The sequence below is a fragment of the Clostridium sp. D53t1_180928_C8 genome (assembly GCF_015667795.1).
Classification (GTDB): domain Bacteria; phylum Bacillota; class Clostridia; order Clostridiales; family Clostridiaceae; genus Clostridium.
In genome coordinates this window covers 1-57,671 of sequence record NZ_JADPEL010000006.1, presented here as the reverse complement: position 1 = coordinate 57,671, position 57,671 = coordinate 1, and the positions used below count along the sequence as shown (strand labels likewise).

Annotated in this window: 51 protein-coding genes, 1 tRNA gene, 1 pseudogene and 2 riboswitches (1 of these 55 running past the window's edge); of the genes and pseudogenes, 46 read left to right on the top strand and 7 right to left on the bottom strand. The window is 27.5% G+C overall.

Going from position 1 to position 57,671, the window contains the following annotated elements:
• The 14 genes from I4V51_RS06275 to I4V51_RS06210 all read left to right on the top strand — a co-directional run.
• A protein-coding gene (locus I4V51_RS06275) for an adenosylcobinamide-GDP ribazoletransferase (RefSeq protein ID WP_195987470.1) crosses the window boundary here: on the top strand, positions 1 to 64 show its final stretch. It extends 692 nt beyond the left edge of the window; the window shows 64 of its 756 coding nt (coding positions 693-756); its start codon lies off the left edge, out of view; the stop codon is at positions 62 to 64.
• 51 nt (positions 65 to 115) lie between these two features.
• A complete protein-coding gene (locus I4V51_RS06270; protein ID WP_195987469.1) occupies positions 116 to 493 on the top strand; it encodes a bifunctional adenosylcobinamide kinase/adenosylcobinamide-phosphate guanylyltransferase in 378 nt (125 codons plus the stop codon).
• Between the two features lie 179 nt (positions 494 to 672).
• A complete protein-coding gene (locus I4V51_RS06265; protein WP_195987468.1) occupies positions 673 to 1,275 on the top strand; it encodes a phosphoglycerate mutase family protein in 603 nt (200 codons plus the stop codon).
• 19 nt (positions 1,276 to 1,294) lie between these two features.
• Positions 1,295 to 2,242 carry an adenosylcobinamide-phosphate synthase CbiB gene (gene cbiB, locus I4V51_RS06260; RefSeq protein ID WP_195987467.1) on the top strand — a complete coding sequence of 316 codons (948 nt, stop codon included), beginning with the start codon at positions 1,295 to 1,297 and terminating at the stop codon, positions 2,240 to 2,242.
• A gap of 9 nt (positions 2,243 to 2,251) precedes the next feature.
• Entirely contained in the window at positions 2,252 to 3,331 is a 1,080-nt protein-coding gene (gene cobD, locus I4V51_RS06255; RefSeq protein WP_195987466.1) for a threonine-phosphate decarboxylase CobD, read from the top strand.
• A gap of 24 nt (positions 3,332 to 3,355) precedes the next feature.
• Positions 3,356 to 3,539, top strand: a riboswitch (cobalamin riboswitch).
• Between the two features lie 278 nt (positions 3,540 to 3,817).
• Positions 3,818 to 4,747 (top strand): ABC transporter substrate-binding protein, encoded by a 930-nt coding sequence (locus I4V51_RS06250; RefSeq protein WP_195987465.1) that lies wholly within the window; start codon positions 3,818 to 3,820, stop codon positions 4,745 to 4,747.
• Entirely contained in the window at positions 4,728 to 5,759 is a 1,032-nt protein-coding gene (locus tag I4V51_RS06245) for an iron ABC transporter permease (protein WP_195987464.1), read from the top strand. Before I4V51_RS06250 ends, I4V51_RS06245 begins: the two co-directional genes overlap by 20 nt.
• An 11-nt stretch (positions 5,760 to 5,770) precedes the next feature.
• The gene (locus tag I4V51_RS06240) at positions 5,771 to 6,526 is read left to right on the top strand and encodes an ABC transporter ATP-binding protein (protein WP_195987463.1); all 756 of its coding nucleotides are present in this window, start codon (positions 5,771 to 5,773) and stop codon (positions 6,524 to 6,526) included.
• Positions 6,527 to 6,656: 130 nt separating this feature from the next.
• Positions 6,657 to 7,319, top strand: a complete 663-nt coding sequence (locus tag I4V51_RS06235) for a diphthine--ammonia ligase (RefSeq protein ID WP_195987462.1) — start codon at positions 6,657 to 6,659, stop codon at positions 7,317 to 7,319.
• Complete coding sequence (locus I4V51_RS06230) at positions 7,312 to 8,793, top strand: cobyric acid synthase (RefSeq protein ID WP_195987461.1); 1,482 nt, start codon at positions 7,312 to 7,314, stop codon at positions 8,791 to 8,793. The genes I4V51_RS06235 and I4V51_RS06230 overlap by 8 nt, the downstream gene beginning before the upstream one ends.
• 343 nt (positions 8,794 to 9,136) lie before the next feature.
• Positions 9,137 to 10,534, top strand: coding sequence for an ABC transporter substrate-binding protein (locus I4V51_RS06225; protein WP_195987460.1), 1,398 nt, complete (start codon positions 9,137 to 9,139; stop codon positions 10,532 to 10,534).
• 124 nt (positions 10,535 to 10,658) lie between these two features.
• The gene (locus tag I4V51_RS06220; protein WP_195987459.1) at positions 10,659 to 11,501 is read left to right on the top strand and encodes a sugar ABC transporter permease; all 843 of its coding nucleotides are present in this window, start codon (positions 10,659 to 10,661) and stop codon (positions 11,499 to 11,501) included.
• Positions 11,501 to 12,376 carry a carbohydrate ABC transporter permease gene (locus tag I4V51_RS06215; protein ID WP_195987458.1) on the top strand — a complete coding sequence of 292 codons (876 nt, stop codon included), beginning with the start codon at positions 11,501 to 11,503 and terminating at the stop codon, positions 12,374 to 12,376. Before I4V51_RS06220 ends, I4V51_RS06215 begins: the two co-directional genes overlap by 1 nt.
• Before the next feature lie 218 nt (positions 12,377 to 12,594).
• A complete protein-coding gene (locus tag I4V51_RS06210; protein ID WP_195987457.1) occupies positions 12,595 to 14,811 on the top strand; it encodes a glycoside hydrolase family 2 TIM barrel-domain containing protein in 2,217 nt (738 codons plus the stop codon).
• A 77-nt stretch (positions 14,812 to 14,888) separates the two neighbouring features.
• Here the strand turns inward: I4V51_RS06210 and I4V51_RS06205 are convergent, their stop codons facing one another.
• Complete coding sequence (locus I4V51_RS06205) at positions 14,889 to 16,268, bottom strand: GntP family permease (protein WP_195987456.1); 1,380 nt, start codon at positions 16,266 to 16,268, stop codon at positions 14,889 to 14,891.
• Positions 16,269 to 16,424: 156 nt separating this feature from the next.
• Here I4V51_RS06205 and I4V51_RS06200 point away from each other — a divergent pair, with 156 nt between their 5' ends.
• The 7 genes from I4V51_RS06200 to I4V51_RS06170 all read left to right on the top strand — a co-directional run bounded on the left by I4V51_RS06200 (position 16,425) and on the right by I4V51_RS06170 (position 23,894).
• Complete coding sequence (locus I4V51_RS06200; RefSeq protein WP_195987455.1) at positions 16,425 to 16,562, top strand: hypothetical protein; 138 nt, start codon at positions 16,425 to 16,427, stop codon at positions 16,560 to 16,562.
• Between the two features lie 189 nt (positions 16,563 to 16,751).
• Positions 16,752 to 18,467, top strand: a complete 1,716-nt coding sequence (locus tag I4V51_RS06195) for an alpha-L-fucosidase (RefSeq protein WP_195987454.1) — start codon at positions 16,752 to 16,754, stop codon at positions 18,465 to 18,467.
• A 182-nt stretch (positions 18,468 to 18,649) separates the two neighbouring features.
• Positions 18,650 to 19,048 (top strand): GntR family transcriptional regulator, encoded by a 399-nt coding sequence (locus I4V51_RS06190; RefSeq protein ID WP_195987453.1) that lies wholly within the window; start codon positions 18,650 to 18,652, stop codon positions 19,046 to 19,048.
• Positions 19,049 to 19,050: 2 nt separating this feature from the next.
• On the top strand, positions 19,051 to 20,442 hold the full coding sequence (locus tag I4V51_RS06185) for a PH domain-containing protein (RefSeq protein ID WP_195987452.1): 1,392 nt from the start codon (positions 19,051 to 19,053) through the stop codon (positions 20,440 to 20,442).
• Between the two features lie 86 nt (positions 20,443 to 20,528).
• Positions 20,529 to 21,755, top strand: a complete 1,227-nt coding sequence (locus I4V51_RS06180; protein WP_195987451.1) for a hypothetical protein — start codon at positions 20,529 to 20,531, stop codon at positions 21,753 to 21,755.
• A gap of 17 nt (positions 21,756 to 21,772) precedes the next feature.
• Positions 21,773 to 22,453 (top strand): response regulator transcription factor, encoded by a 681-nt coding sequence (locus I4V51_RS06175; protein WP_195987450.1) that lies wholly within the window; start codon positions 21,773 to 21,775, stop codon positions 22,451 to 22,453.
• 4 nt (positions 22,454 to 22,457) lie between these two features.
• Positions 22,458 to 23,894, top strand: a complete 1,437-nt coding sequence (locus I4V51_RS06170) for a HAMP domain-containing sensor histidine kinase (RefSeq protein WP_195987449.1) — start codon at positions 22,458 to 22,460, stop codon at positions 23,892 to 23,894.
• Positions 23,895 to 24,034: 140 nt separating this feature from the next.
• On the opposite strand, the gene uvsE is transcribed toward I4V51_RS06170, so the two are convergent.
• Positions 24,035 to 24,997 carry a UV DNA damage repair endonuclease UvsE gene (gene uvsE / locus I4V51_RS06165; protein ID WP_195987448.1) on the bottom strand — a complete coding sequence of 321 codons (963 nt, stop codon included), beginning with the start codon at positions 24,995 to 24,997 and terminating at the stop codon, positions 24,035 to 24,037.
• Between the two features lie 321 nt (positions 24,998 to 25,318).
• Between uvsE and I4V51_RS06160 the strand changes: the two genes are divergently transcribed.
• The 21 genes and pseudogenes from I4V51_RS06160 (at position 25,319) to I4V51_RS06060 (ending at position 46,645) form a co-directional block, all read left to right on the top strand.
• Positions 25,319 to 25,885 carry a zinc dependent phospholipase C family protein gene (locus I4V51_RS06160; RefSeq protein WP_195987447.1) on the top strand — a complete coding sequence of 189 codons (567 nt, stop codon included), beginning with the start codon at positions 25,319 to 25,321 and terminating at the stop codon, positions 25,883 to 25,885.
• Positions 25,886 to 26,022: 137 nt separating this feature from the next.
• Positions 26,023 to 27,978: a TetM/TetW/TetO/TetS family tetracycline resistance ribosomal protection protein gene (locus I4V51_RS06155; RefSeq protein ID WP_195987446.1), complete on the top strand. Its 1,956-nt coding sequence runs from the start codon at positions 26,023 to 26,025 to the stop codon at positions 27,976 to 27,978.
• Positions 27,979 to 27,989: 11 nt separating this feature from the next.
• Positions 27,990 to 28,823, top strand: a complete 834-nt coding sequence (gene nudC / locus I4V51_RS06150; RefSeq protein WP_195987445.1) for an NAD(+) diphosphatase — start codon at positions 27,990 to 27,992, stop codon at positions 28,821 to 28,823.
• A gap of 104 nt (positions 28,824 to 28,927) precedes the next feature.
• On the top strand, positions 28,928 to 29,116 hold the full coding sequence (locus I4V51_RS06145; protein WP_195987444.1) for a (2Fe-2S)-binding protein: 189 nt from the start codon (positions 28,928 to 28,930) through the stop codon (positions 29,114 to 29,116).
• Positions 29,117 to 29,251: 135 nt separating this feature from the next.
• Complete coding sequence (locus I4V51_RS06140) at positions 29,252 to 30,118, top strand: SDR family oxidoreductase (RefSeq protein WP_195987443.1); 867 nt, start codon at positions 29,252 to 29,254, stop codon at positions 30,116 to 30,118.
• 144 nt (positions 30,119 to 30,262) lie between these two features.
• Positions 30,263 to 31,708: a Na+/H+ antiporter NhaC gene (nhaC, locus tag I4V51_RS06135; RefSeq protein ID WP_195987442.1), complete on the top strand. Its 1,446-nt coding sequence runs from the start codon at positions 30,263 to 30,265 to the stop codon at positions 31,706 to 31,708.
• 226 nt (positions 31,709 to 31,934) lie between these two features.
• Positions 31,935 to 34,022, top strand: a complete 2,088-nt coding sequence (locus I4V51_RS06130) for a molybdopterin oxidoreductase family protein (protein ID WP_195987441.1) — start codon at positions 31,935 to 31,937, stop codon at positions 34,020 to 34,022.
• A 41-nt stretch (positions 34,023 to 34,063) separates the two neighbouring features.
• Positions 34,064 to 34,471, top strand: a complete 408-nt coding sequence (locus tag I4V51_RS06125) for a 4Fe-4S dicluster domain-containing protein (RefSeq protein ID WP_195987440.1) — start codon at positions 34,064 to 34,066, stop codon at positions 34,469 to 34,471.
• Positions 34,471 to 35,697 carry an FAD-dependent oxidoreductase gene (locus I4V51_RS06120; protein WP_195987439.1) on the top strand — a complete coding sequence of 409 codons (1,227 nt, stop codon included), beginning with the start codon at positions 34,471 to 34,473 and terminating at the stop codon, positions 35,695 to 35,697. The genes I4V51_RS06125 and I4V51_RS06120 overlap by 1 nt, the downstream gene beginning before the upstream one ends.
• 222 nt (positions 35,698 to 35,919) lie before the next feature.
• On the top strand, positions 35,920 to 36,429 hold the full coding sequence (mobB, locus tag I4V51_RS06115; RefSeq protein WP_195987438.1) for a molybdopterin-guanine dinucleotide biosynthesis protein B: 510 nt from the start codon (positions 35,920 to 35,922) through the stop codon (positions 36,427 to 36,429).
• Positions 36,424 to 36,560, top strand: a riboswitch (molybdenum cofactor riboswitch). It overlaps the preceding gene by 6 nt.
• Before the next feature lie 123 nt (positions 36,561 to 36,683).
• Entirely contained in the window at positions 36,684 to 37,889 is a 1,206-nt protein-coding gene (glp, locus tag I4V51_RS06110) for a gephyrin-like molybdotransferase Glp (protein ID WP_195987437.1), read from the top strand.
• Between the two features lie 13 nt (positions 37,890 to 37,902).
• Positions 37,903 to 38,478: a molybdenum cofactor guanylyltransferase gene (locus I4V51_RS06105; protein ID WP_195987436.1), complete on the top strand. Its 576-nt coding sequence runs from the start codon at positions 37,903 to 37,905 to the stop codon at positions 38,476 to 38,478.
• Complete coding sequence (locus tag I4V51_RS06100; RefSeq protein WP_195987435.1) at positions 38,478 to 38,969, top strand: MogA/MoaB family molybdenum cofactor biosynthesis protein; 492 nt, start codon at positions 38,478 to 38,480, stop codon at positions 38,967 to 38,969. The genes I4V51_RS06105 and I4V51_RS06100 overlap by 1 nt, the downstream gene beginning before the upstream one ends.
• Positions 38,970 to 38,984: 15 nt before the next feature.
• On the top strand, positions 38,985 to 40,001 hold the full coding sequence (locus I4V51_RS06095; protein ID WP_195987434.1) for a molybdopterin-binding protein: 1,017 nt from the start codon (positions 38,985 to 38,987) through the stop codon (positions 39,999 to 40,001).
• A gap of 21 nt (positions 40,002 to 40,022) precedes the next feature.
• Positions 40,023 to 40,499 (top strand): annotated as a pseudogene (gene moaC, locus I4V51_RS06090) (cyclic pyranopterin monophosphate synthase MoaC).
• Between the two features lie 18 nt (positions 40,500 to 40,517).
• A complete protein-coding gene (gene moaA, locus I4V51_RS06085) occupies positions 40,518 to 41,489 on the top strand; it encodes a GTP 3',8-cyclase MoaA (RefSeq protein WP_195987433.1) in 972 nt (323 codons plus the stop codon).
• A gap of 5 nt (positions 41,490 to 41,494) precedes the next feature.
• A complete protein-coding gene (locus I4V51_RS06080) occupies positions 41,495 to 41,953 on the top strand; it encodes an MOSC domain-containing protein (protein ID WP_195987432.1) in 459 nt (152 codons plus the stop codon).
• Between the two features lie 248 nt (positions 41,954 to 42,201).
• On the top strand, positions 42,202 to 43,155 hold the full coding sequence (locus I4V51_RS06075; protein ID WP_195987431.1) for a TDT family transporter: 954 nt from the start codon (positions 42,202 to 42,204) through the stop codon (positions 43,153 to 43,155).
• 478 nt (positions 43,156 to 43,633) lie between these two features.
• A complete protein-coding gene (locus I4V51_RS06070; protein ID WP_195987430.1) occupies positions 43,634 to 43,906 on the top strand; it encodes a metal-sensing transcriptional repressor in 273 nt (90 codons plus the stop codon).
• Positions 43,907 to 43,923: 17 nt separating this feature from the next.
• Positions 43,924 to 46,350, top strand: coding sequence for a copper-translocating P-type ATPase (locus I4V51_RS06065; RefSeq protein ID WP_195987429.1), 2,427 nt, complete (start codon positions 43,924 to 43,926; stop codon positions 46,348 to 46,350).
• Positions 46,351 to 46,435: 85 nt separating this feature from the next.
• Positions 46,436 to 46,645, top strand: coding sequence for a cation transporter (locus tag I4V51_RS06060; protein WP_195987428.1), 210 nt, complete (start codon positions 46,436 to 46,438; stop codon positions 46,643 to 46,645).
• 262 nt (positions 46,646 to 46,907) lie between these two features.
• On the opposite strand, the gene I4V51_RS06055 is transcribed toward I4V51_RS06060, so the two are convergent.
• Complete coding sequence (locus I4V51_RS06055; RefSeq protein WP_195987427.1) at positions 46,908 to 47,474, bottom strand: serine/threonine protein kinase; 567 nt, start codon at positions 47,472 to 47,474, stop codon at positions 46,908 to 46,910.
• Between the two features lie 195 nt (positions 47,475 to 47,669).
• Here I4V51_RS06055 and I4V51_RS06050 point away from each other — a divergent pair, with 195 nt between their 5' ends.
• Entirely contained in the window at positions 47,670 to 49,319 is a 1,650-nt protein-coding gene (locus I4V51_RS06050) for a HAMP domain-containing sensor histidine kinase (protein ID WP_195987426.1), read from the top strand.
• 117 nt (positions 49,320 to 49,436) lie between these two features.
• Here the strand turns inward: I4V51_RS06050 and I4V51_RS06045 are convergent, their stop codons facing one another.
• Positions 49,437 to 50,276 (bottom strand): undecaprenyl-diphosphate phosphatase, encoded by an 840-nt coding sequence (locus I4V51_RS06045; RefSeq protein ID WP_195987425.1) that lies wholly within the window; start codon positions 50,274 to 50,276, stop codon positions 49,437 to 49,439.
• Between the two features lie 219 nt (positions 50,277 to 50,495).
• On the opposite strand from I4V51_RS06045, the gene I4V51_RS06040 reads away from it, so the two are divergent.
• The gene (locus I4V51_RS06040; protein WP_195987424.1) at positions 50,496 to 51,041 is read left to right on the top strand and encodes an isochorismatase family cysteine hydrolase; all 546 of its coding nucleotides are present in this window, start codon (positions 50,496 to 50,498) and stop codon (positions 51,039 to 51,041) included.
• Between the two features lie 137 nt (positions 51,042 to 51,178).
• On the opposite strand, the gene I4V51_RS06035 is transcribed toward I4V51_RS06040, so the two are convergent.
• Positions 51,179 to 51,254: transfer RNA gene (locus I4V51_RS06035), tRNA-Met, on the bottom strand.
• A gap of 204 nt (positions 51,255 to 51,458) precedes the next feature.
• Between I4V51_RS06035 and nifJ the strand changes: the two genes are divergently transcribed.
• Entirely contained in the window at positions 51,459 to 54,974 is a 3,516-nt protein-coding gene (gene nifJ, locus I4V51_RS06030; RefSeq protein WP_195987423.1) for a pyruvate:ferredoxin (flavodoxin) oxidoreductase, read from the top strand.
• A gap of 16 nt (positions 54,975 to 54,990) precedes the next feature.
• On the opposite strand, the gene I4V51_RS06025 is transcribed toward nifJ, so the two are convergent.
• Entirely contained in the window at positions 54,991 to 55,557 is a 567-nt protein-coding gene (locus I4V51_RS06025) for an NUDIX hydrolase (protein WP_195987422.1), read from the bottom strand.
• Positions 55,558 to 55,692: 135 nt separating this feature from the next.
• Here I4V51_RS06025 and I4V51_RS06020 point away from each other — a divergent pair, with 135 nt between their 5' ends.
• Positions 55,693 to 56,331, top strand: a complete 639-nt coding sequence (locus I4V51_RS06020) for a lactate utilization protein (protein WP_195987421.1) — start codon at positions 55,693 to 55,695, stop codon at positions 56,329 to 56,331.
• Positions 56,332 to 56,397: 66 nt separating this feature from the next.
• On the opposite strand, the gene I4V51_RS06015 is transcribed toward I4V51_RS06020, so the two are convergent.
• The gene (locus I4V51_RS06015) at positions 56,398 to 57,552 is read right to left on the bottom strand and encodes a 3D domain-containing protein (protein WP_243281419.1); all 1,155 of its coding nucleotides are present in this window, start codon (positions 57,550 to 57,552) and stop codon (positions 56,398 to 56,400) included.
• Between the last annotated feature and the right edge of the window lie 119 nt (positions 57,553 to 57,671).

The window sequence follows — 57,671 nt, the reverse complement described above, 5'->3', positions numbered from 1 at the left end:
TAGTGCCGGATATGGTCTTGTTATAGCAGAAACAGTTGGAGTTTTAATTTTAAGCTTTATTTAATTGTTAATAAATATATATACAGCTAATAGGAATTATTTTAAGGAGAAAATTATGGTTTTAGTATTTGGTGGAGCATATAATGGGAAAAGTCAGTTTGTTAAGGAGAAATTTAATATAACTGAAGATGATATGTTTTATTGTAATGGTGATAAAATAGATTTTTCAAAAAAGGTTATTTGTGGATTTCATAAATTTACATATAATAATGTATTAAAAAATATAAACTCACTTGATTATATAAAAGAGAATATTAATTTATTTGAAGATAAGATAATAATTTGTGATGAAATTTCAAGTGGAATAGTCCCATTAAAGAAGGAAGATAGAATCTGGAGAGAGGAAACAGGAAAATGTCTTCAATATTTATCTAAAAAATCTTCAGTCATATATAGAGTTTTTTGTGGTATACCAACAATAATTAAAGGTTAAAATTCTAGTTAATAATACTATTTTTAACTAACAATATTATTTGTTGGTTTTATTTTTTTTAAAGGAAATATTACTAGAAGTATAATAGTGAATATATGGGTATCAACAAAAACTTAGTTGTAGAAAACCTTTAAAAGTGATATTCTCGTAAGAGATAATTATAAGGAGAAAATAAATGAATGAAAAAGTTAATATTATATTTAATAAGACATGGAAGAACTGAAGCTAATGAAAAACATCTTTATTGTGGGAAAAGTGATTTGCATTTAAGTGAAAATGGGATAAAAGAGCTTGAAGATATAAAAAAAGAAATTAATTATCCAGAATGTAATAAATATTTTACTAGTGGAGCAAAAAGAGCAAATGAAACAATATCAATATTATATCCGGAAAAACAATATGATGAAATTAATGAATTTTGGGAATATGATTTTGGAGATTTTGAGCTTAAAAGTTATGATATGCTTAAAGAAAATAAAGATTACATTAGTTGGATTATAGATAATGAGGGACAAGTATTATGTCCTAACGGAGAAAGTAAATTTCAATATAGAAAGAGAATAAAAAAAGCCTTTATAGCATTTCTAGAACAATGCTATAAAGAAAATATAAATTCAGCTGCATTAATTTCTCATGGAGGAACTATAGGAACTATTTTAGAGGTTTTTTATGATAATAGTAAAAGCTTTTATGAGCATCAGCCATCCTGTGGAAGAGGATATAAAATAACTTTAGAAAAAGTAGATGATAAATATAAATTTATAAATATAGATAGCATTTAGCTATGGAAAGGTTAGTGAAATGATAGAAATAACATTAGGTTTTTTATTAGATTTAATAATAGGTGATCCTCAAAATCCAATACATCCAATTAGAATAATAGGATCTTTATGCAAAACTATTGAAAAATTTTTTAGAAAAATATTAAAAAAATCATTAAAAGTGGCAGGATTAATGACTTGGATATCAGTAATATTAATAGTATTTTTATTTAACTATTATTTATTAAGGGGTGCATATGCAATTAACAATATTTTTGGAGTAGTATTAGCATCTATAATGATTTATTTTTGTATATCAACAAAGGCACTTAAAGTAGAAGGATTAAAAGTAGTAAAATACATAATTAAAGATGATATAGAAGGAGCAAGAAAGCAGTTATCTTATATCGTTGGTAGGGATACTCAAAATTTAGATAAAGAATCAATACTTAAGGCTGTTATAGAAACAGTTGCAGAAAATATGTCTGATGGTGTTATAGCACCACTTTTTTATGCTGGAATTGGAGGAGCACCTTTGGCATTTTTATACAAGGCTGTAAATACAATGGATTCAATGTTTGGATATAAAAATGATAAATATTATGATTTTGGATATTTTCCAGCTAAATTAGATGATGTATTTAATTATATACCTGCAAGGTTAACAGGGTATTTCACAGTAATAATAGCTTTTGTTTTAGGATTAGATTATAAAAATAGTTTTAAAATTTATAATAGAGATAAAAATAATCATAGTAGTCCTAATAGTGCTCATCCAGAAGCAGCAGTAGCTGGGGCTTTAGGTATTAAGCTAGGAGGGGCAAATTATTATTTTGGTAAGCTTGTAGAAAAACCTACTATTGGTGATAATCTAGAGAAAGTAGATTTAAATAAGGTTAATCAAACAAATAGAATATTATATGGAGTTTCTATTTTAGGCTATATTATGGCAGTAATAATAAGATGCCTTTTAAATTTTATTATATAATTAGGAGGAATGGTTTTGGCAGTTCATGGTGGAAATATAGATGAAATAGCAAGAAAATATAAATATGAACCAATAGAAATAATAGATTTTTCTGCTAATATAAATCCTTTAGGATTAAACGAAAATATTAAAAGTAGTATGATAAAGGCAATAGACAAGGTAATTAAGTATCCAGATATAACTTATTTTAATTTGAAAAATTCTATTGGAGAATTTGAAAGTATAAGTAGTAATAATATTATTTTAGGTAATGGGGCTGCTGAAGTTATATTTAATATAGTAAGAGCTTTAAATCCTAAAAAGGCATTATTACCAGCCCCAACATTTTCAGAGTATGAAGAGGCAATTTTAAGTATTGGGGGAGATATAGAATATTTTCATTTAAAAGAAGATGAGGACTTTATATTAAATAATAAATTTATTGAGTCAATAAATGAAAATATAGATATAACTTTTATTTGTAACCCTAATAATCCAACAGGAGCCTTAACAGATAAAGAGTTTATCGAAAAAGTATTAAGAAAATCTTTAGAGACTAATACTATAGTTGTAATAGATGAATCATTCTTAGATTTTGTTAAAGATAATATTAATTATTCAAGTAAAGAATTATTAAACCAATATAATAATTTGATAATTGTAAAATCATTAACTAAATTCTTTGCAATGCCAGGAGCAAGAATAGGGTATGGAATATGTTCTAACAAAAATATTATTCATAAGATAAATAAAGTAATGGTTCCATGGACTGTAAATATAATGGCGACTGAAGGAATAATACAAGGATTAAAAGAAAAAGATTATATAGAAAATAGTATAGAATATGTAAATGATGAGAAAGAATATCTATATAGTGCTTTAAAGGAAATAAGCTTTATAAAAGTTTTTGAGCCAAGTGTAAACTTTATAATGCTTAAGATATTAAAAAATATAGATTTAAAATATGAACTATTAAGAAAGAAAATTTTAATTAGAAGTTGTGATAATTATATTGGTTTAAATAGTAGTTTTTACAGAGTTGCAGTAAGAAATAGAGAAGAGAATAACGAATTAATTAGGGAGTTAAAAAATATTTTATTTGACAAATAATTTACATGAATATATAATCATTATGAAATTTAAGCCATAATAGGTGTTTTTAATCTTAATAGGGAATTAGGTTGAAATCCTAAGCTACCCCAGTAACCGTAATACTGACGAAATTCATTTAAATTGCCACTGTATAAATATATATGGGAAGGCTTGAAGAGTAGGATGAAGTAAAGCCGGGAGACCTGCCTACTATGATGAAAATATTATCTTCTGAGGGTGAGATAATAGATACGAGTAAAAAAGATATTGCAAAATAAAAAGTAACTATAAAAGTGGAATTATATATTGGCAAATTAGGTAATGTTTTATTTGCTTTAATATAGTTACTTTAACTTAAAATTATATTTTGCATTAATTCAAGTTTATTTTGTATTTTAGAGTGCTCTCATAAATGAAAGCACTCTTTTTTAGTTAGATATATTAAAATTTAGGGTACTAGCTAAAGAAACACCACTCTAAGATGTAAATTTAGGAGGAATAATAATGCAAAAGACAAAAAAGGTTTTATTATTAATAGCTACTTTTGTAATGGCTATGATGATTTTTGTAGGATGTTCAAATAAGCCTACAACAATGCAAGATAGAGAAGGAAATGAGTTTAATGTACCAGCAGAAATTAATACAATAATTTCTACTGCACCATCTAATACAGAAGTATTAGTAGGATTAGGGTTAGCAGATAAGTTAGTTGCTGTAGATAAATATTCAGCTGATGTTGAAGGTGTAAGTGAAGACTTACCAAAAATAGATTTTAGAAATCCAGATGCAGAAGCTATAATAGCTTTAAATCCTGATATAGTAATAGCATCAGGTCATAATAAAGCTGGAGATGAAGACCCATTTGCTTTAATAAAAGAAGCTGGAATTCCAGTTGCATATATTCCAAGTAGTTATAGTATTGATGGTATATATGGAGATATAGAATTTATAGCAAGTTTAACTGATACAGAAAAAGAAGGTAAAGAGTTAGTAAATTCAATGAAAAAAGAAGTTGATGCTATAAAAGCTATAGGTGATGCAATTCAAGACAAAAAAAATGTTTATTTTGAAATAGGGGCAGGTTCAGGATTATATACATTTGGAAATGAAACTTTCTTAAATGAAATGATAGAAACTATAGGAGCTACTAATATATTTAGAGAAGAAAATTCATGGATAACTGTAACTCCAGAGGCTGTAATAGATGCAAATCCAGATGTTATATTAGCTAATAAACCAGGTATAAATGAAGCAGGGTTAACTGCTGTTGAAGATATAGTAAGCAGAGAAGGTTGGGACACAATAACTGCTGTAAAAAATGGAGATGTTTATCAAATAGATAAAAATTCATCTTCAAGAGCATCTCAAAATATTATTAAGGCTTTAAAAGAAATGGCTAAAGCTGTTTATCCAGATGAATACAAAGGCTTATAAAAATAAAATATTATTAATACTATCAATTCCACTAGTATTATTAACAGTATGTATTGGAACTTCCTTAGGAAGTTCCAATATTAGCATATTTGACACTTTTTCTATACTAGCTAATAAATTTTTTAGTGTCCCATTATTAGACGGAATTGATCCGAAGCAGGTAACTATTATTTGGAATCTAAGACTACCAAGAGTTTTATTAGCTTTCATGGTAGGTGGATCATTAGCTGCTAGTGGAGCAATAGTACAATCGGTATTAAAAAATCAATTAGCTTCACCATATACATTAGGATTGTCTTCAGGAGCATCTTTAGGTGTTGGACTTATAATTGTTACAGGAGTATCAGTACCGTTTTTAGGGAGATTAACTATGCCGGTAGTTGGTTTTCTTTGTAGTTTAATTACTATGATAATAGTATTAAAATTTGCTGAAAAAGTAGATAGAGGACTCTCTAACACAACTATTATTTTAGCTGGTATGGTATTATCATTATTTTTTAGTGCTACATTAACTACAATATCAGCATTAGCATCAGATAAAATGGAGAGTATAACTATGTGGTCTATGGGATCATTTTCTATGAGGGGATGGAGTTATGTTAAAGCTGGAATTCCATTTTTTATTGTAGGAATTTTAGGTGTTTCATTTTATTTTAAAGAAATGGATGTTTTAACCTTTGGAGAAGATCAAGCAAAAACTATTGGAGTAGATACAAATAAAGTTAAAAGCAAACTGTTTTTATTTGTAGCGGTACTTACAGGAAGTGCAGTTGCGCTTAGTGGAACAATAGGATTTATAGATTTGATTGCACCACATGTTGTTAGAAAAATATTTGGGTCTAAACATGCTTATGTTATACCTATGTCAGTAGTATTAGGTGGATGTATGATGATAATTACTGACTTAATTGCAAGAACAATAGTAGCACCATCAGAGTTACCAGTAGGAGCAATAACAGCATTAATTGGTGGACCATTTTTTGCTTATATATATTTTAAAAAGTCAAAGTAGGTGATAGTTTAATGCTAGAATTAAAAGGTGTTAGATGTGGTTATGATAATAAGGAAATTGTTAAAGGGGTAAGCTTTAATATTGAACGTGGTAATAATCTTTGTATAGTTGGGCCTAATGGATGTGGGAAGAGTACACTTTTAAAATCTATAGCTAATCTTTTAGATTATAAGGGAAGTATAATATTAGATTCTAAAGAAATAAATAGATTAAATAGAAAAGATTTAGCAAAGAATATTGCATTAATGACTCAAGCAAGTAATATTTATTTTCCATATACAGTTTATGAGACAGTTTCATTAGGAAGATATGCTCATTTAAGGGGTGTATTTTCAAAGATAAATAAAAGAGATGAAGAAATAATACTTAATAGTATAGAAAATGTAGGATTATTAGATATAAAAGATAAATTAATAAGTGAATTATCAGGAGGGCAATTACAAAGAGTGTATTTAGCTAGAGCATTTGCACAGAATCCAGATGTGATTTTATTAGATGAGCCTACTAATCATTTAGACTTGAAATGTCAAATAGAAATATTAGATTATTTAAATAAATGGACTAAAGAAAATAATAAAATTGTTGTTGCAGTATTACATGATTTAAATTTAGTTCAGGCTTTTGGAGAAAAAGTAGTAATGATGAATCATGGAGAAATAGTTAGCTACGGTACACCCAAAGAGGTATTAAGTGAAAATAATTTAAAAGAAGTTTATGGAGTTGATGTAAAGGGATTTATGCTTGAAGTTTTAGAAAAATGGAAATAGCGTGTAATAGAATTATAATAATGAATGAAAGCTTATATGTAATAATATAAATATCTAATATAAATAATAGAATTTAATAATCTACTATTTATATTAGATATTTTGCAATATTAAAGAAAGGATGTTTTATATGAATAGTTTTATAATGTCATATAGTTGTGGTAAAGATAGTACATTAGCATTATATAGAATGATAAAAAACGGAAATACTCCATTAGGGTTGCTTATAACAGTAAATAAAAAGGAAAATAGATCTTGGTTTCATGGAGTTACTGAAAATTTAATAAAAGAGGTATCAAAATCATTAAATATTCCTTTAATATTAGTTGAAACTGATGGCAATGATTATGAATATAAATTTAGTGAAGCATTAAAAAAAGCAAAAGAAGCTTTAGGAATTGATTCTTGTGTATTTGGAGATATAGATTTAGAAGCTCATAGAGCTTGGTGTACAGATAGATGTAAAGAAGCTAATATAGAAGCTATTTTTCCATTATGGCAAGAAGATAGGGAAGAGTTAGTTTATGAGTTTATTGATTCTGGATTCAAAACAGTAATAAAAAATGTAAAGCTTGAATGTATGGGAGAAGGATTTTTAGGAAAAGTATTAACGAAGGATTTAGTTAAGGATATAAAAGCAACAGGTTCGGATCCTTGTGGAGAAAATGGAGAATATCATACCTTTGTTTATGATGGACCATTATTTAAATATCCTATTAAATTTGAACATTTAAATATAGTAAAAAATGAAACTCATGGTTTTTTAGATGTAAAGGAAAAAGAATATGAATAAGATTATGGTTTTAGGAACGGCTTCAGGAGTTGGAAAAAGCACAGTAGCAACGGCATTATGTAGATATTATAAAAATAAGGGATTTAAAGTAGCACCATTTAAGGCTATGAATATTTCATTAAATTCATATGTAACTGAAGACGGATTAGAAATGGGAAGAGCACAAGTAGTACAAGCGGAAGCTTGTGAAATTAAACCTATGGCATATATGAATCCTGTATTGTTAAAGCCAAGTGGAAATAATAAAACACAAGTTATTGTAAATGGAAAAGTTCATTGTACAATGGATGCTTATAAATATAAAGAATTAAATAAAGAATTAAAAAAAATAGTTAAAGAAACATTTGATATATTTTCAAAAGATTATGATGTTATGATTTTAGAAGGTTCAGGTAGTTGTGCTGAAATAAATTTAAGAGAAACAGATATAGCTAATATGTCAATGGCAAAGGCAGCAGATGCAGATGTAATATTAGTAGCAGATATTGATAGAGGTGGAGTATTTGCATCAGTTTTAGGTACTTTAATGCTTTTAAGTGAAGATGAAAGAAAAAGAGTTAAAGGTGTTATAATAAATAAGTTTAGAGGTAATATAGATTATTTCAAAGATGCAATGAAACAATTAGAAGATATAATAAAAGTACCTGTACTTGGAGTATTACCTTATTTTGAATTAGATATAGAAGATGAAGATAGTGTAACAGAAAGAATAAAAAATAAAAATATAATTGGATTAGATATTGTGATAATAAGGTTACCTCATATGTCTAATTTTACTGATTTTAATAATTTAGAAAGATTAAAAGATGTTACTGTAAGATATGTTGATAATGTAGAAGATATAGATAACCCAGATTTAGTTATAATACCAGGAACAAAAAATACTATAAATGATTTAAGATATATAAAACAAAATGGAATTTTTGATAAAATAAAATCACTGGAAGAGAATGGTACAATTATTTTTGGCATCTGTGGTGGATATCAAATGTTAGGTAAAGATATTTGCGATTTAAAAGGAATTGAAGGGGAAGTTACTTCTGAAAATGGATTCCAATTTCTTGATATTGAGACTATTTTTAATGATGAAAAAAGAACAAAGCAAGTAAAAGGTGTTATTCAAGGGGCTTGTAGTATATTTAAATCTTGTATTGGAGTTGAAGTCACAGGATATGAAATACATAATGGAGTTACAAATGTTAAAGATGATACTTTAGTTTTTATAAATGGTGAAAATAATGAAGTATTAGGTGCTTATAATAAAGAGAAAAATGTTTTAGGAACATATTTACATGGGATTTTTGACAAAGAAGATTTTTTATTGAAATTTATAAATGATATAAGAGAAGCTAAGGGATTAAAAATTATAGAAAATGAAATATTAGATTATAGAGCTTATAAGTTAAATCAATATAATGAGTTAGCTAAATTATTTGAAGAAAATATTAATATAGAAAGAGTAATTAAAGTATAAATAATAAGTAAAATAAGGAAGCTGTTGAAGAGAAGTTACGGCTTTCTTATTTTTATTGAGTGATTTAATGGAAAAACTGTTAACGGTTTCATAAGGGGAGGGGAGAAAAATTGTTAAATTAAAATTAATTTATACAGAAAAAGTAAAAAATGAAAAAAATAAATAATTTTATTGAATTTATTTTTAGTATAATATAAAATAAAGCTATAAAGTAAATAAATGTAATTTTAAACATTTTTTTACACCAAAAAGGAAACGGTTCCAGTAACCATTCCGGAGATTAAATTGTTATATAAATAAATTTTATATATGAAAGTAATTATTTTAAGGGAGAGGGAAATTTATGAAGATTAAAAAACTATTAGCTATTGCTATTACAACAACATTAGTAGCAAGTGCATTTGTAGGATGCGGAAGTAAGGAGAAAACTGATGATGCTACAGGTGATTCTACTAGTAATAAAACAGAAACATCTGATACACAAGAAATTTATTTTTTAAACTTTAAACCAGAAATTGCAGATGTTTATAAGAAAATAGCAGAGGATTATGAAGAAGAAACAGGGGTTAAAGTAAAAGTTGAAACAGCTGCAAGTGGTACTTATGAGCAAACATTAAAATCTGAAATAGCAAAGAAGGATGCACCAACTATATTCCAAATTAATGGACCAGTAGGATATCAATCTTGGAAGGATTATTGCTTAGATTTAAAAGATACAGAGCTTTATGGACACTTGCTTGATAAAAGCTTAGCAGTTACAAGTGGTGATGGTGTATATGGTATACCTTATGCCGTTGAAGGATATGGAATCATATACAATGATGAAATAATGCAAAAATATTTTGCTTTAGAAAACAAAGCTACTGATGTAAAATCTATGGAAGATATAAATAATTTTGCTACATTAAAAGCAGTTACAGAAGATATGGAAGCAAATAAAGATAAGCTTGAAATTGAAGGTGTATTTGCATCTACTTCAATGGCAGCAGGAAATGCTTGGAGATGGGAAACTCACTTAGCAAACTTACCATTATATTATGAATTTAAAGATAAAGCTGGAGAAAATGGAGATATTCTTCAAGCAGGTTTAGATTCAGATACAATTGATTTTAAATATAATGAAAACTTCAAGAATATTTATGACTTATATACAAACAATTCAGTTTCAGAAAAAGGTGTTTTAGGAAATAAGAGTGTTGATGATTCAATGGCTGAATTTGCTTTAGGTGATTGTGCTATGGTTCAAAATGGTAACTGGGCTTGGTCACAAATCAATGGTATAGATGGTAATACTGTTAAAGAGGAAAATATTAAATTCTTACCAATATATACAGGTATGGATGGAGAAGAAAATCAAGGACTTTGTATTGGTACTGAAAACTATTTAGCTATTAATAGTCAAGTTTCTGAAGAAAAGCAACAAGCTTCAATTGATTTTATAAACTGGTTATTTACAAGTGATACAGGAAAAGGTTATGTTACAGGTGATTTAGGATTTATTGCTCCATTTGATACATTTAGTGATAAGGAAAAACCTGCTGATCCATTATCAAAAGAAGTTATTAACTGGATGGAAAAAGATAACTTAGAAACAGTTAAATGGACATTCCAAGCATTCCCAAGTCAAAACTTTAAAGATACTTTTGCAGGTGCTTTACTTGAATATGTACAAGGTACTCAAGATTGGGATTATGTTGTACAAACTGTAAAAGATTCTTGGAAGTCTGAAAAGGCTCAATAATATTAAATAAGGGCAGCATATAAATATGTGCTGCCCTTATCATTAAAAGGGTTAAATAAGAACATAAAAGTTTTAATATTTACTAACATAATATAAATATATTTTTATAGAGGGGGAAGATAATATGCAAAAGAGTATGAAGAAATATTTTTGGCTATTTGCATTACCTACATTAATAGCTTTTGCAATAGCATTTTTAGCACCATTTATAATGGGGATTTATTTATCCTTTACTAAATTTACAACTGTTACAAATGCTACATTTGTTGGATTAGATAATTATAAGAAGGTATTTGCAACTCCAGAATTTATGAATGCTTTAATATTTACAACTAAATTTGTTATTGTTTCTGTTATAACCGTTAATGTATGTGCATTTGCATTAGCATATCTTTTAACAAGAAAATTAAAGGGGACTAATGTATTTAGAACAGTATTTTTTATGCCAAATTTAATTGGTGGTATAGTACTAGGATATATATGGTTAATAATTTTAAATGGAATTTTAAATTATTTTGGTGTTAATTTAACTGTTGATCCTAAGTACGGATTTTGGGGATTAGTTATATTACTTAACTGGCAACAAATTGGATATATGATGATAATATATATTGCTGGTATTCAAAATATACCTGGAGAATTAATGGAAAGTGCTAAAATTGATGGAGCTTCAAAATGGATGACTTTAAGAAAAATTACTATTCCACTAGTGATGCCTTCAATAACAATTTGTCTTTTCTTAACTATGTCTAATGCTTTTAAATTATTTGATCAAAACTTAGCATTAACTGATGGAGCACCTGGAGGAAAGACAGCAATGCTTGCTTTAGATATTTATAAGACCTTCTATAATAAGGTTGGATCAGAAGGTGTAGGACAAGCAAAGGCAGTAATATTCTTCTTAATAGTAGCAGTAATAATGTTACTTCAATTAAGTATTACTAGAAAGAAGGAGGTTGAAAATTAATGGAAGCAAAATTAAATACTAAGAAAGATATGGAGTTAAAGTATGTCCCTAAAAAGAAAAATAATGGATTACTTTATGTTATTTTATTTGTTTTATCAATATTATTTTTAGCACCAATATTTATAGTACTATACAATTCATTTAAAGGTAAATTATATATAAGTAGAACTCCTTTTGCTTTACCAAATGCAACTACTTTTTCTGGAATAGATAACTATATAAATGGTATAGAGAAAACAGGTTTTATTTCTGCATTTGGATGGTCAGTATTTATAACAGTATTTTCAACAGCTGTAATTGTTTTATTTACATCAATGACAGCCTGGTATATTACAAGGGTAAAATCAAAACTTACAAGTTTCTTATATTACTTATTTGTATTTTCTATGATAGTACCTTTCCAAATGGTTATGTTTACTATGAGTAAAATAGCTAATATGTTAAGCTTAGATAATCCTTTTGGAATTATAATAATATATCTTGGTTTTGGAGCTGGACTATCAGTATTTATGTTCAGTGGATTTGTAAAATCAATTCCTATAGATATTGAAGAAGCTGCTATGATTGATGGATGCAATCCAATTCAAACATTTTTCTTAATAGTATTACCTTTATTAAAACCAATAGCAATTACAATATCTATTTTAAATGTAATGTGGATATGGAATGACTATTTACTTCCTACATTAGTATTAGGATCAGATTATAGAACATTACCAATGGCTGTACAATATTTACGTGGTGGATATGGTGCCGTAGATATGGGAGCTATGATGGCTGTATTAGTCCTTGCAATTATACCAATAATAGTATTTTATTTAGTGTGTCAAAAGCATATTATTGAAGGTATTGCAGCAGGTGCTGTAAAGGGATAAACAATTAAAAATATTAATCTCTATTTATTAATAAATTAAACTTATTAATAAATAGAGATTTTTTTGTTGAAATAATATGATTATAAAATTAAAAATATTTTTATAGGTAAAAAATATTAAATTTGTAATCATTATATAGAAAAAATACAATATAAAATTAAATAGATACTTGTTATCATTATTCTATGAATATATAAATATAAAAGGGGAGTTTTAATATGATTTCAAAAAACAAAATTATAATTAATAATAAGTGGTTATATAGTGAAGGTAAAGATAAGGATTTTATAACTGTAAATTTACCACATGCCAATAAGGAAGTACCTTATAATTATTTTGATGAAAAATCATATCAATTTATTTCATATTATAAAAAGAATCTTAATATAGAAGCTGATGAAAATAAAAGAGTATTTTTAAATTTTGAAGGTGTTATGACTGCTTTTAAGTTATATATAAATGGAGAGGAAATAGGAGAATATAAAGGTGGGTACATTCCACATTTTATTGAAATAACAAATTATGTAGATTTTAAAGAAGAAAATGAAGTATTAGTAGAAGTAGATTCTACTGAAAGAGAAGATATTCCACCATTTGGATCAGTAGTAGATTATTTAACATTTGGGGGAATATATAGGGATGTATTTTTATATTATTTAAACAAATGTTTTATAAAAAATATATTATATAAATATGAAGTTACTGATATTAATGATGGAAAAGGTAAGATAAAAGTAACTCCAAAGGTATTAGTTAATAATGAGTTAAGTAGTGGAAATTACCAGTTGAATTTTTGTGTAAACAATATAACTAAAAGTATATCTATTGATTTAATAGAAGGAGAAAAATGGTATGAAATAGAATCCTTTGATATTGGAGAAGTAGATTTATGGTCAATAGAAAATCCAAATATATATACTGCTAATTGTAAATTAATAAAGGATAAAGATATAATAGATGAAAATAATATTTCATTAGGATTTAGAGAAGTATCTATAGAAAGCAATGGATTATTTATAAATAAAGAAAAAGTAAAAATATTTGGATTAAATAGACATCAATCATATCCTTATGTTGGATATGCAATGCCTAAAAGAGTTCAAGAAAAGGATGTTGACATATTAAAGGATGAGTTAGCATTAAATTTAGTTAGAACATCACATTATCCACAATCACCTTACTTTTTAAATAGATGTGATGAGATAGGATTATTAGTTTTGGAAGAGATTCCGGGATGGCAGTTTGTAAGTAGTAGAAATGATTGGAGAGAGCAAGTTCTAAAAGATGTTGAAGGAATGATTTTAAGGGATTATAATCATCCATCAATAATTTCATGGGGAGTAAGGATAAATGAATCATGGGATGATGATGCTTTATATAAATTAACAAATAATATTGCAAAATCATTAGATGACACAAGAAATACATGTGGGATAAGATGTGTTGAAAAAAGTAATTTATTAGAAGATATATATACTATGAATGACTTTATACATTGTGGAGAAGAGGAAGTATTAAGAAGTAGAGAAACTGTGACAGGATTAGAAAAAGAAGTACCATATTTAGTTACAGAATTTTGTGGTCATATGTACCCTACTAAAAAGTTTGATCAAGAAGAAAGATTAGTTGAACATACATTAAGACATGGAAGGGTTATGAGCAAGGCTAGAAGTTCAGATGAGTATCTTGGAGCTATTGGATGGTGTGCATTTGACTATAATACTCATTATGATTTTGGTTCTGGTGATAGGATTTGCTATCATGGTGTAATGGATATGTTTAGAATACCAAAAATGGCTGCTGCTATATATAAAAGCCAAAATGACAGAGAGGAAGAGCCTGTACTTGAACCTTTAACTTATTGGACAAGAGGAGAGAGAAATATCGGGATAGTATTTCCAATATACGTATGTACAAATTGTGATGAGATAGAATTAAAGTTTAATGGAAGCAGTGTAGGTATGTTTACTAGAAATGAAACTACTATAGAAGAGAATTTAAAAAATCTAAAATATCCACCAATAAAGGTTACTGGTAATGGTGGAGAATGGGGAGCATCATGGTCTGGAGCAGAGTTTGTAGGATATATTGATGGTAAAGAGGTTATAAGAAGAAAATTCTGTGAAAATCCTATAGTAAGTGATTTAATAACTACTATTGATGATAAAGAACTTAAAGGAAATGAATATGATGCAACAAGAGTTGTTATAAAGGTTGTTGATATAGAAGGAAATATACTTCCATATGCTACAGGTTCAATACATGTTGAGTGTGATGGTGATATCAGCGTTATTGGTCCAAATAATATTTCTTTGATTGGAGGAAGTATAGCTTTTTGGGTTAAAACATTAGGAGAGTTCAAAAATAGTGATGCAAAAATAAAAATATCAAGTTCATTTAATATTAATAAAGAAATAGATATAATAATAAAATAATTTTAATTATTAAATATAAAAAGAATTATTAGACATATATAAATTAAAGTTTATATGTTTTAATAATTCTTTTTTTATTAAAAAGCAAATTTAAGTGAAACTATTACTACTATAATTATTGTAGTTAAAATTGGAATAACAACAGATGTTGCAAATATATCTTTATAACTTTCCTTATGGGTTAAGCCACAGATAGCTAAAGTTGTTATAACAGCTCCATTATGAGGTAAAGTATCTAATCCTCCAGATGATAAAGAGGCAATTCTATGAAGTATTTCCGGGGAAATAGATAGTTTTTGACTCATTTCAACAAAAGTTGGAGCAAGTGCAGATAAAGTTATTCCTAATCCACCAGAAGCAGAAGCAGTAAGACCACAAATTACATTTACTGAAATAGCTTCTGAAATTATTGGGTTTGAAGAAATATTCATAATACTAGTTTGAATTGTAGCAAAGATAGGTAAGGCTTTTATTATACTACCATATCCAACTATAGCGCTAGAATTCAATAATGGAAGAAATGAATTCTTAACTCCATCAGTAAGGGTATTATTTAAATTTTTTAGTTTTTTATAATTTAGTAATATAATATATATTATTGAAATTACTATGGCTATTATTACGCTCCATGTTCCAGAAACTTTATCAAGTGTAATTCCAAATTGATTTAAATAACTGCCGTCAGTACTAGGGAAATAGAATTTTGATAATATGAAGTTAGTTATAAATATTATTAGTATAGGTATAATAGATAAAACTATATTTGGTAAATTTTCATTAGGTGAAATTTGATTATTCACAGCATGATTTCCATAGCCTTCCCCATTAACTCTTGCCTTGTTAGCTCTTTTTGTAAGCCAGATCATACCTAAGGTAAACATAATAATACTTGCGCTTATACCAATTACTGGTGCAGCAAATGTATCTGTACCAAAATAACTCATTGGTATAACATTTTGAATTTCAGGTGATCCAGGCATAGCTGTCATTGTAAATGTAAATGCACCTAGAGCAATAGTACCTGGTATTAACCTTTTAGGTATATCAGCTTCTTTAAATAAAATATTAGCTAATGGATATAAAATAAAGGCAACAACAAATAAGGAAACACCACCATATGTTAAAAGAGCTCCAGATAAAACAATTGCAAGAATAGCCTTATCTTTCCCTAGTTTATTTGTAATAAATAAAGCTATAGACTTTCCATATCCTACTTCATCTATTAGTTTAGCGAAAATAGCGCCTGTTAAAAATAATGGAAAATAATTTTTAACAAAGCCAGCAAAGCCACTCATATAAACTTCTGTATAGTTAGCCATTAAGTGACTATTAAGTCCAAGTGAGATTAAAAGAGTTAATAGCCCTACAATAGGAGCTGTAATTATAGTTGAATATCCCTTATATGCTAAATACATTATAAGAGATAAAGAAAGTATTAATCCAATTACGCTTATCATTTGTTTTCTCCTTTATATAATTTAGTAAATTTATTATATGTACTTAAATAAAAAAGTATTATATAATGTATTATTATATAATAATAATTATTATATAATGAAAAGAAAATAAGTAAAGAAAAATTTACTAGTATTTATATAAAAGGAGAATATAAAATGGATACAAAAGATGTAAAAGATAAAAAGCAAGTAGAAATAGAAGCACCAAAGAAGATTAAATACCAATGCTTACATACAGAAGAGGAAAGAGAATGTACTTGTATTAGAAGTAAGGGATTAGTTCTAAAAAAATAATATAAATTATACACCTATTAGGCAAAAAAAGTTTGTTTAATAGGTGTTTTTTATTAGTGATTTAATAAAAAAGTGTGAAATTATCCATTAAAAATATAAAAAGTCAAGTTAAGAGATATAAGGATATATATTACAATTAAAATGAGAAAACGTTTTTAATAATATATGTAAGGATAATTTGGTGTGAATATGAAAAATGAATTAATTAAAAGTATAGGAGCCACTCCTAGTAAGTATCAAATAGAGTATCAAATGGAGGAACTAAGTGCATTTATTCATTTCGGTATTAATACTTTTATGGATGTAGAGTGGGGAAATGGAGAAGAAAATCCAGAAGAATTCAACCCTAAAAATTTAAATACTGATCAATGGATAAAATCATTAAAAGAAGCTGGTTTTAAAAGAGTTATATTAACAGCGAAGCATCATGATGGATTTTGTCTTTGGAATAGTAAATATACAAATCACAGTGTTGCTAAAAGTCCTTGGAAGAATGGCCAAGGTGATGTTGTATTAGAGATGAGTAATTCATGCAAAAAATACGGAGTAAAATTTGCCATATATCTTTCACCATGGGATCAAAATTCAAATCTATATGGACAAGGTGAAGCTTATAATGAATATTACTTAAATCAGCTTAGAGAACTTTTAAGTAATTATGGTGAAATTTCTGAAGTTTGGATGGATGGTGCAAAGGGATCTAATGTAGAACAAGATTATAATTTTCAAGAGTGGTTTAATTTAATAAAAAGTTATTATAAAAATTGTATAATATTTAGTCCTTGCGGACCAGATATTAGATGGATAGGTAATGAACAAGGATACGCAGGAGATCCATGCTGGTCAACAATTGACATAAAAAAAATGAATGTTTCAGTAGATCAAAAATATTTAAATACAGGTGAAGAAAATGGTCCAGACTGGGTAATTGGAGAGTGTGATGTATCAATAAGACCAGGTTGGTTTTATCATGAATCAGAAGATTTAGAAGTAAAATCATTAGAAAAATTAATGGATATATATTTCAATTCTGTAGGAAGAAATTCAGTGCTTTTATTAAATCTTCCACCTAATAAGGATGGATTACTTCATGATAATGATGTAAATAGGTTAAAAGAATTTGGACAAGCAATAAGAGACATTTTTAAAGAAAATTTGGTGGAAAATTGTAAAATAAATTCAAGTAGTGTTTTAAATGAAGATAAAGAGTTCTCAGTTACTAATACTATAGATGGGAAAAATAATAGTTACTGGGTGCCACAAATAGAAGATGGCAATAGGTGGGTTGAAATAGAGTTTGAACAAGATAAAGTTTTTGATGTTATTTCAATACAAGAATTTATAGAGTTAGGACAAAGAGTTTCAGAATTTAATGTTGAAGCATTTATAAATGGAGAGTATAAAGAGATTTTTCAAGGTAAGACAATAGGATATAAAAGGCTTATAAGAGTAAAACCAATAAAAACAAATAAGATTAAAATAAACTTTTTAAAGTCATTAGATATACCTCTTATAAATAACATAGGAGTATTTAAGCAACCTAAATATATGGAACTTAGAGATCAGGATATAGATAATAAAATAGAGTTTGAAGAGAAATATTATGATGTTAATAAAAGTGAAAAAAATATTATAGTAAAAGTTAAAAGAACTGGTGATATGAATTCTAAATTAGAGTTAGATTATACAACAGTTTCTGGAACAGCTATAAATGGAGTTGATTATCAACCATGGTCAGGAACTTTGAAGTTTAATGAAGGTGAAAAAGAAAAATCAATTTCTATAGTAATAGTAGATAATAATATAAAAAATTCAGATAATAAATATTTCTATTTAAAATTAGAAGATAATTTAAATCAAGGTATTTTAGGTGAGAAATATGAAACTACTATAAATATAAAGTAGTAGTATATAAAGAAAAATGGGGATGTATCAAAATTCTATTTTGCACATGATAGTTTTGATACGTCCCCTTTTATGTTGTTTTATAATATACAGAAATTAAAAGTAAATATGGAATTATATTGATTGTTTGTATACTTTGTATTACAATATATAATACAAAGTATACAAAGGAGTTTAGTATTATGTTAATAAATTTAGATATGACAAGCAATATTCCAATTTATGTTCAGCTTAGAAATGAAATTGTAATGGGAATTGGAAGAGGAGAACTTAAAAAGGGAGAAGGACTTCCTACAGTTAGACAAATGGCAGAAGATATAGGTGTGAATAATATGACTGTAAATAAAGCATATGGAATATTAAAAAATGAAGGATATATAGAAATAGACAGAAGACATGGAGCTAAGGTTAGTACAGATATAGATATGAATAGAGAATTTAAAGAAAAACTTGAAAATGAATTAGAGTTAATTATTGCAGAGTCAGGTCTTAGGGGAATTGAATATAAAGAATTTATGAAAATGTGTGAAGATATTTATAAGAATATGAATGGGTTAAATATAGGATGGAATGAGGGGTAGATATGGGAGTATTTAATATTATATGGGGAAGTGTATCTATAGTATTTGTATTAGCAATGTATTTTAATTGTAAATATATGATTAAAGGGAATAAGAATATTTTAATAGGAGTAACTATTCCTTTTTTAGAGCTTAAAAATGAAAAAGTATTAGATATAACAAATAAATTTAAGAGGGAAAATATAATTTTATATATAATAGCTATTATTGCATTTATTCCCTCATTTTTCTTTAAGTTTAATTCAAATCAAATATTATATTTGTTTTTATGGATAGGTGTATTCTATGAAGTTAGTAGACGTTTATTCATGAAATACAATAAGAAGCTTATGGATTTAAAAAGAGAAAATAATTGGTTATTACCAAGTAAAAGGTTAATAACAATTGATACAGAAGTTACTCGTTTAAAGGATAAGATGCCAGTATCTGTTCTTTGGTTTATTCCAAGCTTTATAATTTCTTTAATTCCAATAGTAATTGTATTTAATAATATTAAAGAGTATGGAGTTTCTTTTGGAATTGCAGCAAGTAATGCATTAATAGGAAATATAATTTTTTTAATTATGTATAGATTATATTCTAAAGGAAAAACAGAAGTTATAAGTGAAGATACAAGTGCTAATATAGCATATAATAAAATTTTTAAAAGAACTTGGACTATGGGAACTATAATTGCAGCTACAGTTCAAAGTTTAGGAATGTTATTTATGTTTATTATATTTTTAAATAATATTAATAGCGCTATGTTATTTCTCTTATCAGTAATAATACCTTCAAGTATTATTCTTATTGGTATAGTTTATATAAATAATAAGATAAGAGAAGAACAAGGAAAGATATTAAATACTTGTACAAATCCTATTTATACTGATAATGATGAGTTTTGGAGCAAAGGGGTATACAATAATCCTAATGATAGAAGTGTAACTGTTGAAGATAGGACTGGCTATGGAATAACATATAATTTAGGTACTAAAAAAGGAAGAAGAATTTATTATGGTAGTTTAATATTTGCTGGAATAATTGTAATAGGTGTTACTTTTAATTTGATGAGATTTGATCATACAAAGTTTACTTTAAATATAAATAATAATATAGTAAAAATAAATGCACCGACATATGGAACAGAATTTAATATAGATGATATTGAGGAAATATCGATGATTAATAAATTACCTTCTGGAATAAGAACTAATGGAGTAGGGGCATCAACATATAACCTTGGTAATTTTAGTATTAATGATTATGGACAATCTAAGTTATATGTTTATTTTGAAAATCCAAATTGTATAAGTATTAAGCTGAAAAATAATACTTATATTTTCTTTAATAGTAAAAGTAATGATGAAACTTTAGCGTGTTATGATGAATTAGAAAAAGCATTAGGAAAATAGTTAAGAACTTTGTAACAATTAAAGAATACTATGTAAAAACTTCCATGTATTATATAATTAAATAATATGTGGAGGTTTTTTTATTTATGAAAAAAGTTTTAATTGCAATGTTACTTATAAGTAGTATGGTTAGTGTTGGATGTAAGGATAGTATTATTTTAGATGAAAACACTTTAGCACAACAGCACGAAGTTCAAAATTTTGAAATAACGGAAATGCCAGTAGACTTAAATGGAAACTTTACAGCTTTTAATTATGTAGATGATAAAGTTATTGGATTTAAGGTTGTACATGAAGATAAAGAGTACAATCTTGAAGAAGTAATTATAAATGAAGAGGGAAAGTTTATAGAAGATGAAAAATATCTTATATCAGGGGGAAAATTTAATGATACTATCTTTTCTGGAGCAGAAGGAATTACTCAAGAGTATGATACTGAAAAGCAAGGTGATGAAAGAGAGTTTTATTATAGAGACAATTTAAATGATATAACTATAAGGTTAGATGGCTTTAATGAGTTAATCAAAAATTATAAGGATGGATACTATAAAGAAGGCAGAAAATTAAGTAATAGTCAAAAATATTATGTTATCTCATTAAATAAATATGATATAAGTTTAAAAGAAGATTTTAATAGTGGTATAAATCAACAAATAATAATTTTAGATATAGAGCATGAAAAAATGTACTATAAAAATGAAGCTAGAATTGTTAATAGTAATAATATAGATATAAGTAATAGTGATAATGAAAGAGTGATTTCTTTATATTATGATGAAGGTATTAATTCTATTATGGCAATTACTTATAGTGGTAAAGTTAAGAAAGTAATTTTAGATGGTAATAATATAGAGTTTGAAGATTATAAAGTTTTAAATTTACAAGGATATAAGTTGTATAATAACGGAGTAGTAGAGATTATGCAATTATCAGATAAAAAATTTATATTAACATTAGAAGATAGTGAAAATACAGGATACGTTTATGCTGTATATGATTATACTTCAGGTGAGTTAAATATATTAGAAAAAGATATTCAAGATGTTTATACTTTAGGGAAAAATAATTTATTTACAGTTAAATATAATCAAGAGGCATATTTAGCTCAATTAAAAGAAGATTATAGTGTAGAATTTATATATAAATTCAGTAAGGATAATTATAAATGTATCAATGCATATGGTGTTATGAATAGTAATGGTGACAAGGTATTTATAAAGAAGTATATTTATACAGGAGAAGATATAAATAAAGGATATGATGACAGTGATATAGAAGTAGAACATTCTTTTTTAGAATTATACAATAAATAAAAAATAAAGAGGGAACAATGAGTAAAAGAAAAATATTAGTAGTAGAAGATGAGTATTCAATTAATGATGGATTAACCTTTGCTTTAAGAAAAGAGGGGTATGAGGTTAGAAGTGCTTTTAATGGGAAAGAAGCATTAGAGTTAGTAGAAATATTTAAACCAGACTTAGTATTATTAGATTTAATGCTACCTGATATAGATGGCTTCGATATATGCAAAGAGATATCTAAAAATACGTATGTAATAATGTTAACTGCTAGAGGAGAAATATTTGATAAAATAGTAGGGCTAGAATTAGGAGCAGATGATTATATTGTTAAACCTTTTGAAATGAAGGAAGTATTAGTTAGAATTAAGGTTATATTTAGAAGAAATAATAAGAATTTTAATGAATGTATACAAGAAGATAAGAAAGAAATTAACGGTATAAGAATTTCTTCTAAGGAAAGATGTGTATTTAAGGAAGGAAAGCTTGTTCCTATGAGAAAATTGGAATTTGATTTATTAAATTTCTTATATGAAAACATGGGTGTTATTTATTCAAGAGAAGATTTATTACAAAAGGTTTGGGGATATGAGTATGAAGGTGATACTAGAACTGTTGATGTCCATATAAAAAGGTTAAGAGATAGATTAAAAGAAGATAAAGATAATTCCATAATTGAAACAGTTTATGGTATAGGATATGTTATGAGGTGATTTATTGTTTAAAACACTAAGGAGTAAGTTGTTATTTGGAACAATAATTTCAGTAGTATTAATAAACTTAGTATTTACTATTTTTATTTCATTATTTTTAGAAAATACATTAAGAAATGATATTATAAATGAAATAACCAATATAAAAGGTTTTGCTATAAACACTATTAATCAAAATGAGCTTATTGGAGAAAGTAAGTGGAAAAGTTTAAATAGTATTAAAGGTTTAACAAATTCATATGTTTCTATGATAAATAATAAAGGTGAAATAAATGAATATGTTAGTGTATTAATAAGTGAAGAGGAAATCAATAATATAGTAAATGAAAGTGAAAATTTAAGGTCTATTATAAGATTTAAAAGATTAAATAATATTTATTGTGTAACATATAATTATCCTATTTATTTAGATAATGATTTTTATTGTAATTTGATTATTCAAAAAGATTATACTGATAAATATAATAAAAATATTAATGTAATAACAATAGTAATCATTGGACAAGTTATTGCAGTTTTATCAATAGTTGTTGTAAGTTCAATTATCATAAGCAAAGTTACTAAACCGATAAATGAATTAAGTGAATCCATGAATGATTTATCAAAAAGTATAGATTCAAAAGATATTATTATTAATAGTAATGATGAAATTGGTGAACTTTCAAAAAGTTATAATTTAATGAAAAATAAAATAAAAGATCAAATGGAAATTATAATTGAAGAAAAAGAAAAAGTTGAACAACTACAAAAGGTTTCAAGAGAGTTTTTTAATAATGCAACACATGAACTAAAAACTCCTGTTACAGCAATATCACTATATGTACAAATATTTAAAGATAATAAATTAAAAGAATTAGATGAAGAGTTTATAAGTAGAGCCAGTGATAGAATAATAATGGAAAGTGAAAAGATGAAAACTTTAGTTGAAAAGATACTTGATGTATCAAAGGGAAAAATTAATTCAGATAAGAATAAATGTGAATTTTCACTAACAGAATTAATTGATGAAATAATAGAAGACTTTGAAGTAAGAATAGAAAATAAAAGTTATATAATAAACAAAACACTACAAGAAGTAACTATATATTCCGTTTTAGAAGATATGGAGTCAATAATAGTTAATTTAATTGATAATGCTTTAAAGTATAGTGTTGGGAAAAAAATAGATATTAATTTATATGAAGAAGAGGAAAATATAATTTTTAAAATAAGTAATAAATGCACTGATATTCCAGAGAATATAAGAAAAAATCTATTAGAGCCTTTTATAAAATATAATATTTATAACGATATATCTAAAGAAGTAAGCAGTTCGGGCTTAGGATTATATTTATGTAATGAATTATCAAAAGGAATTGATGGAAAATTAAGTTATGAGATAGATAATGATATTATTCAATTTACATTAAAAATAAAAAATAGTAGACAATCTAGTGAATAGAATGCTACTAATTTTTAAATGCTATTTGTCGAAATAACTAAAGTTGTAATATGGTGTAAAATATTTGCAGTATGTTTTACATCATAGTCTATTATTGACACTTTTTTTTACTTTATACTTACTTAAGAAAAAAATTTAATTTATACAATAAAAGTACTTTCATCAATCCATTTATATTCGGGTTTAACTTCTTGAATGTCGCTAACAAGTTTAAAAAGAGCAAGATCCTTTTCTTTACATTCAAGCATTATATCTATATCAGTATTAAAAGTTTTTATGTTTTCTAAGAAATTAACAAAATCATTAGGATTAATAAAATCAGCATGTTTTCTATCTTTTTCCCCGGTTTTAGGTGATGAAAAATGTAGCTTAGGTGGTAATTTTTCATTTTTCCAAGTTTCAAATATTTTAGGTATTAATTTATATATGTCATCATCAGAATTGTTACAATTATGATGATGAATATCTAAAACCATTGGTAAGTGCAATTCGTTACATAAATTTAGAGTTTCCTGTGCAGTGTATGTTTTATCATCATTTTCAATAATTATTTTAGATTTAACCTCTTCCGGAAAAGTTCTAAAATTATTTATAAACCTTTCTATACCAGCTTCTTTACCATTGGTAGCACCACCAACATGAATAACCATTTTTCCTAAATCATATTTAAAATCTTCAAACCACTCAGCTTGACACATTAGATTTATTTTAGTGTTTTCAACTACATTAGGATTAATGCTATTAATAACATTAAATTCATCAGGATGAGTATCAACTCTCATATTAGAATTATTAATAAGTTTACCTACATATTCAAAATCTTTTTTTAAAAACTCTCTGTGTCCCCAGTATCCTACTTCAGGATGAGTTACTAGTGGAATTAATGCAGATGTTATTCTATAAAAATGAATATTATTTTCTATATTATATTTTATTATTGTTTCTAAATCTTTTAGGTTTGAAGCTGAAACTAGTTTTAGCTTTTCAAGTCTTTTTTCAGGAAGAGCAATTTTATTATAATTAGTAAAAGTTACAGTGCTTGAGGATGTAACTTTTTTTCCAAGTTTTTTTGATATAGCAACGTAGCCAAGTCTAACTTTCATTATATACCTCCAAATTCCTAATATTATTTATTTAGTATGTCCATAATAAAATACTCATATGTTTTAAAAGAAATTATAAATATTTAATTGGAATTAATTCTAATATTATTTTTTTTTATTGTTAAATAATGGCATAAATTAAATAATTAAAATATAGAATTAAAAGTAATAGATATAGTAATAATAATTAAAAGTGTTAAAATGTTCTGAAAAATCCAAAAGAAATCTGAGAAAATAACAGTCAAAATTCAGAATAATATTGTATAATAATATTGTCGGAAATGAAGAGTGTTTTAACATTCTGACGAGGGGAGAAATCGTATGCTAATAAACACACATTTAGTCATAGGTTCGTATTGTTATAAGATTTGCAATGATAAATATAATTTAAGTTTAAATAAAAAAAGATTCTTAGAAGGATGTGTAGAGCCAGATTTACACAAGAGAGGAAATAAGATTAAACACACATATAGTGTTTCAAAGGATAAAATGCTTGAATATAAAGAATACATTGAAAATAATGAGTTAGATATTAATGAGGTATCATTTATTATAGGAAAAATAGCTCATTATATTGCAGATTGCTTTTGTAAGTATCACTTAGAAGAGTATTACGGTAAAGATATGAAGAGTCATTTTGCATATGAATTTACTTTGCATTTAATGTTAAAAAAGACATTAAGAAAAAATCAGTATATTTTTGATGGTATTTTAGATAATATAGATGAAACAGTTGATTATCTCGATGAATTAAAGATAAATAGAGAAGAGTATTTAAGCTTAGAAGAAGATTGTATAAATGATATATTTTATACAGTAAAGACAACTTGTCAACTTTTATATGTGGCACAAAAATATTTTGTTAAGGTATTTGAGTCATATATTTAGATAAAAAGTTAAACGCAGTAATAGTAGTTTATTATTACTGCGTTTTTTTTGTTAGAAAAATCTTAAATGGTAATTATATATATACATGATATAATTTAAATATAAATTTATTTACAGTTAATAGAAAAGGTGATTAAATGAAAAAAACAATAGGTATTTTAGCTCATGTTGATGCTGGAAAAACAACTTTTTCTGAACAAATTCTTTATCATACAAATGCTATAAGAAATAGAGGAAGAGTAGATCATAAGAATTCATTTTTAGATAGTCATGATATTGAAAAGGAAAGAGGAATTACAGTTTTTTCAGATCAAGCAAGTTTTGAATTAGGAAAATCAACATATTATTTAATAGATACACCAGGGCATATAGATTTTTCATGTGAAATGGAAAGAGCTATAGGAATTATGGACTATGCAATTATAGTTGTAAGTGCAGTAGAGGGAGTACAGGCTCATACAGAAACTGTATGGAAACTGCTTGAAAAATATAATGTGCCTACATTTTTATTTATTAATAAATTAGATAGAACAGGAGCAAATTTAGAAAATGTTATTAGTGAAATAAAAATAAATTTAACTAAGGATGCTTGTTATATAGATAATATTACAGATATTAAAGATGATGTAGTTGAGTTTATAGCTGAAAGAAATGATGACTTATTAGAAAAATATCTTAATGGAGAATATAATAATAAGCTATGGATAGATGAGCTAAGTAAATTAATTAAAGAAAGAAGAATATTTCCATGTTTTGCAGGAGCTGCCCTTCAAGATATAGGGATATCAGAATTTTTAAATTCTTTAGAAGAATTGACTTTTACTAACTATAATGAAAGTGAAGAATTTTCAGGAGTTGTATATAAAATAAGATATGATGACAAGGGAACAAGGATTACATTTATTAAATCATTAGGTGGAATACTAAAGGTTAGAGATGAAATAAATGTAAAAGTTAAAAATGATGTTTTAAAGGAAAAAGTAAGTAGCATAAGAATTTATAATGGCAATAAATTTACTACTGTAGATAAGGTGATAGCAGGAGATGTTTTTGCAGTTACGGGATTAACAAGTTTAAATATAGGTGATGGAGTAGGACGTTTAAAAGAAAAAATAAAGTTTAATATGATTCCAACATTAATGTCTAGCGTGATTTTTGATAAATCTTGCAATGTAAAAGAAGTGTTGGGGAATTTTAGAATTTTAGAGGCTGAAGATCCTGCTTTAAATGTTATTTGGAATGAAACATTACAAGAAATACAAGTTCATATTATGGGAAAAATACAATTAGAAGTTTTAAAAGAAGTTGTATTAAAAAGATTTAATTTAAATATAGATTTTGGACCATGTGAAATAATATATAAAGAAACTATAAATAATAAGGTTAATGGATATGGGCATTTTGAACCATTAAAACATTATGCAGAAGTACATTTAAAGTTAGAAAGTCTTCCAAGAGGTTCTGGAATTATTTTTGAAAATAAATGTCATGCAGATCATTTAACTACAGGGCATCAAAATTTAATAAAGACTCATTTGTTTGAAAGAAAACATAATGGGATATTAACAGGATCAGAGATTACAGATATTAAAGTTACGTTGTTAACTGGTAGAGCACATAATAAGCATACTGAAGGTGGAGATTTTAGAGAAGCTACATTTAGAGCATTGAGGCAAGGCTTAGAAAAAGCAGAAAATGTTTTATTAGAGCCTTTTTATAAGTTTAATATTGAGGTAGAGCTTGATTATATGGGAAGAGTTTTATCTGATATTCAAAAATTATATGGTAGCTTTAATCCTCCAGAAACTGATTTAAATAAAGTAAGAATAGTTGGAAGAGGGCCAGTATCAACATTTATGGATTATAGTACAGAACTTATTGCCTTTACAAAAGGTAGGGGTAGAATAAATTTAATGTTTGATGGATATGATGTTTGTCATAATACCCAAGATATACTTACTAAAAGAAATTATAATAAAAATGCAGATATAGAGTATTCTTCAAATTCAGTATTTTGTTCTAAAGGCCAAGGATTTATTGTTCCGTGGAATGAAGTTGAGGAATATATGCATTGTGAAATTATAGAAGAATAGAGGAGAAATATATGAATAATACTGATAACTATATGAACTTTATAGCAGATGCTAAATTCCCAGCTGGAAATAGAGATGAAGATTTATATTTTTTATTTCAAGATAAAATGATTTTAATTAAAGAAGATATGGGAAAAGTTTTTATTCCAACATTTAAGGATATTAAGAATTTAATTGATGGTCTTGAAATAATATATCATTTAGGTACATTTAAAGGAATTCATTGTTTTTGTGGTGAAATAAGTTCATGTATTAAGATAACAGGAGAATTAAAGTTTATTGCTTTAAGACAGGGGTCAGCAATTATAGAAAAGGATATTGTTCCAGTTTGTGGGAGAGCTGCTCAAACTATTCATTTCCATAAGACTAATAAGTTTTGTGGAGTATGTGGTGGCGAAAATGAATTTGTTGGATATGAATTTGCAATGAAATGTAAGAAATGCGAATATATGAGTTATCCACAAGTTTGTCCTGCAATAATAGTAGGAATAACTAAAGGAGATAAGATTTTATTAGCTAATAATAAAAATTTTCCAGAAGGATTACATAGTAATGTAGCTGGATTTGTAGATGTAAATGAGACTTTGGAAGAATGTGTAAAACGAGAAATATTAGAAGAAGTAAATATAAAGGTGAAAAATATTAAGTATTCCTCAAGTCAGCCATGGCCATATCCTAATTCGATTATGATTGGATTTACGGCAGAATATGAAAGTGGGGAAATAAAAGTTGATGGTGAAGAAATTATCCATGCAGATTGGTATAGTAAGGATAATTTACCAATGTTACCAGATAAAAATACAATTGCAAGAAAAATTATAGATTCAATTTTAGATGAAATATAAGTATTAAAGATTTATAGATATGTTTTAGTATAATGACAAAATAAATTGTAAATTATATAAATAGCTGATATTTTTATAGATTTAAAGGTATGGAGGTAAAACATATGGATAAGAACAAAAAGATATGTTATTGTTTTAATGTATCAGTAGATGATATAGAAAGAGCAATAGAAAATGGAGCAGATACTTTTCAAGAAGTGCAAGATGCAACTAACTGTGGAAAAGGATGCGGCTCATGTTTAGCGGAAGCTAAGGCTCTTGTTGATGAGTTATTAAAGAAAAGAATAATTTAATAGTTTATATTTAGAAGTTCACCATGACAATGTTTTTTTGATATGGTGAATTTTTTATATAAATAACAAGTATTATAAAGTAGAAAGTAACTAATAATAAATTATATTAATTAAATTATTATTAGGAGTGATAATATGAATTTTCCAACTAGCTTTCCAGCACAACATCAAGATAAGCATCCAGGGTTTGAGCATGAAATGAATCCTGAACCTATTTATTATGATGAAAAGTATATAAAAAGTGGTGATTTATTAAAGGATAAAGTTGCAATAATAACAGGTGGAGATAGTGGTATAGGAAGGGCAGTAGCAGTGGCTTATGCTTATCAAGGAGCTGATATTGTTATAGTATATTATAATGAAGTAAAGGATGCAGAAGATACTAAAAAACTAATTGAAACAATAGGAAGAAATTGTACTATAATTCAAGGAGACATAGCAGAATCAAGTTTTTGTACTAATGTTATAGGAAAAGTTATTAATGAATATGGGAAAATAGATATATTAGTAAATAATGCTGCAGTTCAATATGAATGTAAAGATTTTAAGGAAATTACAGATATGCAATTTGATAAGACAATGAAAACTAATATTTATGGAACATTTTATATGACAAGAGCAGCATTAAAGCAAATGAAATCTGGCGCTTGTATAATAAATACAGCATCAGTTACTGCCTATGCAGGAAATGAAAAGTTAATAGACTATTCCATGACTAAAGGGGCAATAGTAACATTAACAAGATCGCTATCTACATCATTAGCAAAGAATAAAAGTGGTATAAGAGTTAATGCTGTTGCACCAGGACCAATATGGACACCGCTAATACCATCAAGTTTTCAAGCAAATGAAATTCCTCAGTTTGGTGCAAATACTCCTATGGCAAGGGCTGGACAGCCAGTTGAATGTGCAGGAGCATACGTATTTTTAGCTTCAGAAGCTGCTTCCTATATAACAGGTCAAACTATTCATATAAATGGTGGAGAAATAGTAAATAGTTAAAAAATTATTAAAAATATTAGAAGTATTTAACATATAATATAAAATATGCTATCATTAAGTAATGTATTTACATAATGATAGTTTTTTTGTTTTATTATTAGATATTTTGATAAAATTTGAAAATGAATTAAAAGGGGGATTTATATGGTAAGAAAGCCTAGCGTTTTAGAGTCAATATCATGTATTGTAGTTATGGCATTAATAGTAGGTGTAGGAAATGTTTATTTAAAGCTACCTATTCAACCACTCTTATTAATATCGGCTGCTTATGCATCGTTTATAGCATATCGGGTAGGTTTAAGATGGTGTGATATAGAGAATGCTATTTCTGATAGTATTGGAAAATGTATGCCAGCAATATTAATTATATTTTCTGTAGGCATAGTAGTTGGTACATGGATTTATTCAGGTACTGTTCCTATGTTGATATATTATGGGTTAAAAATAATTAGCCCACAAATGTTTTTAGTGTCGGCTTTTGTAATAGTTGCAATAGTATCAATGGCTACAGGAACAGCATGGGGATCAACAGCAACAGCAGGGGTTGCGTTAATAGGAATGGCAGAAAGTTTGGGGGTACCTCTTCCAATTGCTGCAGGGGCAATTGTTTCAGGTGGAGTATTTGGAGACAAGTTATCACCGCTATCAGATACAACAAATCTAGCTCCTTTAGTTACAGGAGTAGAGTTGTTTGATCATATAAAGCATATGTTATATACAACATTACCCTCAGCTGGTATAGGTATTATAGTATATTTAATTGTAGGATTAGGGTTAGATAGAAGTAGTTTTTCTTCAGAAAGCATAGCTAATTTACTTTATTCATTAGATAGTATTTACAATTGGAATATATTTATGTTGTTACCTATAGTAGTAATAATTATAGGTGCATTAACTAAAAAGCCTACTGTTCCTATGATGTTATTATCATCAGTAGTTGCAATTGTTGTCGGAAGTATATCTCATGGATTTAACTTTTCCGATGGATTTAAAGCTGTAGTAAATGGTTTTGATATAAGTATGGTTACAGCAGAAGGATTTAATATCGCAAATTGTAGTGAGCAAGTGATAAAGTTAGTATCAAGAGGTGGATTAATGTCAATGACTTCAATTGTTGTAATGATATTTTGTGGATATTCATTTGCAGCAATAGTAGAGAAGGCTGGATGTTTAGAAGTAATTGTTAATGTTGCTAGGGAAAGAATAAAGAAAGTATGGCAACTTACTGTAGTTGCAGTTGTAGGAAGTACGATTTTAGTATTTGCTACAGGCGTAGCATCAGTACCAATATTAATGATGGGAACATTATTAAAGGAGGTATATATTGATATGGGATTACATCCTAAAAATTTATCTAGAACTTTAGAAGATGCAGGAACAATGTTAATTCCATTTATTCCATGGGGGGCATCAGGAATTTTTTATTTAGATGTTTTAGGCGTTGGACCACTAGAATTTGGTATGTGGGCTATACCATGTTATCTAGGAATAGTTTTTGCTATTATTTATGGGGTAACAGGTTTTGGAATTGAAAAGATATCAGGTAGTTTGAATAAAGATATCTTTGATAGTGAAATTGAATCAGTATAATACTTTTATAAGCTATTGAGTTATTAAAAAAATAACTCAATAGCTTAATTTTTACCTTTATTAAATAAAAAAAGAGTTTTTAGAAAAATATTGTTAAATTAATGACAATAAAAAAGGGAATTTGTGATTATAATCACAGTTGTAAATATTCTTTAATGATAAAATGAATCTGAAATAATACTGAATATAAAATTTATTAAAATTGTGAATTGGAGATGAAAGTAGTATGAAGAAGATTCAATCAACATGTAATTTATGTGCATTAGCATGTAATATAGATTTTTATGTAGAAAATGGTAAAATTGCTAAGGTTTCACCTACTGTTGACTACCCTGTAAATAAAGGTTTTTGTTGTATAAAAGGTTTAAATTTAGATAAGCAACAAACTAAAATTAAAGCAAGAAAAAGTCCTCTTTTAAGAGATGAAAATGGTGAAATGAAAGAAATATCATGGGAAGAAGGATTTAAAACATTTGCTAAAAAAATGACAAGCATTCAAGAAAAGTACGGTAAAGAAAGTGTTGCTTTCATTAGTACAGGACAAATGCCAACAGAAGACATGGCTTTACTAGGACATGTAGGTAGAAATCATATGGGGATTAATGGTGATGGTAATACAAGATTATGTATGGCTACATCAGTAGTTGCTCATAAGCAAAGCTTTGGATTCGATGCTCCTCCATATACATTAAATGATGCTGAATTATCAGATACAATATTCTTAATTGGTGCAAATCCAGTTATAGCTCATCCAGTATTCTGGGGACGAATTAAAGAAAATAAAAATGCTAAAGTAATAGTTATAGACCCAAGAAAATCTGAAACAGCTATGAATGCAGATATATGGGTAGATGTTAAACCAAAAGCTGATTTAGTATTAATGTATACTTTAGCTAATGTTTTAATAGAAAAAGGATATATAGATACAAATTATATTGAAAACCATACAGAAGGATATGAAGACTTCAAAAATCATGTTGCTAAATTCACATTAGAAAATGTTGAAGCTGAAACAGGAATATCAGCAGAAAGAGTTGTTGAACTAGCTGAAACAATTCATGCAGGAGAAAGAGTTTCATTCTGGTGGACAATGGGAGTTAATCAAGGTTACCAAGCTGTTAGAACAGCTCAATCAATAATTAACTTAGCATTAATAACTGGAAATATGGGTAGACCAGGAACTGGAGCTAACTCTTTAACAGGACAATGTAATGCTATGGGATCAAGAGCTTTCAGTAACACAGCTGGTTTATTCGGTGGTGGAGACTTCGATAATCCAGTACGTAGAAAGGCTGTTTCTGAAGCTATAGGAGTAGATGAAAGCTATCTTGCTACTAAGCCAACAATTCCATACAATGCAATAATAGAAAAAGCTATTTCAGGAGAAATTAAGGGGCTATGGGTTGTTTGTACAAACCCAAGGCATTCATGGGCGAATAATGAAGAATTCGAAAAGTGTGTTAAGAACTTAGATTTCTTCGTAGTTCAAGATATATATGAAGATACTGACAGTGCTAAACTTTGTGATTTATACTTACCTTCAGTACCTGCAATTAAAAAAGAAGGTGTTTTAATAAATACTGAAAGAAGATTATCAAAAGTTAATCCTGTAATTTCTAAAGAAGAAGGAGAATTATCAGATTTTGAGATATTCTATAATATAGGTAAAGAGCTTGGAATGGGAGAAAATCTTAAAGGATGGGAAACTCCAAGAAGTGCATTTGAATTATTAAAGAAATGTTCTAAGGGAATGCCTTGTGATATAACTGGTGTAACTTATGAAATGCTTGAAGGACAAAATATGGAAGGTTCAAGGGGAGTTCAATGGCCATTTAGAGCTGGAGAAACTTTAGTTGAAGATGAAAGAAGATTATTTGAAGATGGTAATTACTATACTCCTTCAAAGAAAGCTAAATTCCACTTTGAAGATATAGCTGAAAATCCAACTCAAGCAACAGAAGAGTTCCCATATATATTCAACTCAGGAAGAGGAACAGTAGGTCAATGGCATACTAGTGTTAGATCAAGAGAAATTGATGAATCAGAAAGAATTTATTCTAAGGAATCATATGCATTTATGCATCCAGAGTTAGCTAAAGAGTTAAATATAGAACATAATGAAAGAGTTTCAATAGCTTCTCAAAATGGTGTAACAAAAGATTTTACTATAAAAATATCTGATCATGTTAAAAAGGATCATTTATATGCGCCAATACACTATATAGAAACAAATGCACTTACACCTTCAGTTTATGATCCATATTCAAAGGAACCATCATTTAAAACTGTTGCAGTAAAAGTTATAAAGAAATAATAAAATAAAAATTTTAATTTTCACTTAAGGAGTGATTAGTAATGGAAAGAATTAAGATTGATAGAGATAAATGTGTAGGATGTTTAACTTGTACAACAGCATGTATAGTAGCTCATGATTCTGAAGATACAAGAAGTAGAATAACTATAGATAGTTCAGGAAAATATGCACCAATTTTCTGTAGACATTGTGATAGACCAGAATGTGTTTATACTTGTATGACTGGTGCCATGAGTAAAAATAAAGAAAATGGATTAGTAGAGTATAATAAAGAACACTGCGCTAGTTGTTATATGTGTGTAATGGCATGTCCTTATGGGGTTTTAAAAGCAGATAGCAGAGTTCATAAAGAAATAATGAAATGTGATAATTGTAAAGCTCAAGGAACACCACAATGTGTAGCTAAATGTCCAATGGGAGCAATTACTTTAGAGGAGGTAACAGAATAATGAGATATGTTGTTATAGGAGCCTCAGCAGCAGGAATAAGTGCTGCAAGTACTTTAAGAGATTTAGATAAAAATGCTGAAATAATATTAGTATCTAAGGATGAAAATGTATATTCAAGATGTATACTTCATCACTATATTTCAAATCATAGAGATGTTGAAGCATTAAACTTTACAGGAAAGAACTTCTTTGAAGAAAATAATATAACTTGGATTAAAGGTGTAGAAGTTAAGTCACTTAATGATGCTGAACAAACCTTAGAATTATCTAATGGTGAAACTTTAAGCTACGATAAGGTAGTAGTCTGTAGTGGAGCATCAGCCTTCATTCCACCAGTTGAAGGATTAAGAGAAGCTAACAATGTAGTTGGACTAAGAAACTTAGATGATGCTATATTAATAAAAGAACAAGCTGCAAAAGTTAAAAATGTAGTAGTTTTAGGTGCTGGTCTTGTTGGGATAGATGCAGTAAGTGGACTTATTGGACAGGGAGTAAATATATCTTTAGTTGAAATGGGTAATAAAATACTTCCATTACAATTAGATAAGCATGCATCTGATGTATATGAAAAGAAATTTACTGAAGAGGGTGTTTCTCTAAAATTAGGTGTTAAAGCTGAAAAGTTAATTTTAGATGTAAATAATAATCCAAAAGCTTTATTGCTAAATACTGGAGAAGAGGTTCCATGTGAATTAGTAATAGTTGCAACTGGAGTAAGATCTAATGTAGCATTCTTAGAAAATAGTAATGTAGAATGTGATAGATTTGGATTAATTATTGATGCAAAAGGTAAAACTAATGTAGAAAATGTATATGGTGCTGGAGATGTTACTGGAAGAAATCCAATATGGCCAACAGCAGTAAAAGAAGGGATAATTGCAGCTAACAATATGTTAGGTAAAGATAGTGTAATGACAGATTTCTTTGGTAGCAAAAATACAATGAATTTTGTAGGAGTAGCTACAATGTCTCTTGGAATGGTAGAACCGGCTGATGAAACTTATATAGTTGAAACTCATGTTGATGGAGATAATTACAAGAAGATAATTCATAAAGATGGAAAGATTTATGGAGCTATAATTCAAGGAGACCTTTCTTATGCAGGAGTATTAACTCAGCTTATAAAAGAAAATATTGATGTTTCTAAAGTAACTAAGAGTCTATTTGACATAGATTACGCAGATTTCTTCAACATAGAAAAAAACTTTGAGTTTAGCTATAAGTAAGATTCTAAATCTTTGATTTAGTTAATCGAACTTACTCAGCGACCAAAGGGAGTCGAGTTTCCTTTAAAATAAGTTAGAAGTTAAAAATGGGAAAAATATAAATTTTCATTTTTAACTCTAACTTCTTAGTTTTAAAATGATATATAATAAAATAAGGTATTTACAAAAATAAAAAAAGTCTATATAATGCAAACTAAAAATATAATATAAGGGATGAAATTAATGTCCAAAGTAATTAATATAGTTGGTTCAAGTTCTAATGTTGGAAAAACTTATTTACTTGAAGGCTTAATACAAGAACTAAAAGCTAGAGGTTATAGTATAGCAACCATAAAACATGATGTTCATGGATTTGATATAGATAAAAAGGGAAAAGATACATATAAACATAGAGAAGCAGGATCAGAAACAGTAATAATTTCTTCAAAAAATAGATTAGCAATGATAAAAGAATTACAAGAAGAAACAGAACTTAATGATATTATTAAAATGGTATTAGATAAAGACATAATATTAGTTGAAGGTTATAAGAAAAGTTATTTAAGAAAAATTGAAGTATTTAGAAATGGAGTAAGTGATAGAATAATAACTCCAAAAGAAAAAATAATTGCAATTGCAAGTGATATTAAATTAGATATTAAAGATATGATTGTAGTAGCGAGAGAAGATTATAAGAAGCTTGCAGATTTAATTGAAAAAGAAAAAGAGTTTAAATTTGAAAATTATCAATAAAATATTTTCTAGAGCTAAGTATCCTAAGGGTATATTCTATGGAGCTTAAGCCGGAATTATTATAAATTCAAGGGTGATATTTGAAAAGGTATTATCTCCACGTTTTGGGAAGGAAAATAAGTTGATTTAAATATATTTAATTATTTACTAGTTAATTTAAGACCTAGATTTTAGGTTTTTATATTTAAAATAGGCTTATTACTCATACCTAAAATATGAAGTAATAAGCCTATTTTTATTTAAGAGGTGAGTAAATGAAGTCATTTATATTATTAGAAGAAGCACTAAATATATTAAATGAAAATGTAGAACAGCTAGATATTGAAGAAGTTAATCTGATAGATGGAATTAAAAGAGTATTAGCAAAAGATGTTTTTTCTGAGATTGATAATCCTCCATTTAATAAATCGGCAATGGACGGATATGCTATAAAAGCAGAGGATAGTAAATCAGAAGAAAAGATTAATGTAATAGATAAAGTTTTTGCAGGTAATGTATGTAATAGTTTAGTTACTTCAAAAACAGCAGTAAGGATAATGACAGGAGCTCCAATACCAAGTGGAGCAAATGCTGTAATAAAACAAGAAGATATTAAATTAATAGATGATAACTATATAGTTTTAAATAAATCTATTAAAGAAAATGAAAATATATGTTTTAAAGGTGAGGATATTAAAAAAGGAAGCTTGTTAGTTAAAAAAGGTAAAAAATTAGATTATGCTGATATAGGAATTATTGCTAGTGCAGGAGTAGAAAAAATTAAGGTTTATAAATTGCCTAAAATTGCTTTAATAAGCACTGGTGATGAAGTTATTGATATAGATAATAAACTAATGGCGGGAAAAATATTTAATAGTAATAAGTATAGTATAATTTCTAGAATTAAAGAATTAGGATATGATATTAGCTATACTGCGCATGTAAATGATAGTGAAAATCAAATAGAAGAATATATAAGTAAACTTTCAAAGGATATGAATTTAATAATAACTACTGGTGGTGTTTCTGTAGGTGAAAAAGATCTATTAAATAAATCAATAGAGAATATCAATGGTAAAAGATTATTTTGGAAAGTGAAAATTAAACCAGGATCGGCAGTGCTTTGTAGTAAGGTGAATAATTCATTAGTTGTTAGTTTATCAGGAAATCCAACTGCAGCTTTAACTGCATTTGAGCTTTTTGTAAAAACGTCTTTAGAAAAAATGTTAGGATATGATAATGTTGAAGTAAAAAGAGAAAAAGCAGTTTTATGTGATAATTTTACTAAGAACAGTCCTCAACGAAGATTTATTAGAGCAAGAGCAATTATAGAAGAAGGAAAACAAGTAGTATATATAACACAAGTGAAAAGTGGAAATGGGATATTAAGCTCTAATTTAAATTCAAATTGTATGATAGAGGTTCAAGGGGGAAATGAAGGTATTAAGGCTGGAGAAATAGTAGATATAATAAAGTTTTAAGGAGAAGGTACTTATGATAAATAAAACTTTAGCTATACTAGCAGGTGGAAAAAGTAGTAGGATGAACTACAATAATAAAGCTTTATTAAATTATAAAGAAAAGAAATTTATAGAACATATAATTGAAGCAGGAAAAGAATATAAGGAAGTAATTATAATTTCAAATAATTTAGAAGAATATAAAGGATTTAACTTACGAGTAGTTGAAGATATATATAAGGGAAATGGTCCATTAAGTGGAATACATTCTGCACTTATTAATTCAACGACAGATAAGGTTTTGTGTATTGCTTGTGATATGCCATTAATTACAAAGGAAACATTAAATATAATAGGAAATTACAAAGAAGAATACGATGTATTAGTACCAAGGGTAAGTGAAAGGTTACAGCCATTATGTGGAGTGTATTCTAGAAATATAATTTCTAAAATTGAAGAAGCAATAAAAGAGAATAATAACAAGTTACAATTATTAATAAGAACTTTAAATTTAAAGGTAATTGAAGGCGATATGAATAGTAAATTTATAGAACAAGACTTTTTAAATATAAATACGGAAAAGGAATATAAAGAATTGGAGGAATTATAATGTATACGGTCGGAATAATTACAAGTAGTGATAAAGGATATGCAGGGGAAAGAGAAGATAAAAGTGGCGAAGTGGTAAGAGAATTAGTTGAAGCAGCAGGATTTACTGTAGTAAAGCAAATTATATTACCGGATGATAAGGAAATGCTAGCTGATGAGTTTAGATATATGAGCGATGAGCTTAAAGTAAATTTAATATTAAGCACTGGTGGAACAGGATTTTCTAAAAGAGATATTACACCAGAGGCTACAAAAGCAGTAATTGAAAGAGAAGCACCAGGAATATGCGAAGCAATAAGAATGTATAGTATGCAAATTACAAAGAGAGCTATGCTTTCAAGAGCTGTATCAGGAATAAGAAGAGATACATTAATAGTAAATTTACCAGGAAGTCCTAAAGCTTGTAAAGAAGCGTTAGATTATGCATTAAATGATATAAAGCATGGAATTGATATATTATTAGGAACAGCAAAAGATTGTGCCAGGAAATAAAGGAGGTATATAGAGATGAAAATGATAAAGGTTGAAGATGCAGTAGGAACTATACTTTCACATGATGTTACACAAATAATTCCAGGGGAGTTTAAAGGAAGACTTTTTAAAAAGGGTCATATAATTAAGGAAGAAGATATTGAAAAGCTATTATCTATAGGGAAAGAACATGTTTATGTTTGGGAACCAGTTGAAGGTCAGCTTCATGAAAATGAGGCAGCAACAAGAATATCAGATTTAGTTGTTGGAGAGGGAATAAGGCTTTCAGATGAAATAAAGGAAGGAAAAGTTGATTTCTTTGCTGATATAGATGGAGTTTTAAAGATAGATAAAGAAAAGTTATTTAAATTGAATTCTGTTGGAGAAATTATAGTATCTACATTACATAATAATACTCCAATAAAAAAAGGCGAAAAGGTTGGAGCAACAAGAGTTATTCCATTAATAATAGATGAAAAAAGAATTATAACTGCAGAAGAATTAATTAAAGAAAAAATAATAAGTGTTTCAGAAATAAAGCCTAAAAAATGTTTATTAATAACTACAGGAAATGAAGTGTATAAGGGAAGAATTAAAGATGCATTTCTTCCAGTAATAAAGCAAAAGTTAGGGTATTATGGTAGCGAAGTAATAAGACAAGAAATACTACCAGATGATAAAGAAAGAATAATTGAAGAGATTAAAAAAGGAATTAACGAAAAAGTTGATATGATTATTTGTACTGGTGGAATGTCAGTAGATCCTGATGATGTAACACCGACTGCAATTAAGGAATGTGGTGGAGAATTAGTAACTTATGGTTCACCAGTATTACCAGGAGCAATGTTCTTACTTGCATATTATGGAGATACACCTATATTAGGAGTACCAAGTTGTGCTATGTACTCAAAAAGAACAGTACTTGATTTAGTATTACCAAGAGTACTAAGTGATGAAAGATTATCATTTGAGGATATAGTTGAATATGGGCATGGTGGGTTATGTCTAGATTGTAATGTATGTACTTTCCCACATTGCTCATTTGGAAAATAATTTTAGAAAGCAGGATAAAACATGGATAATAAATTAACTCATTTTGATAATAGTGGAAATGCTAGGATGGTTGATGTTTCAGAAAAAAATGAAACTGCTAGAGTTGCAGTTGCAGTTTCAAGAATTAAGGTAAGTGCGGAAACGTTAGAATTAATAGAAGCTGGAAAAATTGGAAAAGGAGATGTATTAGGGGTTGCTAGAGTTGCTGGAATAATGGCTAGTAAACAAACATCTAACTTAATTCCTATGTGCCATCCTTTAATGATAACAAGTTGTAATGTAGATTTTGAGATAAATAAATAAGAAAGCTATATAGGAATAACTGCTACAGTAAAAATAGTTGATAAAACAGGGGTTGAAATGGAAGCATTAACAGCTGCCATGATTAGTGCACTAACTATTTATGATATGTGTAAAGCGGTAGATAAGAGAATGGTTATAGAAGGAACTCATTTGCTTAAAAAAACAGGAGGAAAGAGTGGGGAGTTTAACTTTTAAATTACCCTCTTAATTAGTATGAAAGACAAGTTTGGAAGAGAAATAGATTATTTAAGGGTATCTGTAACTGATAATTGCAATTTAAGATGTATTTATTGTATGGATGAAAAAGGCAATAAATTCTTAAAGAAAGATGAAAAGTTAACTGATAATGAAATATATAAAGTAGTAAAAGAAAGTGCAAAACTAGGAATCAAAAAAGTTAGAATAACTGGAGGAGAGCCCCTTGTAAGACCAGGAGTAGTTAGCCTTATAAGTAAAATAAATAATATTGAAGGTATTGAAGAAATTTATTTAACTACCAATGGAATTTTACTAGCAGATATGATAGATGAATTAGCTAATAATGGCCTTAAGGGAGTTAATATTAGTCTAGATTCATTAAAAGAAGATAGATTTAATAAATTAACTAGAGTAGGAAATCTACACAAAGTGTTAGAGGCTATAGATAAGGCAATAGCTTTAGGAATAAAAGTTAAGCTAAATACTGTTATAGTAAATGATATTAATAAAGATGAAATAATAGATTTTGTTAATCTTACAAAAGAAAAGCCTATAGATGTTAGATTTATAGAACTTATGCCGATTGGTATTGCAGTTAACTATAAAGGTGCTACTAATGAGGAAGTTTTAAAAGTTATTACTGAAATATATCCGAATTATGAAGAGGTAGTTAGAAGTAAAAGCGGAGGACCAGCATCTTATATTAAAGTTAATGAAGCTAAAGGGAAAATAGGATTTATAAGTGCTATGAGTAATTGTTTTTGTGAAGAATGTAACAGAATAAGATTAACTCCAGAAGGTTTTTTAAAGCAGTGTTTACATTTTGATTATGGAGTTGACTTAAAATCTATGCTTAGATCGGGAATAGAAGGTGATCACCTGAAAAAAGTAATTTATGAAAATATTTATGATAAGCCAGAAAAACATTTATTCTTAGAAAAGAGTGAACATAAAGAGTTAAAGTTTATGAATCAAATTGGAGGATAGAAAAGATGGGAAAAGTTATAGCTATATGTACAAGTAAACATAAAGGAACATTAAAAAATGAAGTTGCAGAAGCAAATCTTATAGAAGAGTTTGGAATAGAAGGAGATGCTCATGCAGGAAAGTGGCATAGACAGGTAAGTCTTTTAGCTTTAGAAAAAATAGAAGATTTTAGAAATAAGGGCGGAAATGTAGATTTCGGTGCTTTTGGAGAAAACTTAGTTATAGAAGGATTTGAGTTAAATAAATTACCAGTAGGACAAAAGTTAACTATTGGAGAAGAGATTCTTTTAGAAGTAACTCAAATAGGTAAGGAGTGCCATGATAAATGTGCAATATACTATCAAGTGGGAGAGTGTATAATGCCTAAGAATGGTATTTTTACTAGAGTATTAAAAGGTGGAAAAGTTAAGGTTGGAGATGAATGTAATCTAGTAGATAGTGGTAAAAAGATATTAAGTTTATAAAAGTGTAAAAGAGAACTGAAATAATTCAGTTCTCTTTTTATATATAAAAAATAATTAAAAAATTAACAATATTGTGATAAAAATCACATACTTAATGAAGTGTGTTAAGTATAATCATATTTGTCATTAGGAAGTTAATAGAATTGTTGATTAAAAAGTGAAAAAATTAACAAAATAATTAAACTTTAAAAAAATGCACAAGATATATAGAGAACTTATTTTATTATTATATTTATTTAGGAGGAATTATGAATAATAAGTCATTATTACAAAAGATTGAAAACTTACCAGTTGCTATTTTACCAACTATGGTAGGTGCGTTAACTTTAGCAACTGTATATTCTAATATGGGGTATACGTGGATTAGACACATAACTTCATGGGCTGCAGTTGTTGTATTATTAACATATGTTGTTAAGCTTGCTGTATATCCAAAAACTTGTATGAAGGAATATTCTAATACAGTACCAGCATCACTTTATGCAGGATTTACAATGATAACTATGATATTAGGTAGTTATTTCTATAATGCAAGTCCTATTTTCGGTAAAACATTATGGTTTGCAGGTTTAATATTACATGCTATTCATATTTTAGTATTTACATATAGAAATGTAATTAAGGGCGTTAATATGCAAACTTTTGTTCCAAGCTGGTTTGTTACTTATAATGGTATTATGGTTTCAACAGTTGTTGGTGGAGTAATGAATGAACCTTTAATAGGTAAAATAGTTGTTTATTATGGTATCGCAGTATTTACTATTATAATACCATTTATGATTTATAGATTAGGAAAACATGAAATAAAAGACCCAGTATTCCATACTCAAGCAATATTACTTGCACCATCAAGTCTTTGTTTAGTAAGTTATTTTAATTTTATTCAAACACCAAATAAATTTATAGTATATTACTTATACTTTGCAGTAATTTGTGCGTTAATATTTATATTAATTAAATTACCAAAATTCTTCTCATATATATTCCATCCAGGATTTGCTGGTTTAACATTCCCTATGGCAATAGGAATAGTTGCATCAACTAAAATGTCTGGATATTTAATAGCACAAGGTTATGAAACTTTTGGTAATATTGTTCAACAAATATCAGGAATTCAAATATATATAACAACAGGGATAATATCAGTTGTATTATTTAAATTCTTTATGATGTTAGTAAATAGTTATAAACAAAATTCTTAAATTTAAACGAAGACTAGAATCCGTTAGTTAGGAATGTAATTTTATTAACTCAAATCTTTATAAATTTGAGTTATCATAAAAATAGCTATAAGATAAAAGTAAATAATATATAAAAAAGCTCTTAGGATTTATAAGTCCTAGGAGCTTTTTTATTGATATTAATAATGTTTTGTTGGTTTATCAATTTCAAAAGGGGTTTTTTCATTTGCTTTATTTTTTATTTTCTCAGCATAGTCCTTACAGTTTGGATCAGATTTTGTACGGCATTTACTCATAAATATCACCTCTTTAAATAATACAGTTATATTTTTTACTGTATTATTTAAAGTATGTATGAAAAATAAAGGTATAAGTAGAAATAAAAGCTTTATATGATGTAAAAAATTTTGAATAAAAAAATAATAAAGATGAAAAATAAGATTGACTAATATAAAAAAAGTATTATAATCAATATATACCCCCCAGGGGGGGAGTGTTAATGGAGGATGTTATGGAAGAAAGAAAAAAAGCAATTCAAAATTTAAAAATAGCAAAAGGTCAAATTGAAGGAATAATTAAAATGATAGAAGATGAGAGATATTGCATAGATATATCTAATCAGATAATTGCAGTTCAATCATTATTAAAAAAGGCCAACATACAAATTTTAAAAAGACATTTAGATCATTGTGTTAAAGATGCAATTTTAAATAATAATGGAGATGAAAAAATAAATGAAATTATGAGTTTATTTGAGAAGGTTTCTAAATAAAGTTAGGAGGGAGAAGCGTGAATAAAAAGTATAAAGTTGGGGGAATGACATGTTCAGCTTGTGCAAATAGAGTTGAGCGTGGAGTTAAAAAAATGGATGGAATGAAGGATGCTAATGTTAATTTAACAACAGAAGTTTTAACTGTTGATTTTGATGAAAATAAAGTATCCTCTTATGATATTGAAAAGAAGGTTGAAGCTTTAGGTTATAAGGTAGTTAAAAATATTAAAACTCATACTTATAAGGTTGAGGGTATGACTTGTGCTGTATGTGCAGGTAGAGTAGAAAAGGTAACAAAAAAAATTGATGGTGTAGAAAACTCTGTAGTTAATCTTACTACTGAAAAGTTAAGTATAACTGTAGATGATGATGTAGTAACATATGGAGATATAAAAAGAGCTGTTGAAAAAGCAGGATATAAGCTTATAAGAGAAGAAGATAAAGAAAATGGTGAAAAGAAGTTAAGTGATAAAGATAAGTTATTAAGAAGACTTATTTTTTCATGTATTTTTACAATACCATTATTAATTGTAACTATGGGACATATGGTAGGGATGCCATTACCTAAAATTATTGATCCAATGATAAATCCAATGAATTTTGCATTATTTCAAATAATATTAACAATACCAGTTATGATAGTTGGATATAAATTTTATTTAATAGGATATAAAAATCTATTTAAATTAAGTCCTAATATGGACTCTTTAATAGCGGTTGGAACAAGTGCAGCATTTCTTTATAGTATCTTTGGAATGTATAAAATAGCTACTGGTGATACTAGTTATGCTATGCATTTATATTTTGAAGCAGCAGTTACAATATTAACACTTATAACGCTAGGAAAATACTTAGAAGCTATTTCAAAGGGAAAAACATCAGAGGCTATTAAAAAGTTAATGGGATTGGTACCTAAAACTGCAACGATAATTAGAGATGGAAAAGAAGCTATAATTCCTATAGATGAAGTTATAGTTGGAGATATAATATTAGTTAAACCAGGAGAAAAATTGCCTGTAGATGGTGAGGTTATTGAAGGAACAACATCTATTGATGAATCAATGCTTACAGGAGAGAGTATTCCAGTAGAGAAGGCTATAGGAAGTAATGTTATAGGAGCTAGCATTAATAAAACAGGATTTATTAAATATAAGGCAACTAAGGTAGGTAAGGATACTGCATTAGCTCAAATTATAAAATTAGTAGAAGATGCTCAAGGATCAAAGGCTCCAATAGCAAAAATGGCAGATGTAATATCAGCATATTTCGTGCCAATAGTAATTGGATTAGCAATACTTGCATCGGTAGCATGGCTAATTGCAGGTGAAACACCTATATTTTCATTAACAATATTTATATCTGTATTGGTAATTGCGTGTCCATGTGCATTAGGGTTAGCAACACCAACAGCCATTATGGTTGGTACTGGAAAGGGTGCAGAAAACGGTGTTTTAATTAAAGGTGGAGAAGCATTAGAAATAACTCATAAGATAGATACCATAGTATTTGATAAAACAGGGACCATTACTGAAGGTAAGCCAGTAGTAACAGATATAGTTACTAAAGAAAGAAATAAAAGTGATTTATTATCTTTAGCAGCAAGTGCAGAAAAAGGTTCAGAACATCCTTTAGGTGAAGCTATTGTTAGAGATGCAGAAGAAAAAAATATTGAATTAAAGCAATTAGAAAGTTTTAATGCAATCCCTGGTCATGGAATTCAAGTTATAATAGAAGGAGACACTATATTACTTGGAAATTTAAAATTAATGAAAGAAAACTCTATAGATATTGGAGTTCTTCAAAAAGATTCAGATAGGTTGGCTCATGAAGGAAAGACACCTATGTATATTGCAATTAATAATTCTTTAGAGGGAATTATAGCCGTTGCTGATACTGTAAAACCAAGTAGTATTAAAGCTATTAAGGAACTTCATAATATGGGAATTAAGGTTGCTATGATAACTGGAGATAATAAGAAAACTGCAGATGCAATAGCAAAACAAGTGGGAATAGATATAGTATTATCAGAGGTATTACCTGAAGATAAGGCAAATGAAGTTAAAAAATTGCAAGAAGAAAATAGAAAAGTGGCTATGGTTGGAGATGGAATAAATGATGCACCAGCTCTTGCACAAGCGGATATAGGAATTGCAATAGGATCAGGAACAGATGTTGCTATGGAATCTGCAGACATAGTTCTTATGAGAAGTGATTTAATGGATGTTATTTTAGCAATAAAATTAAGTAAAGCAACAATAAGAAATATAAAACAAAATCTTTTCTGGGCATTTGGATATAATGTTTTAGGTATACCAGTAGCTATGGGCGTACTTCATTTATTTGGGGGACCATTACTGAATCCAATGATTGCAGCAGCTGCAATGAGTTTAAGTTCTGTTTCAGTTCTTGCAAATGCATTAAGGCTTAAGAGATTTAAGGTTTGATAATATAAAAAATAAAATATTTTAAATAAATTTATAAAGATAATTAAATAATATTATTATATTAAAAATAAAGGAGTAAGAATGTATGTTAAAAAAGATATTTATTGAAGGTATGAGTTGTAATCATTGTGTTAGTCATGTAAAAGAGGCATTAGCTGAATTAAAGGACTCAGGGAAAATTCAGGTAAACTTAGAAGAAAAATATGCAATTGTAGAAACATCATCTAGTAATGAAGAAGTAAAAGAAAAAATAGAAGAGCAAGGATATGATGTAGTATCAATAGAAGCACTATAACTAAATTGCGAACTAAACTTTAGATGCTGTGATGCCGAAAATTGATGATATAACCTCCATTAAATAATATAAATTCTTAGCAAATTTATATTATTATTTCAATAAAACTAGCTAAAGCTTCGAAGATCCTAATGGTTGTCTCAGCTTTTTAACGCTAGTTTTATTACAATAATAATTAAAATCTAAAGTTTATTATATTATACTTTCTTCTGGTTATATCATTAATTTTTCGTTTTCACTGTAGTTTGCAATATATTTTAAATTATCGATATCTTAAGAGGTGTCTATATTTACAAACGACAAAGTCATAGCCCTCAATCCAATAATCTAGTAAATCAGGTCTATAAATTACAACATTTTTTAAAAAGTCATCAAATAAATTTAAATTTAAAAGTATTTTAATTATATCTTTTGGATAAGGAGTAATTTTTGAATATGGTTTTCTTGGGTCAATAACCATTAATTTTTCATTTTTATCTATGAAGATATGAGCATTTCTAATATTAATTCGTTTAAATTTTAATCTTTTTAAGTCTTCTATTAGATCAATTAATTCTTTAGAAAGAGAATAAGATAATCCATTATTTTTGAGATGTTGTGATAAATTCTCACCTTGTACAAATTCTCTAACTACTATATTGCTAATTCTAATAATAACATTAGGAAAAAAACGACTATCTTTAACATTGTCCAGTATAGATGCTTCCTTCTTTGCAGCTTTTATTGTATTAAAGCGTTTTAAAGCAAATCCTTCTGGTGTTAAATAAACACTACCTTCAGCTCCAGCTCCAAGTAAAATACAATCATTTAATTCTATAAGAGTATTCATAAAATCACTTAACTTATTGCTTTAATTATTATATGCAATATGAAGGTAATATTTTCTTAATATAATCAAAAAGTAAATTTTAAGATGATGAAAAAATTAATTTTCTTAAATTATAGATAAAATCATAAGAATTGTGGTAATATTGTGAGGGTTAGTAATAAAAAAATAAATAATAATGGGGTAAAATATAGAAGTATGGAAAAAACAAAAAAATATGAAGAACAAAGTAAAAAATACATTATTTATATGTTTATATCAACTATATTATTTTTAATATGTAGTATTATATTAATAAAAGTAATCAATGTTAATGAAATAAAATCATTACCTATACTTAAGGATTTAAACTCAATTAATATAATAATAGGTATAATAGCTATACCATGTTGTTTATTATATTACTATATGTATAGGAATAATGAATTCTTTATTTTAACTTTATCATATATAAGCATTTTTATTGAATATATTTATGTAAATTATATTGTTCAAAGTATAGGATTATCAGAGCGTTTAATAACATTTCCTTTTATTTTTAGAATATTTTTATTAACTATTGCTATTTTTAATGAAAGTAAATATGTAAAAAAAATTATTGAGAAAAAGAGAGTATCTATAATATTAGTTTTAGTAATTAATATTATAGGAACGTATTTAGAATTAAAATTCAATATAAATATATTTTTTCAAGAAAGAAATACATTTATATGGGATATATTTCAGATCAATATATTAATTTATTATGCCATATTATTAGGGTTATTAGCTATAAGGTGTATGAGAAAAAGAGAATTTATATATACAATTTTTATAACAACTATTAGTATATTCACAATTAGAAGAGTATTTTATTTTGAATTATTTAATGGATGTAGTAATAAGGTTATTGAGTATAACAAGGTATTAACATTTATTGCTTATCTTATATTGCTTATTGGTTTGTATATCGAAGTTGTTAGACGTATAGAAGAGAGTATTAGATTAAATAGTCAAGTAAATGACTTTAAAAAGTTAAAAATAAAATACAAAGAAATAAAAGAAGTTGAAAAGGCAAAAGGACAGTTTTTTGCAAATTTATCACATGAAATAAAGACACCTATAAATATAATTTATTCATGTGTTCAGTTATTAGATATTAATAAAAAAGAAGGGGACAGGGCATTATGGGATGCTTATAATAAATATGACAATACTATAAAGCAGAATTGTTATAGATTATTAAGATTAGTTAATAATTTAGTAGATATGACTAAAATAGATTCTGGATATATGAGTCTAACTTTTGTTAATTATGAAATTGTTAGTTTAGTTGAGGATATAATATTATCAATCGTTCCTTATGTAGAATCTAAAAATATTAATGTATTATTTGATACATATATTGAGGAACTAGAAATAAGATGTGATCCTGAAAGTATAGAAAGAGTTATTCTAAATCTACTTTCTAATGCTGTTAAGTTCACTAATTATAATGGTAATATATTTGTTTTTATGGATGCAGATGACGATTATGTCACTATAAGAGTTAAAGATGATGGTGTTGGAATATCAGAAGAAGTACAAGAAGAGATATTTAAACGCTTTGTACAAGAGGATAAGTCATTTAATAGAAAAAAAGAAGGTAGTGGTATAGGATTAGCTTTAGTTAAGTCATTAGTAGAATTACATGGTGGGCAGGTGTATCTAGAAAAGGGGATTGAAAAAGGTAGTGAATTTGTTGTTAAATTACCTAATGTTAGAATAGAATCTGAAGAAGAGAATGATAATAAAATAATAGATGTAGATAATAAGCCATTAGTACAAAAAATACATATAGAATTTTCTGATATATATGAATTATATTGATGTAATAGTATTAAAAAGGGATTGAATCAAAACTCTAGTTCTCACTTTAATAAATTGCTTTGCAATCTAGTTATTAAGTGAATTATTAGTTTTAAACAATCCCTTTTTTATATTATACTATCTAATAACATAGAAATATAAAAGAACAATTATACCAAGAACAATTCTATACCATCCAAAAATCTTAAAGTCATTATTCTTTATGTAAGACATTAAGAATTTAATAGCAATTATTGATACTATAAAGGCTACAACCATTCCAACTAATAATATTGTTAATTCATTTCCTGTCATAGCAAATCCTGTTTGAAGTCCAAATTTAACAAGTTTTAAAGCACTAGCTCCAAACATAACTGGAATTGCAAGGAAGAATGTAAATTCTGCAGCTACAGTTCTAGAAACACCAATCAATAATGCTCCAACAATAGTAGCACCTGAACGAGAAGTTCCAGGGAAAATCGCAGCTATAAGTTGGAAAAGTCCTATCATAATTGCAACTGTATAAGTTATTTCAGCTAAACTATTAATTTTAGGTCTTTTACCTTTATTATAGTTTTCTATAACTATAAATAAAATACCAAACAGTATTAGCATTACGGCAACTGTAGTAGGATTGAAGAATAATGCATTAAGCTGATCATCAAATAAAAGTCCAACAATAGCAGCAGGAACGCATGCAATTAAAATTTTAACCCACATTATTAAAGTATCTTTTTCAATTTTAACGCCATTATCATATTTAAATGGGAATATTTTTTTCCAATATAATAAAATAACTGCAAAAATAGCACCGAGTTGTATAACTACTAAGAACATATCCATAAACTCTTTAGAAACATTTAGTTTCAAGAATTCATCAACTAAAATCATATGTCCAGTACTACTGATAGGAAGCCATTCTGTAATACCTTCAACGATACCAAGAATTATGGCCTTAATAATTTCTAAAAACTCCATCAAATTACCTCCATTGTAACTATATTAATTTAATCACCTTTCTATTATATATAAGAATAATAATTTATTAAAGGAAAAATGGTAAAATAAAATAAAATTTTAACAAAAATCAATACTAAATTATAACTGTTATATAAATTTTTGAAAGGTGTATATACATTAGTAATGTTATAGAGTAAAATATAGTAGTATATGTATAAGCTAAATGGAGGAAAGGTTATGAAAAAATTATTAGTAGTAATTGATTATCAAAATGATTTTGTTAATGGGGCTTTAGGTTTTGTAAGGGCTGAAAACTTAGAGAATAATATATATAATAAAGTTAAAAGTTATTTAAATGAAGGTCACAATGTAGTTTTTACATATGATACACATTCAGAAGAATATTTAAATACAAGAGAGGGAAAGAGTTTACCAGTACCGCATTGTATAATAAATACTAAAGGGCATGAGTTATATGGAAAACTTAGTGAGTTTAAAGAAAATTCAAATGCTATTCATATAAACAAATATTCTTTTGGAATTTCGCCAGAAATGATGATTAAATTAGTCGAAAGAATAGGAGATAACATAGATTGTATTGAAATAGTAGGGGTTGTAACTAACATATGCGTAATAAGCAATGTAGTAACATTACAATCACAATATATAAATGCTGATATTATGGTAGATGCATCACTATGCGCAAGCTTTGATAATGATTTACATGAAAAGGCTTTAGATGTAATTGAATCATTGCAGGTTAAAGTGATAAATAGAAATTAAAAAGATTTATTAATAAAGTAGATATAGGATATTTAGTAGAATAAATATTCTATATCTTTTTTTGTTACAGATTTTTAATGAAAAAAGATATTTTTAAAATAATAATAAAAAAAAATATCGTAAAGATATTCTTTTTTTGGTTGCGGGGATAGGACTTGAACCTACGACCTTTGGGTTATGAGCCCAACGAGCTGCCAACTGCTCCACCCCGCGATATTATATTAATTTATATTATTAGTATAATACTTTGAAATTATATAGTCAATGCTTGAATATAAAAAAAGGAAAATAAAAAGTATTCAACGTAAATACATATTATTTTTTATTTTTTAAATACTATTAAAGAGTAAAAATTTATTTGGTAAAAGCTTAAAACATAATATAATTTGAAAAATTAATGAAAGAGAGGTAAGAACTATGAGAAAAATGAAGACAATGGATGGTAATACAGCGGCTGCTTATGTTTCATATGCATTTACAGAAGTAAGTTCAATCTATCCAATAACACCTTCATCTCCTATGGCTGAGCATATTGATGAATGGGTAGCTCAAGGAAAGAAGAATATATTTGGAGAGCCGGTAAAGGTTGTAGAAATGCAATCAGAAGCTGGGGCAGCAGGTGCACTTCACGGAATACTTCAAAGTGGAGCATTAGGAACTACATATACAGCATCACAAGGTTTATTACTTATGATACCTAATATGTATAAGATGGTAGGTGAAAGATTACCTGGTGTTTTACATGTTGCAGCAAGAGCATTAGCAACTTCATCATTAAGTATATTTGGGGATCATCAAGATGTTATGGCAGCAAGAGCAACAGGTTGTGCAATGCTAGCAGAGGGTTCAGTACAAGAGGTAATGGATTTATCTCCTGTGGCACATTTAGCTGCACTTAAAGCAAAAATGCCATTTGTAAACTTCTTTGATGGTTTTAGAGTTTCTCATGAAATACAAAAAGTAGAAGTTTTAGAATATGATGAATTAGCTAAGCTTTTAGATTATGAAGCTTTAGATAACTTTAGAAAGAATGCATTAAACCCAAGTCACCCAGTAACTAGAGGAACTGCACAGAATCCAGATGTATATTTCCAATTATGTGAATCATTAAATAAATATTATGATGATATACCAGCAGTAGTTGAAGAGTATATGAGTAAAATTACTGAATTAACAGGAAGAGAATATCATTGCTTTGATTATTATGGTGCACCTGATGCAGATAGAATAATAATTTCGATGGGATCTATTAGTGAAGTAGTTGAGGAAACAATAGATTATTTAAGAAATAAAGGGGAAAAGGTTGGATTAATAAAAGTAAGATTATATAGACCATTCAGTATTGAAAGGTTATTAAATACTATTCCAAATACAGTTAAAAAAATTGCAGTATTAGATAGAACTAAGGAACCAGGTTCAATAGGTGAACCTTTATATCTAGATATATTAAGAGCTGTAAATGATATGGAAAATCCACCAAAGGTAGTAGGAGGAAGATTTGGTTTAGGATCAAAGGACCCATATCCAGCAGACATTGCAGCTGTTTATAGTAATTTAGCAAATGAAAATCCAAAAAATAGATTTACTATAGGTATTACAGATGATGTAACTAATTTATCATTAATACCTGATAATGAAATAGATGTAGCTATTGAGGGCACAACAGCTTGTAAGTTCTGGGGACTTGGATCAGATGGTACAGTAGGTGCTAATAAGAGTGCAATTAAAATAATTGGTGATCATACTAATATGTATGCACAAGGATATTTTGCTTATGATTCAAGAAAATCGGGGGGGATAACTATTTCTCACTTAAGATTTGGTAAAAATCCAATAAAATCACATTATGAAATAGATAAGGCTGATTTTGTTGCTTGTCATAATCAATCATATGTATATTCATATAATGTATTAGAAGGTTTAAGAAAAAATGGTGTATTTGTATTAAATACTATATGGGATAAAGAAGAACTAGATGAAAAATTACCAGGAAAAATGAAAAAATATATTGCTGAAAACAATATAAATTTCTATACAATAAATGCAGTGAAAATAGCTCAAGAAATAGGTTTAGGCGGAAGAATTAATATGATAATGCAAGCAGCCTTCTTTAAACTTGCTAATATTATTCCAGTTGATGAAGCTATTAAGTATTTAAAAGAAGCAGTAGTTACTTCATATGGTAAAAAGGGTGAAAAAGTTATAAATATGAATTATGCTGCTATAGATAAAGGATTAGAATCAGTAATAAAAATTGATGTTCCAGATTCATGGAAGTCTGCAAGTGATGACAAACTTCAAGAAGAAATGAGTGTTCCTGATTTTGTAAGAAATATTTGTATTCCTATTAATAAGCTTGAAGGAAACAACTTGCCTGTATCAGCTTTTGTAAATAATAATATAGAAGATGGTACATTTATGCATGGAACTACTAAATATGAAAAGAGAGGAATAGCAGTTAATGTTCCAGAGTGGATTCCAGAAAATTGTATTCAATGTAATCAATGCTCATATGTATGTCCACATGCATGTATTAGACCTTTCTTATCAACAGAAGAAGAAGTTAAAAATGCTCCTTCAAGCTTTAAAAAACTTGAAGCAAAAGGTGTTAAGGGAGATGTTTCTTATTTTTATACTATAGGAGTTACACCACTTGACTGTACTGGATGTTCTAATTGTGCAGAGGTATGCCCAGCTCCAGGAAAAGCACTTGTTATGAAACCATTTGATTCACAACATGATCAAATAGAGGCTTGGGAATTTGCAGTAGAAGATATAAAGAATAAGAAAAATCCTATGAACAAGAACACAGTTAAAGGAAGTCAATTTGAACAACCATTATTAGAGTTCTCAGGCGCATGTGCAGGTTGTGGAGAAACTCCATATGCAAAATTAGTAACTCAATTATTTGGTGATAGAATGGTAATAGCAAATGCTACAGGATGTTCTTCAATTTGGGCATCATCAGGAGCAGCAACAGCTTATACAAAAAATCAAGAAGGCTATGGACCAGCATGGGCTAACTCTTTATTTGAAGATAATGCAGAATATGGACTTGGAATGTTTATGGGAGTTAAAACTATAAGAGAAAGAATTGCTTCAAAGATTCAAAAAGCATTAAATGAAGGTTTATGTAGTAGTGCAAAAGAAGCAATGGAAGAATGGTTAAATAATAAAGATGAAGGCGAAGGATCAAGAGAAAGGGCAGAAAAGTTAGAATCTGCTTTACAAGGTTGTAATGAAGAGATTGCAAAAGAAATATTAAAGGATAAAGAATTCTTCATTAAGAGATCACAATGGATATTTGGTGGAGATGGATGGGCATATGATATTGGTTATGGTGGATTAGATCATGTGCTTGCAAGTAATGAAGATGTTAATGTACTTGTATTTGATACAGAAATTTATTCAAATACTGGAGGTCAAGCATCAAAATCTACACCTACAGCGGCAATAGCTAAATTTGCAGCTTCAGGAAAGAGAACTAAGAAGAAAGATTTAGGAATGATGGCTATGAGTTATGGATATGTTTATGTAGCACAAGTATCATTAGGTGCAGATAAAAATCAAACAATTAAAGCTATAACTGAAGCAGAAAAATATAATGGGCCATCATTAATTATTGCATATGCACCATGTATAAGCCATGGAATAAAATCTGGTATGAGTAATACTCCTGATGAGCAAAAGAGGGCTGTAGATTGCGGATATTGGAATCTTTACAGATATAATCCTTCATTAAAGGGAGAAAAGAATCCATTTACATTAGATTCAAAAGAACCAAAGGAAGATTTTAAGGATTTCTTGATGGGTGAGGTAAGATATGCAGCCCTAGCTAAAGTTTTCCCAGAATTAGCTGAAGAATTATTTGATAAGACAGAAAAAGATGCTAAAGAAAGATTAGAAAACTATAAGAAGTTAGCACAAGATTAATAGTAAGGAGCTGAATTTATAAATTCAGCTCCTTAATTTTTTTATTAAATTTAGAGTAAACAGTATCTATTATGTATGGTTCATTGCAATGAACATGTAATTCATCAATTGGAATCCACTTAACACCACTAGTTTCTTCTTCATTAATTATAAGTTCATCCTCTTCACAGGCTTCTAAAAGATAAGCTATAGATAAATGTAAATGTGACGAAATATATTCACCTTTCTTAATATGACCATTTACAGTTAGAACATCTAATCCAAGAATATCATTGATTACAGGAGTTACATTTTTTAGTCCTGTTTCTTCTTTAGCTTCTTTGATAGCAACGTGTAGTAAATCTGAATCACCATCAGCATGCCCACCAGTCCATGCCCAGCTTTTGTAAATATTATGATAAATCATTAAGACTTTAGTTCTTGATTTATTAACTATATATCCAGAACTAGTCATATGGGCAACAGAATTGTTACGTGTTAAAACATCATTGTGTGAAACAATAAATTTTAGTATTAAATCTTTATCTTTAAATTCTTGTTCATTATAAGGCTCATAATTTTTTATTTTTTCAATCCAATTCATAATATTAATCCTTTCTAGAATTAGAGTTTTATAAATATAATAACATAAATAATAAAAAAATAAATTATATTATTGGATTATAATAAATATTGGATTAAAATTTTAATATAAATAAATTTGAGGAGTTAGATTTAAATGGATAGTAATTTAAAATGGGTTAATGAAGTGAAAATAAATAGGACTTTAGAAGCGTTAAGAAAAAATAATATGGAGGGTTATTTAATTAATACAGAAAATGAGCTTATTAATAAAATAGAAGAATTAGTTAATAAAGGCAGTAAAGTTAGCTTTGGGGGATCAATGACATTATTTGAAGCTAAAATAATGGAACATTTAAGAAGTGGAAGATATGAATTACTAGATAGATATAAAGAAGGGTTAACTGCTGATGAAATAAAGGAAATATATAGGAAGTCTTTCTTTTGTGATGCTTATTTTACAAGTACTAATGCAATAACAGAAGAGGGAGAATTATATAATGTTGATGGTAATGGAAATAGGGTTGCAGCAATGCTTTATGGTCCAGATAAGGTAATAGTTATTGCTGGAGTAAATAAAATTGTAAAAGATATAAATGAAGCAATTTATAGAGTTGAAAATTTAGCAGCACCAGCGAATGCAAAAAGGTTAAATAGGAAAACTCCATGTACAGTTACAGGGAAGTGCATGAATTGTAATAGTCCAGAAAGGATTTGTCGTGAGTATACAGTGATAAAGAAGCCAGTTCCTAATAGAATATTTATATTATTAATTAATGAAACATATGGCTATTAAGTATTGTTAAAATTAAAATGGTAAGCTTTCAGGAGGTTTATCCTAAAAGCTTACCACAGCTAATTATCATGGATATTCTAAAATTTGTACAGTAACTTGTCTTCTTCCCCATGACATACATTCTTCATAAGTGTTAAGATATACATCAATAATATTTCCCTTAATTGCTCCTCCAGTATCGGCAGCAATAGCTACACCATATCCAGAGACATAAACTTTAGAACCTAATGGAATTACACTAGGATCAACAGCAATAGTACTAATGCCATCAGGGTTTCTAACTGGCTTTAATCCAGAGGCTGTAGTAGCATGTCCATAATAAGCTGTTGATTCCATAGTTAATGTTTTGATTGCAGTACCAACTTCAGTTCCAGTTGTAGGAACTGTAGGTGTATTAAGCTCATCTATTCTTGATTTAGCATTGCTAATTCCATCTTTAGCCATATTAATAGTTGTTGAGCTATTTAGCAATGGGATGTAAGAATTTAATGTATCAATAGCATTTTGCAATTCTGATGCAGAAGCTGATGAAGAGTTAGCTATAGATAAAGGTTTTGATATTAATATTTTTTCATTTTCTTCTATAACTGAAAAAACAGATTTTTTTTCAGAGTTTAATTGTTCTACATATTGCTCTTGTTCAGCTTTTTTGCTTTCAACAGTTTTCAAATCTTCCTCAATTGTTTTTTTTAAAACAATAAGTTCTGAATTTTTATTATTTAATGACTCAATAGTTGAATCTAACTCAGATTTCTTTTCATTAATAGTAGCTAATACTTCTTTATCGGTAGAAATTATTTTTGAAATAGCTTGTACCTTTGAAAATAATTCAGATACACTTTTAGAAGTAATAATACTAACTAAAATGTTTGAAGTCATATTTGTTTTATACATAGTTCTAACTCTGTTATCTAAAACAACTTGAGAACTTTCGATATCTTCTTTAGTTTGTTCTAATTTAGCTTCGTTTGTTTTTATCTGATCTTCAATATCGGCAATAGCCGTATTATTTTCATTTAACTTAATTGTAGTTTGATCTATTTCTAAATCTAATGCTTGAATTTTTGAATTTAATTCTAAAATTTGATTATCAAGTGTTTGATATTTTTGTAAGTTTTCATTTATTGTATCTTGTGGCGTAGCAGCATATACAGAAATAAAGCTTAACGAAGAAGTTAATAATGCTGTAGCTAAGGAAACAGTAATAAACTTTTTAAACAAAAAATTCACCTCCTAAAAGAATTATTATTCTTGACGTTACATTACTATATAAATTTATATATGTCAAATTTGCTGTATTTAAATGTCATTTATGAGATAATATAATAATTTAAATAATA

Bases quoted from the DNA above. Each gene is read 5' to 3' on its own strand.
- I4V51_RS06270 (WP_195987469.1), top strand. From the start codon at position 116: ATGGTTTTAGTATTTGGTGGAGCATATAATGGGAAAAGTCAGTTTGTT.
- I4V51_RS06265 (WP_195987468.1), top strand. From the start codon at position 673: ATGAAAAAGTTAATATTATATTTAATAAGACATGGAAGAACTGAAGCT.
- cbiB (WP_195987467.1), top strand. From the start codon at position 1,295: ATGATAGAAATAACATTAGGTTTTTTATTAGATTTAATAATAGGTGAT.
- cobD (WP_195987466.1), top strand. From the start codon at position 2,252: ATGGTTTTGGCAGTTCATGGTGGAAATATAGATGAAATAGCAAGAAAA.
- I4V51_RS06250 (WP_195987465.1), top strand. From the start codon at position 3,818: ATGCAAAAGACAAAAAAGGTTTTATTATTAATAGCTACTTTTGTAATG.
- I4V51_RS06245 (WP_195987464.1), top strand. From the start codon at position 4,728: ATGAATACAAAGGCTTATAAAAATAAAATATTATTAATACTATCAATT.
- I4V51_RS06240 (WP_195987463.1), top strand. From the start codon at position 5,771: ATGCTAGAATTAAAAGGTGTTAGATGTGGTTATGATAATAAGGAAATT.
- I4V51_RS06235 (WP_195987462.1), top strand. From the start codon at position 6,657: ATGAATAGTTTTATAATGTCATATAGTTGTGGTAAAGATAGTACATTA.
- I4V51_RS06230 (WP_195987461.1), top strand. From the start codon at position 7,312: ATGAATAAGATTATGGTTTTAGGAACGGCTTCAGGAGTTGGAAAAAGC.
- I4V51_RS06225 (WP_195987460.1), top strand. From the start codon at position 9,137: ATGAAGATTAAAAAACTATTAGCTATTGCTATTACAACAACATTAGTA.
- I4V51_RS06220 (WP_195987459.1), top strand. From the start codon at position 10,659: ATGCAAAAGAGTATGAAGAAATATTTTTGGCTATTTGCATTACCTACA.
- I4V51_RS06215 (WP_195987458.1), top strand. From the start codon at position 11,501: ATGGAAGCAAAATTAAATACTAAGAAAGATATGGAGTTAAAGTATGTC.
- I4V51_RS06210 (WP_195987457.1), top strand. From the start codon at position 12,595: ATGATTTCAAAAAACAAAATTATAATTAATAATAAGTGGTTATATAGT.
- I4V51_RS06205 (WP_195987456.1), bottom strand. From the start codon at position 16,268: ATGATAAGCGTAATTGGATTAATACTTTCTTTATCTCTTATAATGTAT.
- I4V51_RS06200 (WP_195987455.1), top strand. From the start codon at position 16,425: ATGGATACAAAAGATGTAAAAGATAAAAAGCAAGTAGAAATAGAAGCA.
- I4V51_RS06195 (WP_195987454.1), top strand. From the start codon at position 16,752: ATGAAAAATGAATTAATTAAAAGTATAGGAGCCACTCCTAGTAAGTAT.
- I4V51_RS06190 (WP_195987453.1), top strand. From the start codon at position 18,650: ATGTTAATAAATTTAGATATGACAAGCAATATTCCAATTTATGTTCAG.
- I4V51_RS06185 (WP_195987452.1), top strand. From the start codon at position 19,051: ATGGGAGTATTTAATATTATATGGGGAAGTGTATCTATAGTATTTGTA.
- I4V51_RS06180 (WP_195987451.1), top strand. From the start codon at position 20,529: ATGAAAAAAGTTTTAATTGCAATGTTACTTATAAGTAGTATGGTTAGT.
- I4V51_RS06175 (WP_195987450.1), top strand. From the start codon at position 21,773: ATGAGTAAAAGAAAAATATTAGTAGTAGAAGATGAGTATTCAATTAAT.
- uvsE (WP_195987448.1), bottom strand. From the start codon at position 24,997: ATGAAAGTTAGACTTGGCTACGTTGCTATATCAAAAAAACTTGGAAAA.
- I4V51_RS06160 (WP_195987447.1), top strand. From the start codon at position 25,319: ATGCTAATAAACACACATTTAGTCATAGGTTCGTATTGTTATAAGATT.
- I4V51_RS06155 (WP_195987446.1), top strand. From the start codon at position 26,023: ATGAAAAAAACAATAGGTATTTTAGCTCATGTTGATGCTGGAAAAACA.
- nudC (WP_195987445.1), top strand. From the start codon at position 27,990: ATGAATAATACTGATAACTATATGAACTTTATAGCAGATGCTAAATTC.
- I4V51_RS06145 (WP_195987444.1), top strand. From the start codon at position 28,928: ATGGATAAGAACAAAAAGATATGTTATTGTTTTAATGTATCAGTAGAT.
- I4V51_RS06140 (WP_195987443.1), top strand. From the start codon at position 29,252: ATGAATTTTCCAACTAGCTTTCCAGCACAACATCAAGATAAGCATCCA.
- nhaC (WP_195987442.1), top strand. From the start codon at position 30,263: ATGGTAAGAAAGCCTAGCGTTTTAGAGTCAATATCATGTATTGTAGTT.
- I4V51_RS06130 (WP_195987441.1), top strand. From the start codon at position 31,935: ATGAAGAAGATTCAATCAACATGTAATTTATGTGCATTAGCATGTAAT.
- I4V51_RS06125 (WP_195987440.1), top strand. From the start codon at position 34,064: ATGGAAAGAATTAAGATTGATAGAGATAAATGTGTAGGATGTTTAACT.
- I4V51_RS06120 (WP_195987439.1), top strand. From the start codon at position 34,471: ATGAGATATGTTGTTATAGGAGCCTCAGCAGCAGGAATAAGTGCTGCA.
- mobB (WP_195987438.1), top strand. From the start codon at position 35,920: ATGTCCAAAGTAATTAATATAGTTGGTTCAAGTTCTAATGTTGGAAAA.
- glp (WP_195987437.1), top strand. From the start codon at position 36,684: ATGAAGTCATTTATATTATTAGAAGAAGCACTAAATATATTAAATGAA.
- I4V51_RS06105 (WP_195987436.1), top strand. From the start codon at position 37,903: ATGATAAATAAAACTTTAGCTATACTAGCAGGTGGAAAAAGTAGTAGG.
- I4V51_RS06100 (WP_195987435.1), top strand. From the start codon at position 38,478: ATGTATACGGTCGGAATAATTACAAGTAGTGATAAAGGATATGCAGGG.
- I4V51_RS06095 (WP_195987434.1), top strand. From the start codon at position 38,985: ATGAAAATGATAAAGGTTGAAGATGCAGTAGGAACTATACTTTCACAT.
- moaA (WP_195987433.1), top strand. From the start codon at position 40,518: ATGAAAGACAAGTTTGGAAGAGAAATAGATTATTTAAGGGTATCTGTA.
- I4V51_RS06080 (WP_195987432.1), top strand. From the start codon at position 41,495: ATGGGAAAAGTTATAGCTATATGTACAAGTAAACATAAAGGAACATTA.
- I4V51_RS06075 (WP_195987431.1), top strand. From the start codon at position 42,202: ATGAATAATAAGTCATTATTACAAAAGATTGAAAACTTACCAGTTGCT.
- I4V51_RS06070 (WP_195987430.1), top strand. From the start codon at position 43,634: ATGGAGGATGTTATGGAAGAAAGAAAAAAAGCAATTCAAAATTTAAAA.
- I4V51_RS06060 (WP_195987428.1), top strand. From the start codon at position 46,436: ATGTTAAAAAAGATATTTATTGAAGGTATGAGTTGTAATCATTGTGTT.
- I4V51_RS06055 (WP_195987427.1), bottom strand. From the start codon at position 47,474: ATGAATACTCTTATAGAATTAAATGATTGTATTTTACTTGGAGCTGGA.
- I4V51_RS06050 (WP_195987426.1), top strand. From the start codon at position 47,670: ATGGAAAAAACAAAAAAATATGAAGAACAAAGTAAAAAATACATTATT.
- I4V51_RS06045 (WP_195987425.1), bottom strand. From the start codon at position 50,276: ATGGAGTTTTTAGAAATTATTAAGGCCATAATTCTTGGTATCGTTGAA.
- I4V51_RS06040 (WP_195987424.1), top strand. From the start codon at position 50,496: ATGAAAAAATTATTAGTAGTAATTGATTATCAAAATGATTTTGTTAAT.
- nifJ (WP_195987423.1), top strand. From the start codon at position 51,459: ATGAGAAAAATGAAGACAATGGATGGTAATACAGCGGCTGCTTATGTT.
- I4V51_RS06025 (WP_195987422.1), bottom strand. From the start codon at position 55,557: ATGAATTGGATTGAAAAAATAAAAAATTATGAGCCTTATAATGAACAA.
- I4V51_RS06020 (WP_195987421.1), top strand. From the start codon at position 55,693: ATGGATAGTAATTTAAAATGGGTTAATGAAGTGAAAATAAATAGGACT.